The 57671-nt window shown below is 53.4% G+C and carries 50 protein-coding genes, 3 rRNA genes and 1 riboswitch (2 of these 54 running past the window's edge); of the genes, 27 read left to right on the top strand and 26 right to left on the bottom strand.

Annotation, left to right across the window (positions count from 1 at the left end; genetic code table 11):
* The 8 genes from secE to rpoC form a co-directional block, all read left to right on the top strand.
* On the top strand, positions 1-13 hold the final stretch of the coding sequence (gene secE, locus LY264_RS23280; RefSeq protein ID WP_003033128.1) for a preprotein translocase subunit SecE. The gene continues 371 nt to the left of window position 1, outside the view; 13 of the gene's 384 nt are visible here — the last part of the coding sequence; its start codon lies beyond the left edge, outside the window; it ends in the stop codon at positions 11-13.
* Position 14: 1 nt separating this feature from the next.
* A complete protein-coding gene (gene nusG / locus LY264_RS23275; RefSeq protein WP_003033125.1) occupies positions 15-560 on the top strand; it encodes a transcription termination/antitermination protein NusG in 546 nt (181 codons plus the stop codon).
* Between the two features lie 154 nt (positions 561-714).
* Positions 715-1143, top strand: a complete 429-nt coding sequence (rplK, locus tag LY264_RS23270) for a 50S ribosomal protein L11 (protein WP_003033122.1) — start codon at positions 715-717, stop codon at positions 1141-1143.
* Between the two features lie 3 nt (positions 1144-1146).
* Positions 1147-1854: a 50S ribosomal protein L1 gene (gene rplA, locus LY264_RS23265; protein WP_003033119.1), complete on the top strand. Its 708-nt coding sequence runs from the start codon at positions 1147-1149 to the stop codon at positions 1852-1854.
* 418 nt (positions 1855-2272) lie between these two features.
* Positions 2273-2770 carry a 50S ribosomal protein L10 gene (gene rplJ / locus LY264_RS23260; protein ID WP_001207203.1) on the top strand — a complete coding sequence of 166 codons (498 nt, stop codon included), beginning with the start codon at positions 2273-2275 and terminating at the stop codon, positions 2768-2770.
* Between the two features lie 66 nt (positions 2771-2836).
* Positions 2837-3202 (top strand): 50S ribosomal protein L7/L12, encoded by a 366-nt coding sequence (gene rplL, locus LY264_RS23255; protein ID WP_003033114.1) that lies wholly within the window; start codon positions 2837-2839, stop codon positions 3200-3202.
* A 320-nt stretch (positions 3203-3522) separates the two neighbouring features.
* On the top strand, positions 3523-7551 hold the full coding sequence (rpoB, locus tag LY264_RS23250; protein ID WP_003033111.1) for a DNA-directed RNA polymerase subunit beta: 4029 nt from the start codon (positions 3523-3525) through the stop codon (positions 7549-7551).
* A 76-nt stretch (positions 7552-7627) separates the two neighbouring features.
* Positions 7628-11851: a DNA-directed RNA polymerase subunit beta' gene (gene rpoC / locus LY264_RS23245; protein WP_003826919.1), complete on the top strand. Its 4224-nt coding sequence runs from the start codon at positions 7628-7630 to the stop codon at positions 11849-11851.
* 102 nt (positions 11852-11953) lie between these two features.
* Here rpoC and LY264_RS23240 read toward each other — a convergent pair whose 3' ends face one another.
* Together LY264_RS23240 and LY264_RS23235 are read right to left on the bottom strand one after the other, a co-directional pair.
* Entirely contained in the window at positions 11954-12271 is a 318-nt protein-coding gene (locus LY264_RS23240; RefSeq protein WP_008787121.1) for a PTS lactose/cellobiose transporter subunit IIA, read from the bottom strand.
* Positions 12272-12275: 4 nt separating this feature from the next.
* Positions 12276-12581, bottom strand: a complete 306-nt coding sequence (locus tag LY264_RS23235) for a PTS sugar transporter subunit IIB (RefSeq protein WP_003033102.1) — start codon at positions 12579-12581, stop codon at positions 12276-12278.
* A gap of 1092 nt (positions 12582-13673) precedes the next feature.
* Here LY264_RS23235 and cspG point away from each other — a divergent pair.
* Positions 13674-13886 (top strand): cold shock protein CspG, encoded by a 213-nt coding sequence (gene cspG, locus LY264_RS23230; protein WP_003033098.1) that lies wholly within the window; start codon positions 13674-13676, stop codon positions 13884-13886.
* Between the two features lie 119 nt (positions 13887-14005).
* On the opposite strand, the gene thiH is transcribed toward cspG, so the two are convergent.
* The 7 genes from thiH to LY264_RS23195 form a co-directional block, all read right to left on the bottom strand.
* Positions 14006-15139 carry a 2-iminoacetate synthase ThiH gene (gene thiH, locus LY264_RS23225; RefSeq protein WP_008787119.1) on the bottom strand — a complete coding sequence of 378 codons (1134 nt, stop codon included), beginning with the start codon at positions 15137-15139 and terminating at the stop codon, positions 14006-14008.
* Positions 15136-15906 carry a thiazole synthase gene (thiG, locus tag LY264_RS23220; RefSeq protein WP_032945651.1) on the bottom strand — a complete coding sequence of 257 codons (771 nt, stop codon included), beginning with the start codon at positions 15904-15906 and terminating at the stop codon, positions 15136-15138. Before thiG ends, thiH begins: the two co-directional genes overlap by 4 nt.
* Position 15907: 1 nt before the next feature.
* Complete coding sequence (thiS, locus tag LY264_RS23215; protein WP_016155307.1) at positions 15908-16108, bottom strand: sulfur carrier protein ThiS; 201 nt, start codon at positions 16106-16108, stop codon at positions 15908-15910.
* On the bottom strand, positions 16089-16847 hold the full coding sequence (locus LY264_RS23210) for a HesA/MoeB/ThiF family protein (protein ID WP_003826902.1): 759 nt from the start codon (positions 16845-16847) through the stop codon (positions 16089-16091). Before LY264_RS23210 ends, thiS begins: the two co-directional genes overlap by 20 nt.
* Positions 16840-17475 carry a thiamine phosphate synthase gene (gene thiE / locus LY264_RS23205; RefSeq protein ID WP_048227512.1) on the bottom strand — a complete coding sequence of 212 codons (636 nt, stop codon included), beginning with the start codon at positions 17473-17475 and terminating at the stop codon, positions 16840-16842. The genes LY264_RS23210 and thiE overlap by 8 nt, the downstream gene beginning before the upstream one ends.
* On the bottom strand, positions 17475-19373 hold the full coding sequence (gene thiC, locus LY264_RS23200; RefSeq protein ID WP_048227511.1) for a phosphomethylpyrimidine synthase ThiC: 1899 nt from the start codon (positions 19371-19373) through the stop codon (positions 17475-17477). Before thiC ends, thiE begins: the two co-directional genes overlap by 1 nt.
* 83 nt (positions 19374-19456) lie before the next feature.
* Positions 19457-19579, bottom strand: a riboswitch (TPP riboswitch).
* Between the two features lie 50 nt (positions 19580-19629).
* The gene (locus LY264_RS23195; protein WP_032945654.1) at positions 19630-20118 is read right to left on the bottom strand and encodes an Rsd/AlgQ family anti-sigma factor; all 489 of its coding nucleotides are present in this window, start codon (positions 20116-20118) and stop codon (positions 19630-19632) included.
* Between the two features lie 96 nt (positions 20119-20214).
* Between LY264_RS23195 and nudC the strand changes: the two genes are divergently transcribed.
* The 6 genes from nudC to LY264_RS23165 all read left to right on the top strand — a co-directional run bounded on the left by nudC (position 20215) and on the right by LY264_RS23165 (position 24580).
* Positions 20215-20988: an NAD(+) diphosphatase gene (nudC, locus tag LY264_RS23190; protein ID WP_048227510.1), complete on the top strand. Its 774-nt coding sequence runs from the start codon at positions 20215-20217 to the stop codon at positions 20986-20988.
* A 50-nt stretch (positions 20989-21038) separates the two neighbouring features.
* Complete coding sequence (gene hemE, locus LY264_RS23185; RefSeq protein WP_003826889.1) at positions 21039-22103, top strand: uroporphyrinogen decarboxylase; 1065 nt, start codon at positions 21039-21041, stop codon at positions 22101-22103.
* Between the two features lie 9 nt (positions 22104-22112).
* The gene (nfi, locus tag LY264_RS23180) at positions 22113-22793 is read left to right on the top strand and encodes a deoxyribonuclease V (RefSeq protein ID WP_008787113.1); all 681 of its coding nucleotides are present in this window, start codon (positions 22113-22115) and stop codon (positions 22791-22793) included.
* A 33-nt stretch (positions 22794-22826) separates the two neighbouring features.
* Positions 22827-23417 carry a YjaG family protein gene (locus LY264_RS23175; protein ID WP_003842015.1) on the top strand — a complete coding sequence of 197 codons (591 nt, stop codon included), beginning with the start codon at positions 22827-22829 and terminating at the stop codon, positions 23415-23417.
* Between the two features lie 186 nt (positions 23418-23603).
* Positions 23604-23876: a nucleoid-associated protein HU-alpha gene (gene hupA / locus LY264_RS23170; RefSeq protein ID WP_001044509.1), complete on the top strand. Its 273-nt coding sequence runs from the start codon at positions 23604-23606 to the stop codon at positions 23874-23876.
* Positions 23877-23887: 11 nt separating this feature from the next.
* On the top strand, positions 23888-24580 hold the full coding sequence (locus tag LY264_RS23165; protein ID WP_032945667.1) for a DUF1481 domain-containing protein: 693 nt from the start codon (positions 23888-23890) through the stop codon (positions 24578-24580).
* Between the two features lie 61 nt (positions 24581-24641).
* Here the strand turns inward: LY264_RS23165 and zraP are convergent, their stop codons facing one another.
* Both zraP and LY264_RS23155 read right to left on the bottom strand, forming a co-directional pair.
* Entirely contained in the window at positions 24642-25082 is a 441-nt protein-coding gene (zraP, locus tag LY264_RS23160) for a zinc resistance sensor/chaperone ZraP (RefSeq protein WP_048227509.1), read from the bottom strand.
* A gap of 18 nt (positions 25083-25100) precedes the next feature.
* Complete coding sequence (locus tag LY264_RS23155; protein ID WP_048227508.1) at positions 25101-25289, bottom strand: hypothetical protein; 189 nt, start codon at positions 25287-25289, stop codon at positions 25101-25103.
* 57 nt (positions 25290-25346) lie between these two features.
* Here LY264_RS23155 and zraS point away from each other — a divergent pair, with 57 nt between their 5' ends.
* Complete coding sequence (gene zraS, locus LY264_RS23150) at positions 25347-26732, top strand: two-component system sensor histidine kinase ZraS (protein ID WP_048227507.1); 1386 nt, start codon at positions 25347-25349, stop codon at positions 26730-26732.
* Positions 26733-26737: 5 nt separating this feature from the next.
* Positions 26738-28063 (top strand): sigma-54-dependent response regulator transcription factor ZraR, encoded by a 1326-nt coding sequence (gene zraR, locus LY264_RS23145; protein WP_048227506.1) that lies wholly within the window; start codon positions 26738-26740, stop codon positions 28061-28063.
* Here zraR and purD read toward each other — a convergent pair.
* The gene (gene purD / locus LY264_RS23140) at positions 28060-29349 is read right to left on the bottom strand and encodes a phosphoribosylamine--glycine ligase (RefSeq protein ID WP_048227505.1); all 1290 of its coding nucleotides are present in this window, start codon (positions 29347-29349) and stop codon (positions 28060-28062) included. The two genes, zraR and purD, sit on opposite strands and share 4 nt — an antisense overlap.
* Before the next feature lie 15 nt (positions 29350-29364).
* Complete coding sequence (purH, locus tag LY264_RS23135) at positions 29365-30954, bottom strand: bifunctional phosphoribosylaminoimidazolecarboxamide formyltransferase/IMP cyclohydrolase (RefSeq protein ID WP_071692375.1); 1590 nt, start codon at positions 30952-30954, stop codon at positions 29365-29367.
* Positions 30955-31578: 624 nt separating this feature from the next.
* Here purH and LY264_RS23130 point away from each other — a divergent pair.
* From LY264_RS23130 to rrf, 3 genes are all read left to right on the top strand, one after another.
* Positions 31579-33120 (top strand): 16S ribosomal RNA (locus LY264_RS23130).
* A 235-nt stretch (positions 33121-33355) separates the two neighbouring features.
* Positions 33356-36262: ribosomal RNA gene (locus LY264_RS23125) — 23S ribosomal RNA — on the top strand.
* A 92-nt stretch (positions 36263-36354) separates the two neighbouring features.
* A 5S ribosomal RNA gene (rrf, locus tag LY264_RS23120) occupies positions 36355-36470 on the top strand.
* The 16S, 23S and 5S rRNA genes sit together here, the layout of an rRNA operon.
* Before the next feature lie 217 nt (positions 36471-36687).
* On the opposite strand, the gene LY264_RS23115 is transcribed toward rrf, so the two are convergent.
* Positions 36688-37125 carry an acetyltransferase gene (locus LY264_RS23115; RefSeq protein ID WP_003826501.1) on the bottom strand — a complete coding sequence of 146 codons (438 nt, stop codon included), beginning with the start codon at positions 37123-37125 and terminating at the stop codon, positions 36688-36690.
* 158 nt (positions 37126-37283) lie between these two features.
* On the opposite strand from LY264_RS23115, the gene metA reads away from it, so the two are divergent.
* The 4 genes from metA to aceK all read left to right on the top strand — a co-directional run bounded on the left by metA (position 37284) and on the right by aceK (position 43303).
* Positions 37284-38213 carry a homoserine O-acetyltransferase MetA gene (metA, locus tag LY264_RS23110; RefSeq protein ID WP_003826503.1) on the top strand — a complete coding sequence of 310 codons (930 nt, stop codon included), beginning with the start codon at positions 37284-37286 and terminating at the stop codon, positions 38211-38213.
* A 268-nt stretch (positions 38214-38481) separates the two neighbouring features.
* The gene (aceB, locus tag LY264_RS23105) at positions 38482-40083 is read left to right on the top strand and encodes a malate synthase A (RefSeq protein ID WP_071692185.1); all 1602 of its coding nucleotides are present in this window, start codon (positions 38482-38484) and stop codon (positions 40081-40083) included.
* 31 nt (positions 40084-40114) lie between these two features.
* Positions 40115-41419, top strand: coding sequence for an isocitrate lyase (gene aceA / locus LY264_RS23100; RefSeq protein ID WP_003031609.1), 1305 nt, complete (start codon positions 40115-40117; stop codon positions 41417-41419).
* 102 nt (positions 41420-41521) lie between these two features.
* Complete coding sequence (gene aceK, locus LY264_RS23095; RefSeq protein ID WP_048227502.1) at positions 41522-43303, top strand: bifunctional isocitrate dehydrogenase kinase/phosphatase; 1782 nt, start codon at positions 41522-41524, stop codon at positions 43301-43303.
* Positions 43304-43389: 86 nt separating this feature from the next.
* Here aceK and iclR read toward each other — a convergent pair whose 3' ends face one another.
* Positions 43390-44214: a glyoxylate bypass operon transcriptional repressor IclR gene (gene iclR, locus LY264_RS23090; RefSeq protein WP_003826510.1), complete on the bottom strand. Its 825-nt coding sequence runs from the start codon at positions 44212-44214 to the stop codon at positions 43390-43392.
* A 195-nt stretch (positions 44215-44409) separates the two neighbouring features.
* On the opposite strand from iclR, the gene metH reads away from it, so the two are divergent.
* Together metH and LY264_RS23080 are read left to right on the top strand one after the other, a co-directional pair.
* A complete protein-coding gene (gene metH, locus LY264_RS23085) occupies positions 44410-48093 on the top strand; it encodes a methionine synthase (protein WP_048227501.1) in 3684 nt (1227 codons plus the stop codon).
* 220 nt (positions 48094-48313) lie between these two features.
* Positions 48314-49945, top strand: a complete 1632-nt coding sequence (locus LY264_RS23080; protein WP_048213962.1) for a Na/Pi cotransporter family protein — start codon at positions 48314-48316, stop codon at positions 49943-49945.
* Between the two features lie 166 nt (positions 49946-50111).
* Here LY264_RS23080 and pepE read toward each other — a convergent pair whose 3' ends face one another.
* From pepE to LY264_RS23060, 4 genes are all read right to left on the bottom strand, one after another.
* Positions 50112-50801, bottom strand: coding sequence for a dipeptidase PepE (gene pepE / locus LY264_RS23075; protein ID WP_003841421.1), 690 nt, complete (start codon positions 50799-50801; stop codon positions 50112-50114).
* 110 nt (positions 50802-50911) lie between these two features.
* The gene (locus LY264_RS23070; protein ID WP_032942057.1) at positions 50912-51190 is read right to left on the bottom strand and encodes an addiction module antidote protein; all 279 of its coding nucleotides are present in this window, start codon (positions 51188-51190) and stop codon (positions 50912-50914) included.
* The gene (locus LY264_RS23065; RefSeq protein ID WP_032942059.1) at positions 51183-51500 is read right to left on the bottom strand and encodes a type II toxin-antitoxin system RelE/ParE family toxin; all 318 of its coding nucleotides are present in this window, start codon (positions 51498-51500) and stop codon (positions 51183-51185) included. Before LY264_RS23065 ends, LY264_RS23070 begins: the two co-directional genes overlap by 8 nt.
* A gap of 263 nt (positions 51501-51763) precedes the next feature.
* A complete protein-coding gene (locus tag LY264_RS23060) occupies positions 51764-52315 on the bottom strand; it encodes an AAA family ATPase (RefSeq protein ID WP_048215148.1) in 552 nt (183 codons plus the stop codon).
* A gap of 254 nt (positions 52316-52569) precedes the next feature.
* On the opposite strand from LY264_RS23060, the gene LY264_RS23055 reads away from it, so the two are divergent.
* Positions 52570-52752, top strand: a complete 183-nt coding sequence (locus tag LY264_RS23055) for a hypothetical protein (RefSeq protein ID WP_008786892.1) — start codon at positions 52570-52572, stop codon at positions 52750-52752.
* Positions 52753-52801: 49 nt separating this feature from the next.
* Here LY264_RS23055 and LY264_RS23050 read toward each other — a convergent pair whose 3' ends face one another.
* From LY264_RS23050 to LY264_RS23020, 7 genes are all read right to left on the bottom strand, one after another.
* The gene (locus tag LY264_RS23050) at positions 52802-53614 is read right to left on the bottom strand and encodes a shikimate 5-dehydrogenase (protein ID WP_032942070.1); all 813 of its coding nucleotides are present in this window, start codon (positions 53612-53614) and stop codon (positions 52802-52804) included.
* 1 nt (position 53615) lies between these two features.
* Positions 53616-54839 (bottom strand): L-sorbose 1-phosphate reductase, encoded by a 1224-nt coding sequence (gene sorE, locus LY264_RS23045; protein WP_071692186.1) that lies wholly within the window; start codon positions 54837-54839, stop codon positions 53616-53618.
* Between the two features lie 68 nt (positions 54840-54907).
* Positions 54908-55732 carry a PTS system mannose/fructose/sorbose family transporter subunit IID gene (locus LY264_RS23040; RefSeq protein WP_048215145.1) on the bottom strand — a complete coding sequence of 275 codons (825 nt, stop codon included), beginning with the start codon at positions 55730-55732 and terminating at the stop codon, positions 54908-54910.
* 11 nt (positions 55733-55743) lie between these two features.
* Positions 55744-56541, bottom strand: coding sequence for a PTS mannose/fructose/sorbose transporter subunit IIC (locus LY264_RS23035; RefSeq protein ID WP_003826527.1), 798 nt, complete (start codon positions 56539-56541; stop codon positions 55744-55746).
* 65 nt (positions 56542-56606) lie between these two features.
* Positions 56607-57101 (bottom strand): PTS sugar transporter subunit IIB, encoded by a 495-nt coding sequence (locus LY264_RS23030; protein WP_048227499.1) that lies wholly within the window; start codon positions 57099-57101, stop codon positions 56607-56609.
* A complete protein-coding gene (locus tag LY264_RS23025; RefSeq protein WP_003031647.1) occupies positions 57101-57508 on the bottom strand; it encodes a mannose/fructose/sorbose PTS transporter subunit IIA in 408 nt (135 codons plus the stop codon). The genes LY264_RS23030 and LY264_RS23025 overlap by 1 nt, the downstream gene beginning before the upstream one ends.
* 9 nt (positions 57509-57517) lie before the next feature.
* A protein-coding gene (locus LY264_RS23020) for an SDR family oxidoreductase (RefSeq protein WP_048227498.1) crosses the window boundary here: on the bottom strand, positions 57518-57671 show its final stretch. Its footprint extends 653 nt past the window's final position; only the last 154 of its 807 coding nucleotides appear in the window; its start codon lies beyond the right edge, outside the window — the gene reads right to left on this strand; the stop codon is at positions 57518-57520.

Here is a 57671-nt window from a genome sequence, read left to right as displayed (position 1 = left end):
CCTGAGGTTCTAAGATGTCTGAAGCCCCTAAAAAGCGCTGGTACGTCGTTCAGGCGTTTTCCGGTTTTGAAGGCCGCGTAGCCACGTCGCTGCGCGAATATATCAAGTTACAAAATATGGAAGAGCTGTTTGGCGAAGTCATGGTGCCGACCGAAGAAGTGGTCGAAATCCGTGGTGGCCAGCGTCGCAAGAGCGAACGTAAATTCTTCCCGGGCTATGTACTGGTCCAGATGGTGATGAATGACGCAAGCTGGCACCTGGTGCGCAGCGTGCCGCGTGTGATGGGCTTTATCGGCGGTACATCTGACCGTCCGGCGCCGATCAGCGACAAAGAAGTTGATGCGATCATGAACCGTCTGCAGCAGGTTGGCGATAAACCGCGTCCGAAAACGATGTTTGAGCCAGGTGAAATGGTTCGCGTTAGTGACGGTCCGTTTGCTGACTTTAACGGTGTGGTTGAAGAAGTGGACTACGAGAAGTCCCGCCTGAAAGTCTCTGTTTCTATCTTCGGTCGTGCGACCCCAGTAGAACTGGACTTTGCCCAGGTAGAAAAAGCCTAAACAGCGATCAAAAAAGCGGCGATTTAATCGTTGCACAAGGCGCGAGATTGGAATACAATTTCGCGCCTTTTGTTTTTATGGGCCCTGTCCGTAAAACGAATTTAATCACGGGGAGCCTCCTTGAGGCGCTATAACCCAACTAGAGGAATTTAGAATGGCTAAGAAAGTCCAGGCCTACGTCAAGCTGCAGGTTGCAGCTGGTATGGCTAACCCGAGTCCGCCGGTAGGTCCAGCACTGGGTCAACAAGGCGTGAACATCATGGAATTCTGCAAAGCGTTCAACGCAAAAACTGATTCCATGGAAAAAGGTCTGCCGATCCCGGTTGTTATCACCGTTTACGCTGACCGTTCTTTCACTTTCGTTACCAAAACGCCTCCGGCAGCAGTTCTGCTGAAGAAAGCGGCTGGTATCAAGTCTGGTTCCGGCAAGCCGAACAAAGACAAAGTGGGTAAAATTTCCCGCGCTCAGCTGCAGGAAATCGCGCAGACCAAAGCTGCCGACATGACTGGTTCCGACATTGAAGCGATGACTCGCTCCATTGAAGGTACTGCACGTTCCATGGGCCTGGTAGTGGAGGACTAAGAAATGGCTAAACTGACCAAGCGTATGCGCGTGATCCGTGACAAAGTTGATGCAACTAAACAGTACGACATCAACGAAGCTATTGCTCTGCTGAAAGAGCTGGCCACTGCTAAATTCGTAGAAAGCGTAGACGTTGCCGTTAACCTCGGCATCGACGCTCGTAAATCTGACCAGAACGTACGTGGTGCAACTGTACTGCCGCACGGTACTGGCCGTTCCGTTCGCGTAGCCGTATTTGCCCAGGGCGCAAACGCTGAAGCTGCTAAAGCTGCAGGCGCTGAGCTGGTAGGTATGGAAGATCTGGCTGACCAGATCAAGAAAGGCGAAATGAACTTTGACGTTGTTATTGCTTCCCCGGATGCAATGCGCGTTGTTGGCCAGCTGGGTCAGGTTCTGGGCCCGCGCGGCCTGATGCCAAACCCGAAAGTTGGTACTGTAACCCCTAACGTTGCTGAAGCAGTTAAGAACGCTAAAGCAGGTCAGGTTCGTTACCGTAACGACAAAAACGGCATCATCCACACCACCATCGGTAAAGTGGATTTTGACGCTGACAAACTGAAAGAAAACCTGGAATCTCTGCTGGTTGCGCTGAAAAAAGCGAAACCGACTCAGGCTAAAGGCGTGTACATCAAGAAAGTTAGCATCTCCACCACCATGGGTGCTGGTGTTGCCGTTGATCAGTCCGGTCTGACTGCGACTGTGGCGAACTAATATTCGCCTTTACGTGGGCGGTGATTTTGTCTACAATCTTACCCCCACGTTTCTGTTTAAATAAACAGAACTCTATGCGAGTCATTTGAATTGTAGCAAGGCAGCAATTGAGTGAATCGTCGGGAGTGTAATTAACTACATGACCGGTGTGAACGAGAGCAGCTAACGCGGTTACAGTTCAAAGGGCGAAGTCATAGACAAGATTTGTTCGTTGGAGCCTGGCCTATCCAGGCCTCCGTCGAAGACCGCAGGTGTTTCGTAAGAAACTTAATGCCCTGCGTAGACGGTGACAGAACGCTAAGATTATTTCTGATACTCTGGCTTGTTTCTGCTCACCGTATTTAGACGCTCTTTCCGTTGGGGAGAGTGAAGTGAGTTCCGGAACATGAGTTCCGGCAAACATCCAGGAGCAAAGCTAATGGCTTTAAATCTTCAAGACAAACAAGCGATTGTTGCTGAAGTCAGCGAAGTAGCCAAAGGCGCGCTGTCTGCAGTAGTTGCGGATTCCCGTGGCGTAACTGTAGATAAAATGACTGAACTGCGTAAAGCAGGTCGTGAAGCTGGCGTATACATGCGTGTTGTTCGTAACACCCTGCTGCGCCGCGTCGTTGAAGGTACTCAGTTCGAGTGCCTGAAAGACACGTTTGTTGGTCCGACCCTGATTGCATACTCTATGGAACACCCGGGCGCTGCTGCTCGTCTGTTCAAAGAGTTCGCGAAAGCGAATGCAAAATTTGAGGTCAAAGCCGCAGCCTTTGAAGGTGAATTGATCCCGGCATCGCAAATCGATCGCCTGGCAACTCTGCCGACCTACGAAGAAGCAATTGCACGCCTGATGGCAACCATGAAAGAAGCTTCGGCTGGCAAACTGGTTCGTACTCTGGCTGCTGTACGCGATGCGAAAGAAGCTGCTTAATCGCAGTTATCTTTCTCAAGCATCTGCTTACGTATAAACTTATTCTGATTTTCAGGAACAATTTAAATGTCTATCACTAAAGATCAAATCATTGAAGCAGTATCCGCTATGTCCGTAATGGACGTTGTAGAACTGATCTCTGCAATGGAAGAAAAATTCGGTGTTTCCGCTGCTGCTGCTGTAGCTGTAGCTGCTGGCCCGGCTGAAGCTGCTGAAGAAAAAACTGAATTCGACGTAATTCTGAAAGCTGCTGGCGCTAACAAAGTTGCTGTAATCAAAGCAGTACGTGGCGCAACTGGCCTGGGTCTGAAAGAAGCTAAAGACCTGGTAGAATCTGCTCCGGCTGCCCTGAAAGAAGGCATCAGCAAAGACGACGCAGAAGCACTGAAAAAATCTCTGGAAGAAGCTGGCGCTGAAGTTGAAGTTAAATAAGCCAACTTTTCTGGTTGCAGCCTAAGAAATTAGGCTGATGGCTGGTGACTTTTTAGTCACCAGCCTTTTTGCGCTGTAAGGCGCCAGTAGCATTTCACACTGTTTGACTACTGCTGTGCCTTTCAATGCTTGTTTCTATCGACGTCTTAATATACTGCGACAGAGCATCAGTTCTGTGTAAATCGCAATGAAATGGTTTAAGCGTGATAGCAACAGGCATTGCGGAAAGTATTCGATTTTCCGGTCAACAAAATAGTGTTGCACAAACTGTCCCTTCGTCGGACAGATGGGTCGACTTGTCAGCGAGCTGAGGAACCCTAATGGTTTACTCCTATACCGAGAAAAAACGTATTCGTAAGGATTTTGGTAAACGTCCACAAGTGTTGGACATACCTTATCTCCTTTCTATCCAGCTTGACTCGTTTCAGAAGTTCATCGAGCAAGATCCTGAAGGGCAGTATGGTCTGGAAGCAGCTTTCCGTTCCGTTTTCCCGATTCAGAGCTACAGCGGTAATTCCGAGCTGCAATACGTCAGCTACCGCCTTGGCGAACCGGTGTTTGACGTTCAGGAATGTCAGATCCGTGGCGTGACCTATTCCGCACCGCTGCGCGTAAAACTGCGTCTGGTGATCTACGAGCGCGAAGCGCCGGAAGGCACCGTAAAAGACATTAAAGAACAAGAAGTCTACATGGGCGAAATTCCGCTCATGACTGACAACGGTACCTTTGTAATCAATGGTACTGAGCGTGTTATCGTTTCTCAGCTGCACCGTAGTCCTGGCGTCTTCTTTGACTCCGACAAAGGTAAAACCCACTCTTCGGGTAAAGTGCTGTATAACGCGCGCATCATCCCTTACCGTGGTTCCTGGCTGGACTTCGAATTCGATCCGAAGGACAACCTGTTCGTACGTATTGACCGTCGCCGTAAACTGCCTGCGACCATTATTCTGCGTGCACTGAACTACACCACTGAGCAGATCCTTGACCTGTTCTTTGAAAAAGTTGTTTTCGAAATTCGCGACAACAAGCTGCAGATGGAACTGGTGCCGGAACGCCTGCGTGGTGAAACCGCTTCCTTTGACATTGAAGCTAACGGCAAAGTCTACGTCGAAAAAGGCCGTCGCATCACTGCGCGCCACATTCGCCAACTGGAAAAAGACGATATCAAACATATCGAAGTTCCGGTTGAATACATTGCTGGTAAAGTTGCGGCTAAAGACTACGTTGACGAATCTACTGGCGAGCTGATCTGCGCAGCTAACATGGAGCTGAGCCTGGATCTGCTGGCTAAGCTGAGCCAGTCTGGTCACAAGCGTATCGAAACGCTGTTCACTAACGATCTGGATCACGGTCCGTACATTTCTGAAACTGTACGTGTTGACCCAACCAACGATCGTCTGAGCGCACTGGTAGAAATCTACCGCATGATGCGTCCTGGTGAGCCGCCGACTCGTGAAGCTGCTGAAAGCCTGTTCGAGAACCTGTTCTTCTCCGAAGACCGCTATGACCTGTCTGCGGTTGGTCGTATGAAGTTCAACCGTTCTCTGCTGCGCGACGAAATCGAAGGTTCCGGTATCCTGAGCAAAGACGACATCATCGAAGTGATGAAGAAGCTCATCGATATCCGTAACGGTAAAGGCGAAGTCGATGATATCGACCACCTCGGCAACCGTCGTATCCGTTCCGTAGGCGAAATGGCGGAAAACCAGTTCCGCGTTGGCCTGGTACGTGTTGAGCGTGCGGTGAAAGAGCGTCTGTCTCTGGGCGATCTGGATACCCTGATGCCTCAGGATATGATCAACGCCAAGCCGATTTCTGCAGCAGTGAAAGAGTTCTTTGGTTCCAGCCAGCTGTCTCAGTTTATGGACCAGAACAACCCGCTGTCTGAGATTACGCACAAACGTCGTATCTCCGCACTCGGCCCAGGCGGTCTGACCCGTGAACGCGCAGGCTTCGAAGTTCGAGACGTACACCCGACTCACTACGGTCGCGTATGTCCAATCGAAACGCCTGAAGGTCCGAACATCGGTCTGATCAACTCCCTGTCCGTGTATGCACAGACTAACGAATACGGCTTCCTCGAGACTCCGTATCGTAAAGTGACCGACGGTGTTGTAACTGACGAAATTCATTACCTGTCTGCTATCGAAGAAGGCAACTACGTTATCGCTCAGGCGAACTCCAACCTGGATGACGAAGGCCACTTTGTAGAAGATCTGGTTACCTGCCGTAGCAAAGGCGAATCCAGCTTGTTCAGCCGCGACCAGGTTGACTACATGGACGTATCCACCCAGCAGGTGGTATCCGTCGGTGCGTCCCTGATCCCGTTCCTGGAACACGATGACGCCAACCGTGCATTGATGGGTGCGAACATGCAACGTCAGGCGGTTCCGACTCTGCGCGCTGATAAGCCGCTGGTTGGTACCGGTATGGAACGTGCTGTTGCCGTTGACTCCGGTGTTACTGCAGTTGCTAAACGTGGCGGTACTGTTCAGTACGTGGATGCTTCCCGTATCGTTATCAAAGTTAACGAAGACGAGATGTACCCGGGCGAAGCAGGTATCGACATTTATAACCTGACCAAATACACCCGTTCTAACCAGAACACCTGTATCAACCAGATGCCTTGCGTATCTCTGGGCGAGCCGGTTGAACGTGGTGATGTGCTGGCAGACGGTCCGTCCACCGACCTCGGTGAACTGGCGCTGGGTCAGAACATGCGCGTGGCATTCATGCCATGGAATGGTTACAACTTCGAAGACTCCATCCTCGTATCCGAGCGTGTTGTCCAGGAAGACCGTTTCACCACCATCCACATTCAGGAACTGGCATGTGTGTCCCGTGACACCAAGCTGGGGCCAGAAGAGATCACCGCTGACATCCCGAACGTGGGTGAAGCTGCGCTCTCCAAACTGGATGAATCCGGTATCGTTTATATCGGTGCGGAAGTGACCGGTGGCGACATTCTGGTTGGTAAGGTAACGCCGAAAGGTGAAACCCAACTGACGCCAGAAGAGAAGCTGCTGCGTGCGATCTTCGGTGAGAAAGCGTCTGACGTTAAAGACTCTTCTCTGCGCGTGCCAAACGGTGTTTCCGGTACGATTATCGACGTTCAGGTCTTTACTCGCGATGGCGTAGAAAAAGACAAACGTGCGCTGGAAATCGAAGAGATGCAGCTGAAGCAGGCGAAAAAAGACCTGTCTGAAGAACTGCAGATCCTCGAAGCTGGCCTGTTCAGCCGTATCTACGCTGTGCTGGTTTCCGGTGGTGTTGAAGCTGAGAAGCTCGACAAACTGCCGCGTGACCGCTGGTTAGAACTCGGCCTGACCGACGAAGAGAAACAGAATCAGCTGGAACAACTGGCTGAGCAGTACGACGAACTGAAACACGAATTCGAGAAAAAACTCGAAGCGAAACGCCGTAAAATCACTCAGGGCGACGATCTGGCACCGGGCGTGCTGAAGATTGTTAAGGTGTATCTGGCGGTTAAACGTCGGATCCAGCCTGGTGATAAGATGGCAGGTCGTCACGGTAACAAGGGTGTAATCTCTAAGATCAACCCGATCGAAGATATGCCACACGATGCTAACGGTACGCCGGTAGATATCGTACTGAACCCGCTGGGCGTACCATCGCGTATGAACATCGGTCAGATCCTTGAAACCCACCTGGGTATGGCTGCAAAAGGTATCGGCGATAAGATCAACGCCATGCTGAAACAGCAGCAAGAAGTCGCGAAACTGCGCGAATTCATCCAGCGTGCTTACGATCTGGGTTCAGATGTTCGTCAGAAAGTTGACCTGAATACCTTCAGCGATGAAGAAGTTCTGCGTCTGGCTGAAAACCTGAAAAAAGGTATGCCGATCGCAACGCCGGTATTCGACGGTGCGAAAGAGTCTGAAATCAAGGAACTGTTACAGCTGGGTGGCCTGCCGACTTCCGGTCAGATCACACTGTTCGACGGTCGTACCGGTGAGCAGTTCGAGCGCCAGGTTACCGTTGGCTACATGTACATGCTGAAACTGAACCACCTGGTTGATGACAAGATGCATGCGCGTTCTACCGGTTCTTACAGCCTGGTTACTCAGCAGCCGCTGGGTGGTAAGGCGCAGTTCGGTGGTCAGCGCTTCGGGGAGATGGAAGTGTGGGCGCTGGAAGCATATGGCGCAGCATACACCCTGCAGGAAATGCTCACCGTTAAGTCTGATGACGTGAACGGTCGTACTAAGATGTATAAAAACATCGTGGACGGCAACCATCAGATGGAACCAGGCATGCCGGAATCCTTCAACGTACTGTTGAAAGAGATTCGTTCGCTGGGTATCAACATCGAGCTGGAAGACGAGTAACTCTCGATCAAACAGGTCACTGGTGCTGGCGTAACAGCCAGCGCCAGATTGTGCTAACTCCGACGGGAGCAAATCCGTGAAAGATTTATTAAAGTTTCTGAAAGCGCAGACTAAAACCGAAGAGTTTGATGCGATCAAAATTGCTCTGGCCTCGCCAGACATGATCCGTTCATGGTCTTTCGGTGAAGTTAAGAAGCCGGAAACCATTAACTACCGTACGTTCAAACCTGAACGTGACGGCCTTTTCTGCGCCCGTATCTTTGGGCCGGTAAAAGACTACGAGTGCCTGTGCGGTAAGTACAAGCGCCTGAAACACCGTGGTGTGATCTGTGAGAAGTGCGGCGTTGAAGTGACCCAGACTAAAGTACGCCGTGAGCGTATGGGCCACATCGAGCTGGCGTCTCCGACCGCTCACATCTGGTTCCTGAAATCTCTGCCGTCCCGTATCGGTTTGCTGCTCGATATGCCGCTGCGCGATATCGAACGTGTACTGTACTTCGAATCCTATGTTGTTATCGAAGGCGGTATGACTAACCTGGAACGTCAACAGATTCTGACTGAAGAGCAGTATCTGGACGCGCTGGAAGAGTTCGGTGACGAATTCGACGCGAAGATGGGTGCGGAAGCTATTCAGGCCCTGCTGAAGAGCATGGATCTGGAGCAAGAGTGTGAAACTCTGCGCGAAGAGCTGAACGAAACCAACTCTGAAACCAAGCGTAAGAAGCTGACCAAGCGTATCAAACTGCTGGAAGCCTTCGTACAGTCTGGCAACAAGCCAGAGTGGATGATCCTGACCGTTCTGCCGGTTCTGCCGCCAGATCTGCGTCCGCTGGTTCCGCTGGATGGTGGTCGTTTCGCAACATCGGATCTGAACGATCTGTATCGTCGCGTTATCAACCGTAACAACCGTCTGAAGCGTCTGCTGGATCTGGCTGCGCCGGACATCATCGTACGCAACGAAAAACGTATGCTGCAGGAAGCGGTTGACGCCCTGCTGGATAACGGTCGTCGCGGTCGTGCGATCACCGGTTCTAACAAACGTCCTCTGAAATCTTTGGCCGACATGATCAAAGGTAAGCAGGGTCGTTTCCGTCAGAACCTGCTCGGTAAGCGTGTTGACTACTCCGGTCGTTCTGTAATCACCGTAGGTCCATACCTGCGTCTGCATCAGTGCGGTCTGCCGAAGAAAATGGCACTGGAACTGTTCAAACCGTTCATCTACGGCAAGCTGGAACTGCGTGGCCTGGCCACCACCATCAAAGCCGCTAAGAAAATGGTTGAGCGTGAAGAAGCTGTCGTTTGGGATATCCTGGACGAAGTTATCCGCGAACACCCGGTACTGCTGAACCGTGCACCAACACTGCACCGTCTGGGTATCCAGGCATTTGAACCGGTACTGATCGAAGGTAAAGCTATCCAGCTGCACCCGCTGGTTTGTGCGGCATATAACGCCGACTTCGATGGTGACCAGATGGCTGTTCACGTACCGCTGACGCTGGAAGCCCAGCTCGAAGCGCGTGCGCTGATGATGTCTACCAACAACATCCTGTCTCCGGCGAACGGCGAACCTATCATCGTTCCGTCTCAGGACGTTGTATTGGGTCTGTACTACATGACCCGTGACTGTGTTAACGCCAAAGGCGAAGGCATGGTGCTGACTGGCCCGAAAGAAGCTGAGCGTATCTATCGCGCAGGTCTGGCCTCTCTGCATGCGCGCGTTAAAGTGCGTATCACCGAATATGAAAAAGATGAAAACGGCGAATTCGTTGCGAAAACCAGCCTGAAAGACACGACCGTTGGCCGTGCCATTCTGTGGATGATCGTACCGAAAGGTCTGCCTTTCTCCATCGTCAACCAGGCGCTGGGCAAGAAAGCTATCTCCAAAATGCTGAACACCTGTTACCGCATTCTGGGCCTGAAGCCGACCGTTATCTTCGCTGACCAGACAATGTACACCGGCTTTGCATATGCAGCGCGTTCAGGTGCATCTGTTGGTATTGATGACATGGTCATCCCAGAGAAGAAACACGAGATCATCTCTGAAGCGGAAGCTGAAGTTGCTGAGATCCAGGAGCAGTTCCAGTCTGGTCTGGTAACCGCAGGCGAACGCTATAACAAAGTTATCGATATCTGGGCTGCGGCGAACGATCGTGTATCCAAAGCGATGATGGATAACCTGCAAACCGAAACCGTTATTAACCGTGACGGCGTAGAAGAGCAGCAGGTTTCCTTCAACAGCATCTACATGATGGCCGACTCCGGTGCGCGTGGTTCTGCAGCACAGATTCGTCAGCTGGCCGGTATGCGTGGTCTGATGGCGAAGCCAGATGGCTCCATCATCGAAACGCCAATCACCGCGAACTTCCGTGAAGGTCTGAACGTACTCCAGTACTTCATCTCTACTCACGGTGCTCGTAAAGGTCTGGCGGATACCGCACTGAAAACAGCGAACTCCGGTTATCTGACTCGTCGTCTGGTTGACGTCGCGCAGGACCTGGTTGTTACTGAAGACGATTGCGGCACTCTGGAAGGCATCACCATGACCCCGGTTATCGAGGGTGGTGATGTTAAAGAGCCGCTGCGCGATCGCGTTCTGGGTCGTGTAACTGCTGAGGACGTTCTGAAGCCGGGTACGGCGGATATTCTGGTTCCACGCAACACGCTGCTGCACGAACAGTGGTGTGATCTGCTGGAAGAGAACTCCGTTGACTCCGTTAAAGTCCGTTCCGTTGTATCTTGTGACACCGACTTTGGTGTATGTGCGCACTGCTACGGTCGTGACCTGGCGCGTGGCCACATCATCAACAAAGGTGAAGCAATCGGCGTTATCGCGGCACAGTCCATCGGTGAGCCGGGTACACAGCTGACGATGCGTACGTTCCACATCGGTGGTGCGGCATCTCGTGCGGCTGCTGAATCCAGCATCCAGGTGAAAAACAAAGGTAGCATCCGTCTGAGCAACGCGAAGTCGGTTGTGAACTCCAGCGGTAAACTGGTTATCACCTCACGTAACACCGAACTGAAACTGATCGACGAATTCGGCCGTACCAAAGAAAGCTATAAAGTGCCTTACGGCTCCGTTATGGCGAAAGGTGATGGCGAACAGGTTGCTGGCGGCGAAACCGTAGCAAACTGGGATCCGCATACCATGCCGGTTATCACCGAAGTGAGTGGTTTTGTCCGCTTCACTGACATGATCGACGGCCAGACCATTACTCGTCAGACCGACGAGCTGACCGGTCTGTCTTCTCTGGTGGTTCTGGATTCTGCAGAGCGTACTGCGGGTGGTAAAGACCTGCGTCCGGCACTGAAAATTGTTGATGCTCAGGGCAACGACGTTCTGATCCCAGGCACCGATATGCCTGCTCAGTACTTCCTGCCGGGTAAAGCGATTGTTCAGTTGGAAGATGGCGTACAGATCAGTTCTGGTGACACCCTGGCGCGTGTTCCGCAGGAATCCGGCGGTACCAAGGATATCACCGGTGGTCTGCCGCGCGTTGCGGACCTGTTCGAAGCACGTCGTCCGAAAGAGCCGGCAATCCTGGCTGAAATCAGCGGCATCATTTCCTTCGGTAAAGAAACCAAAGGTAAACGTCGTCTGGTTATCACCCCGGTAGACGGTAGCGAACCGTACGAAGAGATGATTCCGAAATGGCGTCAGCTCAACGTGTTCGAAGGTGAACGTGTAGAACGTGGTGACGTGGTTTCCGACGGTCCGGAAGCGCCGCACGACATCCTGCGTCTGCGTGGTGTGCATGCTGTAACTCGTTACATCGTTAACGAAGTTCAGGACGTATACCGTCTGCAGGGTGTTAAGATTAACGATAAACACATCGAAGTTATCGTTCGTCAGATGCTGCGTAAAGCCACCATCGAAAGCGCTGGTAGCTCCGACTTCCTGGAAGGCGAGCAGGTTGAATACTCCCGCGTCAAGATCGCAAACCGCGAGCTGGAAGCGAACGGCAAAGTGGGTGCAACGTTCTCCCGCGATCTGCTGGGTATTACCAAAGCGTCTCTGGCAACCGAGTCCTTCATCTCTGCAGCATCGTTCCAGGAAACCACGCGTGTCCTGACCGAAGCAGCTGTTGCAGGTAAACGTGATGAACTGCGCGGTCTGAAAGAGAACGTCATCGTAGGTCGTCTGATCCCGGCAGGTACTGGTTATGCGTACCACCAGGATCGTATGCGCCGTCGCGCAGCGGGCGAACTGCCAGCTGCACCGCAGGTAACTGCTGAAGATGCGTCTGCCAGCCTGGCAGAACTGCTGAACGCAGGCCTGGGCGGTTCTGACAACGATTAATCGTTGCCGGCCATAATAAAAAACCCGCTTCGGCGGGTTTTTTTATGTCTATGTTATTTCTGATGGCGTTTATCAGGTCTACGAAGCCATCCGGCAGTGTCATTAATTTATCGGTGGTAACCGCCGATAAAGCTCAATCATATCGCCGGCCAGATCCTGAATCACCATGGCATTCATCAGGTGGTCCTGCGAATGGACGGTGATGAGATTAACCGGTAGTTTGCCGGTGCCCTCGTCAATACCGATCAGCTGGGTCTGGATTTTATGCGCTTGTTTGACGTACTCGCGTGATTCCGTCATCGCTTGTTCTGCACCGGCGAAATCACCCTTACGCGCCAGTTGCAGTGCCGTCAGGGCCTGGCTGCGTGCAGCGCCAGCGTTTACCAATAACTCCATGATGATCGTTTCTAACTCTTCCATACCATCACTCCAGTAGTTTCAGCGCCTTATCCAGTACCGCATCGCCTTTCATCATGCCGTAATCCATCATGTCGATAACGGCGACCTTTTTGCCTAGTGGGTCGGCGATCGCCTGTAGCTTGGCCTGTTCATACTTAACCTGTGGACCGAGCAAAACGATATCCGCTGTAGCGATATTCTCTTCAAACTCGGCCACCGGGACGGCTTTGATAGTGACGTCGACGCCTTTTTTCTGGGCGGCATCTTTCATCCTTTGCACCAGCATGCTGGTGGACATTCCGGCGGCACAGCATAAAACGATGTTTTTCATAAGCAGTCTCGATCAACATGTGTGAGTTGATAATTATCGCGAGCCAGCCATAGCAACAACTGCTTTGCAACGATTGTGTGCAAGGCATCACAAAGAAAGCCGCTTTTTCTGAAACCGGTTACAAAAAGAGGCGGAACCCTGCGATCTGGACCAGGGCCAGCGGCTTTTTGACTCGCTTATCACATGCTGGAATATATAATTACTGTCAATAAATACATGTTATAAAAAACAGTATTGACAGCGTTTTTTAAACCCGTATGTTAATACTTAACAGCGGAGAAATTGTAGTTTGCTGTTAACGTAGTAAGTGTTAGTAGAGCTTGATTGGGGTTTGCGATAAAGGCCACGAAGTATTTTTTGTATGGGATAGTCGATGCTGAAAACGCTATTTTTTCACTTCGACAATGCTTTCAGGCCACGTAGTTGATATATCTAATCGCAAAAAGTCAGTAAAACGCGACGATGTAACGCCATGATTTATAGTAAATATTTGTGATATCTGCTTTTCTGGTTATCACAAGGGAAATAAGGCAACGCATCAAAGAGTATATGTCGCGAGGGGAAGTGTACTTGTTTAGGTCACCAGTCTTGAGTTCTATTATCAAGCGGGTGGAATGTGTTTAACGGTAAATAGAGGAAAGCTTTAGTTAGTATCAATATCCAATATTATCTGTAGTAAACGTGTACATTTTAAAGTAGTACCATCAGCAGTATTAAATCGTTAAGTTTATTAATGTTAAATTTGAAGTGTGTAGTAACGTAAAGCCCTGACTGCAATAGTCGGGGCTTTTGTTCATTGTAGATCAAGCTGTTATCCAGGATGCTTAGCCGCGATGGTTCAACATTGCATCACTCAGTGGGTATTAAAAAAATTAATGCTTGCTTAATGATTAGAAGTAGGTCTACTATAGCGGCATCGGTTTGGAACACAGACCTTATGCAAGCAGTTTTAGTAAAGCAGTTCTCAGTTCAAGCGTTATCCTCAGATACTCTTCTTCATGAGCCTCCTCCCTAAGTGCCCCATAAGTTAATTTCTGCAAAACAGGCCATCTTCGCTGCATAAGCGGCTCAAAAACATGAAAGGAAGTATCTATGTCTAACAAAATGACTGGTTTAGTAAAATGGTTTAACTCTGATAAAGGCTTCGGCTTTATCACTCCTCAGGACGGTAGCAAGGATGTGTTTGTGCATTTCTCCGCTATCCAGAGTAACGATTTTAAAACGTTAGATGAAGGTCAAAAGGTGGAGTTCTCCGTGGAGAATGGCGCTAAAGGCCCGTCTGCTGTTAACGTTGTCGCGCTGTAATCGCCGATAATTTCACGAGCGCTTACGATAGCGATGAAGGCCAGAGCCCGAGCAGTTAAGTGTCAGTGAAGAAAAAACCCGCGAAAGCGGGTTTTTTTGTTTATGCGATTGCTCCTGACCTACGGTACCTGTGAAGCGCGCCCCAGATAGCTGTCCCAGTCTTTCCACACGGGCTGTAAACCCTGGGCCATGAGTGCTTCAGCAACGGCTTCTGGGCGACGATCGTCGTGCGGGGAGAACTGTTCCAGTTCGGGGTGGTTATCGGCATAACCACCGGGCTGGGTTTTTGAGAAGGCGCTGACGTTGTTGATCGCCAACGGGATCACATGGTCACGAAACCATGGCGATTCGCGGGTGGAGAGCGACAGCTCAATTTCTGGCGCCAGTAAACGAAACGCGCAAATGGTCTGGACCAACTGTCGCTCATCCATGATCGATGCAGGCTCAACGCCTCCGGTGCATGGGCGCAGGCGAGGGAAGGAGATAGAGTAACGGCTCTGCCAGTAATGCTGCTGCATCCATAGCAGATGTTCAGCCACCATATAGCAATCAACCCGCCAGCTGTCGGACAAACCAATCAACGCGCCAAGACCGATTTTGTCGATCCCTGCGCGGCCCAGCCTGTCCGGCGTTTCCAGGCGCCAGAAGAAATCCTGCTTTTTCCCTTTTAAATGGTGACGAGCGTAAGTTGCCTCATGATAACTCTCCTGATACACCATCACGCCATCCAGCCCCAGCGTCTTCAGCTCTGCATATTCAGCCTCTGACAACGGCTGTACCTCCATCTGTAAAGAGGCGAACTGGCGGCGAATGGCAGGCAAATGGCGACGAAAGTAATCCATCCCCACTTTTGCCTGATGTTCACCGGTGACCAGCAGCAGATGCTCAAAACCCAGCTCACGGATAGCCGCACACTCCCGTATTATCTCATCTTCGTCCAGCGTTTTACGTTTGATACGGTTGCTCATCGAAAAACCGCAGTAGGTGCAGTCGTTGGCGCAAAGGTTGGAGAGATACAACGGCACGTAAAAGCTCACCGTGTTACCAAAACGCTGACGGGTGAGCTTCTGCGCCCGCTGCGCCAGCGGCTCCAGATAATCGGCGGCGGCAGGAGAGAGCAATGCCATCAGATCGTCGCGACTAAGATGCGAAGCGTTGAGGGCGCGCTCCACGTCAGCGGCGGTTTTACCGTTGATACGCAGGCGGATGTCGTCCCAGTCCAGCTGTCGCCAGCGGTCGCTGAACGTTTTCATGCGAAGGCCTCCAGGAATCCGGTTAACGGGCTGGTGGGACTTGCCTGCGAACTTTTGCTTCCTGGTACCGCCTGGCGTGCCAGCAAGCCAGCTTCAACGGCCAGACGGAAGGCGGTTGCCATCATCACCGGGCTGTCGGCTACCGCGATTGCCGTATTGACCAACACCGCGTCGGCACCCATTTCCAGCGCCTGCGTGGCGTGGCTGGGGACGCCGATGCCTGCATCAACCACCACCGGCACGGTCGCCTGTTGGATAATAATCTCCAGCATCGCTTTGGTTTCCAGCCCCTGATTAGAACCGATGGGCGCGCCGAGCGGCATGACTGCAGAACAGCCTACTTCTTCCAGCCGTTTGCACAGCACCGGATCTGCGCCACAGTAAGGCAGTACCACGAAGCCCTTTTTCACCAGTGCTTCTGCGGCTTTCAATGTTTCGATTGGATCGGGTAACAGCCAGCGGGCGTCCGGGTGGATTTCTAATTTCAGCCAGTTTGTGCCCAGCGCTTCACGCGCTAACTGGGCAGCAAAAATCGCCTCTTCAGCAGTTTTTGCCCCCGAAGTGTTGGGCAACAGCGTCACACCAGCTTCTACCAGCGGCGCCAGAATGGCATCGTTGTGCTGACGTAAATCCACGCGCTTCATGGCCAGCGTTACCAGTTGGCTGCCGGAGGCGCGAATCGCCTCGACCATCAGCTGCGATGAAGCAAATTTTCCGGTGCCGGTGAACAGATGCGAATCAAACGTTTTGTCGGCAATACGTAACATATCAACCCCCTGCAATAACCTGAAAAAGCAGGATCTGGTCGCCTTCCTGCACGATTTGCTGCTCCCACTGCTCGCGCGGGAGGATCTGCTGATTGAGCGCCAGCGCCGCGCCCGGTTTAAGCTGATTAAGCGCAGTGAGCAGCCCACTGACGGTTTGTCCTTCGGCGCACTGCATCGGCTCATCATTGAACTGAATCTGCATGTTGCCCTCCGCATACCGGGCAGCCGCTGGCGCGTCGTAGTGCGAAGCTGCGCCACTGGCTGGTTTTACCGTCAAACAGGCGTAGCTCTCCGCTGGGCGTCTCAATACCGCTGAGCAATTTAATCGCTTCCAACGCCTGCAAGGTGCCCATCACGCCCACAACCGGTCCGACGATACCGGCGGTACGGCAGTTGCGTTCGGGCTCTACATCGTCCGGCCACAGGCAGCGGTAACATCCTTGTTCCCACGGGGGCGTCAGCACCATCAGTTGGCCGCCAAAGCCGACGGCGCTGGCGGTGACGAGCGGGGTGTTGAGCGTTACGCAGGCGGCGTTAATTTCCTGGCGCGTGGCCATGTTATCGGTACAGTCGAGCACCACATCGGCACGCGCTACCGCATGCCGAAGCGCATCGCCTTTCAGTCGCTGCTGGAGCGATACCAGTTCGATATCCGGGTTGAGCCGCGTCAGGCGCTGCTGGGCAACCTGCGATTTTGAACGTGCGATATCATCAGTGGTAAACAGGATCTGGCGCTGCAGGTTGCTCAGATGAATGTCGTCATCGTCTACCAGCGTCAGTTTTCCGATGCCTGCTCCCGCCAGATACAGCGCGGCAGGCGAACCTAACCCGCCTAAACCGACAATCAGCACATGGCTATCGAGTAGCTTTTGCTGGCCTTCAATGGCGATATCGCCGAGCAGGATCTGTCGGCTGTAACGCATAAAGTCGCGGTCATTCATCGCCCACTCCCGCGATATCCAGTAGTTGGGCCGTGGCGACCTGCCAGTCAGCCGCCTGGGTAATGGCGCTGACCACGGCAATGCTGCCGACGCCGGTCGCCAGTACCGCCGGGGCGCGCTCAAGGCTGATACCGCCAATGGCGACGGTCGGGTAATCCGCTAATCGTTCAATATGGTTTGCCAGTTGCGTGAGTCCCTGCGGGGCGGAAGGCATCTGTTTGGTTTGCGTGGGAAAAACATGACCCAGCGCGATATAAGAAGGCTTAGCGGCGAGCGCGACGTCGATCTCCATATCATCGTGAGTGGAGACCCCCAGGCGCAGCCCCGCCGTCTGAATCGCCTTCAGGTCGGTGGTTTCAAGGTCTTCCTGGCCCAGATGTACACCGTAAGCGCGGTGCTTAATTGCCAGACGCCAGTAGTCGTTGATAAACAGACGGGCGTCATAGCAACGCCCCAGTTCAATGGCGGCCATAACGTCGGCTTCGACCTCTTCATCACGCTTATCTTTAATGCGCAGTTGGATCGTGCGTACGCCCGCCTGCAGCAAGCGTTCAATCCATTGCACGCTGTCCACCACCGGGTAAAGCCCGAGGCGAAACGGCACGGTCGGGAAATCAGGCTGGTACATTACGCCTCCTCTTTTTTGAGGTAGATTTCGCCGCCTTTGGCGCGGAAGTTCTCCGACATATCTGCCATGCCGACTTCAATCGTTTGTGCGGCAGCGTAGTCGCGAACCTCCTGGCTGATTTTCATCGAGCAGAACTTCGGCCCGCACATGGAGCAGAAGTGGGCGACCTTACCGGATTCCTGTGGCAGGGTTTCATCGTGGTAGGCACGGGCGGTGAACGGGTCGAGCGCGAGGTTAAACTGGTCTTCCCAGCGGAATTCGAAGCGCGCTTTCGACATGGCGTTATCGCGGATCTGCGCGCCCGGATGACCTTTTGCTAAGTCAGCTGCATGGGCGGCAATCTTGTAGGTAATCAACCCTTGTTTAACATCTTCTTTGTTCGGCAGGCCGAGGTGCTCTTTTGGCGTGACGTAGCACAGCATCGCGCAGCCAAACCAGCCGATCATCGCCGCACCGATCCCGGAAGTGAAGTGGTCGTAGCCCGGTGCGATATCGGTGGTCAATGGCCCTAAGGTGTAAAACGGTGCTTCATGGCAGTGCTCCAGCTCTTCGGTCATGTTGCGCTGGATCATATGCATGGGCACATGACCCGGGCCTTCTATCATCACCTGCACGTCGTATTCCCAGGCGATTTTGGTCAGCTCGCCCAGCGTATGCAGCTCGGAGAACTGCGCTTCGTCGTTCGCATCCTGAATTGAACCCGGGCGCAGGCCGTCACCCAGCGACAAAGAGACGTCGTAGGCGGCGCAGATTTCGCAAATCTCGCGGAAATGTTCGTACAGGAAGTTCTCTTTGTGATGAGAAAGGCACCATTTCGCCATAATTGAACCGCCGCGTGAGACAATGCCGGTCAGGCGTTTGGCAGTCATCGGCACGTAGCGCAGCAGCACGCCCGCGTGAATGGTGAAGTAGTCGACGCCCTGTTCGGCCTGCTCCAGCAACGTGTCGCGGAAGGCTTCCCAGGTGAGATCTTCGGCGATCCCGTTGACCTTCTCCAGCGCCTGGTAGATCGGCACAGTACCGATCGGTACCGGACTGTTACGCAGGATCCACTCACGGGTTTCGTGGATATAGCGACCGGTGGAGAGATCCATCACCGTGTCCGCGCCCCAGCGCGTCGACCACACCAGCTTCTCTACCTCTTCTTCAATGGAGGAGGTGACGGCAGAGTTACCGATGTTGGCGTTAACCTTCACCAGGAAGTTGCGACCGATAATCATCGGCTCGGATTCCGGGTGGTTGATGTTGGCAGGAATAATCGCGCGGCCCGCGGCCACTTCATCACGCACGAATTCCGGCGTGATGTTTTCCGGCAGGCGTGCACCAAAGTTCATCCCCGGATGCTGGTGGCGAAGCACTTCACTGCGAATGCGCTCGCGGCCCATGTTTTCACGGATGGCGATGAACTCCATCTCCGGGGTCACTATTCCCTGGCGGGCGTAGTGCAGTTGGGTGACTCGCTTACCCGCTTTGGCGCGCTTTGGCGTCAGCAGGCCGGTGAAACGCAGCTCGTCCAGGCCATCGTCGGCCAGACGTTCTTTGGTATAAGCGGAACTCCGGTCGTCTAATTCTTCGCTATCGTTACGCGCCGCAATCCACGGCTGGCGCAGCTTTGCCAGACCCTGCTGGACGTTAATCGCCACGTCAGGATCGCCATACGGTCCGGAGGTGTCGTATACCGGAACGGCTTCGTTCTCTTCGAACTGCGGGTTGTCTTTGCTACCGCCAGTCAGTGTTGGGCTGAGCTGAATTTCGCGCATCGGAATGCGGATATCCGGCTGCGAACCGGTAATATAAATGCGTTTTGAGTTAGGGAAGGCGGTCCCTTCCAGGGTATCGATAAAGTGTTGGGCTTGAGCGCGCTGTTCGCGGCGTGATGGTTTAGTAGTGGCAGACATAGCTCATTCCAAATAAAAGTAAGGATATGGCTTGTCAGACGACGGATGAAGCAAGAGAGAAGCTCGCCCGGGGGCGATGCTATTGCAGATTGACTCTTGTTCCCTTCGCAGGTTTTAACCTGATCAGGTTCCGCGGATCCCGAATTAACGGTCTCAGCCTTTTCCACTCATGCTGCTGTGGAAAATAAGCACTCCGACAAGAAGTAACCTCAGTAAAGAGGTAATGAATGTAAACTACGCGTTAATGCCGCAAATCTCAAGCATGACGTTTGAGAGTGTTACTCTCGTGCATTGCGTCAAATACCAGCATGATCAGCTTATCTTCCAGCACGAATCGGGCTTCCAGTGCCTCGCCGAGATCCGATAAAACCTGTTGAAATTCAAGGAAGTTATCATGATCAATCGCAGTTTCCAGGCTGGAGTCATAGTAGTCCATGATCAGCTGCGTATTGGCTTCCAGCAGCGGCCAAATTTTTGTGGCTTTTAAAAGCTGCCCGTTCCCTTCCAATTTATGGAGAATACGTTCATAAATACTGAAGTGTCCGGTGGAGAGGTAATCGACCAGGCTCTGACAAAAATCATCCAGCGCCTTTTCATTGAGTCGCATGTACGATTCTTTGCCAGGCTTAATGCCAACCAGATTGTAGTAAGCCACGAGCAGGTGCTTACGTACATGTAGCCAGCGATCAACCAGTTTATTACTTCCTCCGACGTGCTCCGTCAGGCTTTCCAGCTGGTTTAGCATGATTGACTCCGCAAGATGGTGTTTAGGAACTGCTCACCCGTAAATGTAAAAATAATGTAAACAACATGCCTGTGAAGCAAAGGTTGCGCAAGAGATATGGATCGTATAATTGAAAAATTAGATAGCGGCTGGTGGATCGTCAGTCATGAGCAAAAGTTATGGTTACCTCATGGCGAGCTACCTTATGGCGACGCAGCCCGTTTTGATCTGATTGGTCAGCGCGCGCTGCCAATAGGCGAGTGGGAAGGGGAGACTGTCTGGCTGGTGCAGCAGCAGCGTCGACACGATATGGGGTCGGTGCGCCAGGTCATTGACCAGGACGTTGGCCTGTTTCAACTGGCCGGACGCGGCATACAGCTGGCGGAGTTCTATCGCTCGCATAAATTCTGCGGCTACTGCGGCCATCCCATGCACCCGAGTAAAACGGAGTGGGCGATGCTCTGTAGCCACTGCCGTGAACGTTATTACCCGCAAATTGCCCCGTGCATAATTGTCGCTATTCGCCGAGATGATTCCATCCTGCTTGCCCAACATGTTCGCCATCGTAACGGCGTGCATACCGTACTGGCAGGTTTTGTCGAAGTGGGCGAGACCTTAGAACAGGCGGTGGCGCGTGAAGTTATGGAAGAAAGCGGGATTAAGGTGAAAAATCTGCGCTATGTCACTTCTCAGCCCTGGCCATTCCCGCAGTCTTTGATGACCGCATTTATGGCGGAGTATGATAGCGGCGAAATCGTCATCGACCCGAAAGAGCTGCTGGAAGCGAACTGGTATCGCTATGACGACTTACCGCTCTTACCCCCGCCGGGTACTGTCGCGCGTCGATTGATTGAAGACACTGTGGCAATGTGTCGGGCTGAGTACGAGTAAAGAGCGAGTGGTGATACACTGATGGACTGACGCAATAAGGAACTGCAAAAATGACCGAACTGAAGAACGATCGTTATCTGCGTGCGCTGCTGCGCCAGCCCGTTGATGTCACTCCGGTATGGATGATGCGCCAGGCAGGCCGCTATCTACCGGAATACAAAGCTACCCGTGCCGAAGCGGGCGATTTTATGGCGCTGTGCAAAAATGCCGAGCTGGCCTGCGAAGTCACGTTGCAGCCGCTGCGTCGCTATAAACTTGATGCCGCGATCCTCTTCTCGGATATCCTGACGATCCCGGATGCGATGGGACTCGGGCTGTATTTTGAAGCAGGAGAAGGTCCACGCTTTACCTCTCCGATTACCAGCAAGGCTGACGTCGACAAACTGCCGATCCCTGACCCGGAAGATGGGCTGGGGTACGTGATGAACGCGGTGCGTACTATCCGCCGTGAACTGAAAGGCGAAGTGCCGCTGATCGGCTTCTCCGGTAGTCCGTGGACGCTGGCGACCTACATGGTTGAAGGCGGCAGCAGCAAAGCCTTCACCGTGATTAAAAAGATGATGTACGCCGATCCTAAAGCGCTGCATCTGCTGCTTGATAAGCTGGCGAAGAGCGTCACGCTGTACCTGAACGCGCAGATCAAAGCGGGTGCGCAGTCGGTGATGATTTTCGACACCTGGGGTGGCGTGCTGACCGGTCGCGACTATCAGCAGTTCTCTTTGTACTACATGCACAAAATCGTTGATGGCCTGCTGCGCGAGAACGAAGGTCGTCGCGTACCGGTGACGCTGTTTACCAAAGGCGGTGGTCAGTGGCTGGAAGCGATGGCGGAAACCGGCTGTGATGCGTTAGGTCTCGACTGGACCACTGACATTGCCGATGCGCGTCGTCGTGTAGGTCATAAAGTGGCGCTCCAGGGCAATATGGATCCGTCCATGCTGTATGCGCCGCCAGCCCGCATCGAAGAAGAGGTGGCGACAATTCTGGCCGGATTCGGTCAGGGTGAAGGGCATGTCTTTAACCTGGGACACGGCATTCATCAGGACGTCCCGCCAGAACATGCGGGTGTCTTTGTGGAGGCGGTACATCGGTTGTCCGAACAGTACCACCGCTAAGGAGTTATCATGGATCTCGCGTCATTACGCGCGCAGCAGCTTGAACTGGCTTCTTCAGTGATCCGCGAGGATCGTCTGAAGAACGATCCGCCGGATCTGATCGGCGGGGCGGACGTTGGGTTTGAGCAGGGTGGCGAAGTGACGCGAGCCGCAATGGTTTTGCTGAAGTATCCCACGCTTGAACTGGTCGAATACAAGGTGGCGCGTATCGCCACCACCATGCCCTACATTCCCGGTTTTCTCTCCTTTCGTGAAACTCCCGCGCTGATGGCCGCCTGGCAACTGCTCTCGCACAAGCCAGATCTGCTGTTCGTTGACGGGCATGGCATTTCTCACCCGCGTCGTCTGGGCGTGGCCAGCCATTTTGGTCTGCTGGTGGATGTCCCGACGATCGGCGTGGCGAAAAAGCGGCTGTGCGGCAAGTTTGAACCGCTCGCTGCTGAACCTGGTGCGCTAGCGCCGTTGCTGGATAAAGGCGAACAACTGGCATGGGTCTGGCGCAGCAAAGCGCGCTGTAACCCGTTGTTTATTTCTACGGGTCACCGCGTGAGTATGGACAGCGCACTGGCGTGGGTTCAACGCTGTATGAACGGCTATCGTTTGCCGGAACCAACACGCTGGGCAGATGCGGTAGCATCCGAACGCCCGGCTTTTACTCGGCTTGCAGCAAAAACGCCCTATATCGGGTAAACTGCGGCTAATTTCCGTATTTGAGAACTCATCATGTTACAAAATCCGATTCACCTGCGTCTGGAGAAGCTGGAAAGCTGGCAGCACGTCACGTTTATGGCCTGTCTGTGCGAACGCATGTACCCAAACTACGCCATGTTCTGCAAGCAAACTGAATTTGGCGATGGACAGATTTACCGCCGAATTCTGGATCTGATTTGGGAAGCGCTGACGGTTAAAGACGCGAAAATCAATTTCGACAGCCAGCTGGAAAAATTTGAAGAGGCCATTCCTTCTGCAGACGATTACGATCTGTACGGTGTTTATCCGGCGATTGATGCTTGTGTGGCATTAAGCGAGCTGATGCATTCGCGTCTTAGCGGTGAAACGCTGGAGCATGCAATCGAAGTGAGTAAGGCTTCGATTACGACGGTTGCGATGCTGGAAATGACTCAGGCTGGTCGCGAAATGACCGATGAAGAGCTCAAAGAGAACCCTGCCGTTGAGCAAGAATGGGATATTCAGTGGGAAATTTTCCGACTTTTAGCCGACTGTGAAGAACGCGATATTGAGCTGATAAAAGGGCTGCGTGCAGACCTGCGCGAGGCTGGCGAGAGCAATATTGGTATAAATTTTCAGCAATGACACCACAAAACGTGATTTAACGCCTGATTTGTCGTGCCTGAAGGCTTCCCATCCGCCCCCGGTCTGGTCTACATTTGGGGGGCGAAAAAAAGTGGCTATCGGTGCGTGTATGCAGGAGAGTGCTTTTCTGGCATTTCCGTCGCACTCGATGCTTAGCAAGCGATAAACACATTGTAAGGATAACTTATGAACAAGACTCAACTGATTGATGTAATTGCAGACAAAGCAGAACTGTCTAAAACACAGGCTAAAGCTGCTCTGGAATCCACTCTGGCTGCTATTACTGAGTCTCTGAAAGAAGGCGATGCTGTACAACTGGTTGGTTTCGGTACCTTCAAAGTGAACCACCGTGCTGAGCGCACTGGCCGCAACCCGCAGACCGGTAAAGAAATCAAAATCGCCGCAGCTAACGTACCGGCATTTGTTTCTGGTAAAGCACTGAAAGACGCGGTTAAGTAATTCGCGTGGCAGTGAACAGTTTTAACGAAGGGGCGGTTTCGCCCCTTTTGTCCATCTGGCGTCATACGCTTTGGCTTTCAGGTGTTCTGTTACTGTCTGCCTGCGGTAGCCATTCTGAGCTTCCTCCTTTCACGGCCAGCGGCTATGTTGGCGATCAGGGGGCGGTACGCATTTGGCGTAAAGACTCCGGTGACGATGTTCACTTGCTCTCGGTATTTAGTCCGTGGCGTAAAGGCGAAACCACTACCAGTGAATACCGCTGGCAGGGTGATTCGCTCTCTCTGATAGAACTCAACGTTTACAGTAAACCGGCTGAACATGTCCGTATACGCTTCGATGACCGGGGCGAACTGAGCTTCATGCAGCGTGAAGTCGACGGGCAAAAGCAGCAGCTTTCCAGCGATCAAATCGCGCTTTACCGCTATCGTGCCGATCAAATTCGCCAGACCAGCGATGCGCTGCGTCAGGGACGGGTGATATTGCGTCAGGGACGTTGGCATGCGGATAACACGGTCACAACCTGTGAAGGTGAAACGCTGAAGCCAGACCTGGAGTCGTGGGCGATAAACCATATCGAGCGCCGCCAGAGACATTCATCCGTAGAGGTGAGTGTGGCATGGCTGGAAGCGCCCGAAGGGTCGCAGCTACTGCTGGTCGCCAATGAAGATTTTTGTCACTGGCAGCCTACAGCCAAAACTTTCTGAAAACCTGAAGACAGGTAGCCAGCAGGCCTGATCCGTATAGCGTCATCAGGCATTAAGTCTTTTACCAGTGGCCCATTCCCATATGACCGCCGCCGCGATGGTTACCGCCACCGCCGCATCCGCCGTAGCCCATTCCCGCGCCACGTGGCACGCCAGCCTGCGCCATTGCGACATCACGTTTAACGCGCTGCTCGTCCAGAGACTGATTCAACGCTTCCATCTCTTTTGCAACGGCGTTAATTTTTGCCGTGTCCGGCGAGCTGGCCGTTAATAGAGCATTGTACTCATAACGTTTGGATGTCAGCTGTTGGCGCAACGCGCTGGTCTGGGAATAATAATCATCATAGATTTTCTGTGCGGCAGCCTGCTGATCAGCGGTCATTGGCGTGCCCCGTTGCTGCATTCCATCACCATATCCCCAGTGATTCTGTGCCAGTACCGGGGTGGAGCCAAGTGCGATAAGAGAAAGTGCAATCAGTGCCAGTTTGTTGTTCCGTTTCATCGTTCGTTCTCCTGTTGGTTAGCTTACATTCCCTTTTGCATCTTCCGTGCCAAAGCGGCAATCCGAGTCCTGCGGGCGTTGTACCCGCCGTCTTTGCAGGGAAACGAGTAAAAATGACTCGCCAGAACGCGCCAGCGAGTCATTTTTACCCGTTACTTTCAGCTGTTTGTGTCTGAGGGCAGGGTTATCAGGGGGAAAAAATGGCATGATTTCTGCTGTATACCTGCAACGATGAAAGGAACAAGCGGGGTGAAGGGAGAGCGTATGCGTCTTTATAAGGATACGGTGGCAAAGTGGTTGAGCCGACTCTTGCTGGCGGCAATCCTGGTTTTGGTCGGCTGGTTTTCGATTATGACCATTCGGGACTATGGGCGGGAAAGTGGCGCCGCGCGGCAAACGCTACTGGAAAAAGGCAGTGTGCTCATTCGCGCTCTGGAGTCTGGTACGCGCGTAGGCATGGGGATGCGCATGCATCATGCCCAGCAGCAGACGCTACTGGAGGAAATGGCTGTACAGCCTGGCGTGCTATGGTTTGCTGTCGTCGATGAGCATGGTGTCATTATTACCCACAGCAATTCCGCGATGGTCGGCAAAACGCTCTATTCATCGGATGTCCTGCGACAGCTTAGTCCTGGGGAGCAAGAAAGCTGGCGGAATATTGAAATTCCAGCGAGGGATGGTGAAAAAACGCCAGCACTGGAAATTTATCGCCAGTTTCAGCCGATGTATGGTCCAGGACGCCACGGCATGGCGCGCTGTGCCAGCAATGACGGGCAGCTTATCTCCCCAGCACAAACCATATTTATCGCCTTTGATGCCAGCGATCTGACAGCGACTCAGGCAAGGGAGTGGCGTAACACACTGATAGTCCTCTCTGCGCTGGCGGCTGTGTTGCTGGCCACCGTGCTGACGTTCTTCTGGTATCAGCGCTATCAGCGTTCGTACAAAGAACTCCAGGATGCGATGAAGCGTAAAGAAAAACTGTTAGCGCTCGGTCATCTTGCGGCTGGGGTGGCGCATGAAATTCGTAACCCGCTTTCATCGATCAAAGGGTTAGCGAAGTATTTTGCCGAGCGAACCCCGGCAGGAGGCGAGTCGCACGAGTTGGCACAGGTGATGGCGAAAGAGGCGGATCGTTTAAATCGGGTGGTGAGCGAGTTGCTGGAGCTGGTGAAACCTGCGCATCTGACGCTGCAACAGGTGAATCTTAATGAGGTTATCACCCACTCATTACACCTGGTGAGTCAGGATGCGGCAAGCCGGGAAATCCAGCTCCGCTTTTCGGCCAATTCTACGCTGCCCGCTATCCAGGCCGATCCTGACCGACTGACTCAGGTTTTGTTGAATCTGTATCTGAACGCCATTCATGCGATTGGTCGTCAGGGCACGATCACGGTTGAAGCGAATGAAAGCAGCGGCGATCGCGTTAAAATTGTGGTTACCGATAGTGGGAAGGGGATTGCGGCGGAACAGCTGGAGGCCATTTTTACGCCTTACTATACGACCAAAGCTGACGGAACCGGCCTCGGGTTGGCGGTAGTGCAGAACATTATCGAACAGCACGGTGGCACCATTCAGGTGGCAAGCGTTGAGGGCAAAGGCGCGACCTTTACCCTTTGGCTGCCGACCAAAGCGAAACAACAGGATTAACAAGGATGACGCGCGGAAAAATCAATATTCTGGTGGTAGATGACGATATCAGCCACTGCACCATTTTACAGGCGCTGCTGCGCGGCTGGGGTTATGAGGTCGCGCTGGCCTATAGCGGGCGAGCGGCGCTGGAACAGGTGCGCGAACGCGTATTTGATTTAGTGCTGTGTGATGTACGCATGGCGGAGATGGACGGCATCGCAACGCTGAAAGAGGTTAAAGCGCTGAATCCGGCGATTCCGGTCTTGATCATGACGGCGTTCTCCAGTGTGGAGACCGCCGTTGAGGCGCTTAAAACCGGGGCGCTGGACTACTTAATCAAGCCGCTGGATTTTGACCGTCTGCAGGAGACGCTGGAAAAGGCGCTGGCGCATACGCGGGAAACGGGCGCTGAACTGCCATCGGCGTCGGCTGCGCAGTTTGGCATGATTGGCAGCAGTCCGGCGATGCAGAAGTTGCTCAATGAAATCGCGATGGTTGCGCCCTCGGATGCTACGGTGCTTATTCACGGAGACTCCGGTACGGGGAAAGAGTTGGTGGCCCGGGCGCTGCATGCCAGCAGCGCCCGTCGCGATAAACCGCTGGTGACGCTCAACTGCGCGGCGCTTAATGAATCGCTGCTGGAGTCCGAACTTTTTGGTCACGAGAAAGGGGCGTTTACCGGGGCGGATAAACGGCGGGAAGGTCGCTTTGTGGAAGCCGATGGCGGCACGTTATTTCTTGATGAAATCGGTGATATTTCACCGCTGATGCAGGTGCGTCTGCTGCGGGCTATCCAGGAGCGAGAAGTGCAGCGTGTTGGTAGCAATCAGACTATTGCGGTTGATGTCCGGCTGATCGCCGCCACGCATCGTAATCTGGCCGAGGAAGTCAGTGCCGGGCGCTTTCGTCAGGATCTCTACTATCGCCTGAACGTCGTCACCATTGAAATGCCAGCGCTGTGCCAGCGCCGGGAAGATATTCCGCTGTTAGCCGAACATTTTCTCCAGCGTTTTGCCGCGCGTAACCGTAAAGCGGTGAAAGGCTTTACTCCGCAGGCGATGGATCTGCTGATCCACTACGACTGGCCGGGCAATATTCGTGAGCTGGAAAATGCGATTGAGCGCTCGGTGGTGCTGCTGACGGGAGAATATATTTCCGAACGCGAGCTGCCGATGGCGATTGCCGCGACGCCGATAAAAACGGAGTTCAGTGGCGAGATCCAACCGCTGGTGGATGTCGAAAAAGAGGTGATTCTGGCGGCGCTGGAAAAAACGGGCGGCAATAAAACGGAAGCCGCCCGTCAGTTAGGCATTACGCGTAAAACGCTGCTGGCGAAAATTTCGCGTTAGCGTTGCTCGCGTTCAATGGCGCGCCAGCCGATGTCGTTACGGCTGAAGCTGCCATCCCAGCGGATGTCGGTCATCAGGGCGTAAGCGCGTTTCTGCGCTTCAGCCACAGTATGACCCAGGGCGGTGGCGCACAGCACGCGACCGCCGCTGGTCAGCACGCGATCGTCTTCGGCGAGTTTAGTGCCCGCATGGAACACTTTTCCGTCTTCTACTTCTTCCAGCGGCAGACCGTGGATCTCATCTCCGGTGTTGTAGTTGCCCGGATAACCTCCGGCAGCAATGACGACACCCAGCGAGGCGCGTTCGTCCCACTCGGAGGTTTTCTCATCCAGCTTGCCGTCGCAGGCGGCCAGGCAAAGCTCCACCAGGTCCGATTTCATGCGTAGCATGATCGGCTGGGTTTCCGGATCGCCGAAGCGGCAGTTGAACTCGATAACCTTCGGATTGCCCTGTTTGTCGATCATCAGACCCGCGTACAGGAAACCGGTGTAGGTATTCCCTTCCGCCGCCATACCTTTTACGGTTGGCCAAATAATGCGTTCCATGGTGCGCTGATGCACTTCATCAGTTACCACCGGTGCTGGTGAGTAAGCACCCATACCGCCGGTGTTCGGGCCAGTGTCGCCGTTGCCTACGCGTTTGTGGTCCTGGCTGGTGGCCATCGGCAGCACGTGCTCGCCGTCGACCATTACGATAAAGCTCGCTTCTTCGCCGTCGAGGAACTCTTCGATCACGATACGGTGGCCCGCATCGCCAAAAGCGTTACCTGCCAGCATGTCATGAACGGCGGCTTCTGCTTCCTCCAGCGTCATCGCCACGATAACGCCTTTACCAGCAGCCAGGCCGTCAGCTTTGATGACGATCGGCGCGCCTTTCTCACGCAGATAGGCCAACGCTGGCTCAATCTCAGTGAAGTTCTGATATTCCGCCGTCGGGATCTGGTGACGGGCGAGGAAATCTTTGGTGAAGGCTTTGGAGCCTTCCAGCTGTGCAGCACCTTCGGTTGGCCCGAAGATCTTCAGGCCAGCGGCGCGGAACGCATCGACCACGCCAATCACCAGCGGCGCTTCCGGGCCGACGATGGTCAGGTCAATTTTCTCGTTCTGGGCAAAGCTCAGCAGAGCTGGAATATCGGTGACGCCGATAGCCACGTTCTGCAGTGCTGGTTCCAGTGCGGTGCCCGCGTTACCTGGTGCAACAAAAACGGTATCAACCAGCGGGGACTGTGCGGCTTTCCAGGCCAGGGCGTGCTCGCGCCCGCCGTTGCCAATCACTAATACTTTCATCGTCTGCTCCGTGGATTAATGGCGGAAGTGGCGCATGTCGGTAAAGATCATCGCGATACCGTGTTCATCGGCAGCGGCAATGACTTCGTCATCACGGATAGAACCACCTGGCTGGATAACGCAGCTCACGCCAACGGCGGCGGCAGCATCAATACCATCGCGGAACGGGAAGAAGGCGTCAGAGGCCATTGCAGAGCCTTTCACTTCCAGACCTTCGTCAGCCGCTTTAATCCCGGCGATTTTTGCGGAGTACACGCGGCTCATCTGGCCTGCGCCTATGCCGATAGTCATGTTCTCTTTGGCATAAACAATGGCGTTGGATTTCACGAACTTGGCGACTTTCCAGCAGAACAGTGCATCGCGCAGCTCTTGCTCGGTCGGCTGACGTTTGGACACCACGCTCAGTTCGCCTTCGCTCACCATCCCCAGATCCCTGTCCTGAACCAGCAAACCGCCGTTAACGCGTTTGAAGTCGAGGCCCGGTACACGCTGTGCCCATTGACCGCAGGTCAGAACGCGAACGTTCTGTTTGGCGACGGTGATTTTCAGTGCGTCTTCGGTTGCGGACGGGGCGATGATCACTTCCACGAACTGACGGGAGATAATTGCCTGCGCGGTTTCGGCATCCAGTTCGCGGTTGAAAGCGATGATGCCGCCGAATGCGGAGGTCGGGTCGGTTTTATAGGCGCGGTCGTAAGCGTCGAGAATAGAGGTACTTACCGCCACGCCGCACGGGTTAGCGTGCTTAACGATCACACAGGCTGGCTCGCTGAACTCTTTCACGCACTCCAGCGCCGCGTCGGTATCGGCGATGTTGTTGTAGGAAAGCGCTTTGCCCTGTACCTGCTGCGCGGTGGCAACGGACGCTTCTTTAACATTCTCTTCTATATAGAAGGCAGCCTGCTGGTGGCTGTTCTCGCCGTAGCGCATATCCTGCTTCTTAATGAAGTTCAGGTTCAGCGTACGTGGGAAACGACCGGCGGCCTCTTTGCTCTCACCGTGGTAAGCCGGAACCATGCTGCCGAAGTAGTTGGCAATCATGCTGTCGTAGGCGGCGGTGTGTTCGAAGGCTTTAATCGCGAGGTCAAAGCGGGTTTCCAGAGTCAGGGAGCCTTCGTTGGCATCCATCTCTTTAATAATGGCGTCGTAGTCGCTGCTCTTCACAACGATCGCTACGTCTTTATGGTTCTTGGCAGCGGAACGCACCATGGTAGGGCCGCCAATATCAATGTTCTCTACCGCATCTTCCAGCGAGCAGCCTTCGCGTGCCACTGTCTCGGCGAACGGATACAGGTTTACAACCACCATATCGATAGGGGCGATACCGTGCTGTTCCATAATTCCGTCATCCTGACCGCGACGACCAAGAATGCCGCCGTGGACTTTCGGATGCAGGGTCTTCACGCGTCCATCCATCATTTCCGGGAAGCCGGTGTAATCGGAAACTTCGGTCACTGGCAGACCTTTCTCCGCTAGCAGGCGCGCAGTGCCACCTGTAGACAGCAATTCCACACCACGTGCGGAAAGTGCCTGAGCGAATTCGATGATACCGGCCTTGTCAGAAACACTGAGCAGAGCGCGGTGGACTGGACGACGTTGTTGCATGGTAAATCCCCTGGATTTGACTATTACAGAGAGCGTTAGGTGAATTCTTGGCTAAAAACTCAGCTAACGCCCCTTACGGGGCATCCTTGTTTTGCGGGGGCATTGTAACGAAAACGTTTGCGCAACGCTCGCGAATTTTTAATTTTCGATTTTGACCTCTTCTTTTTCTGTTGAAGGAGGCTGATATAACGAGAGGATCGTAGAAACGATCGTGTGGTTTGTGGATAACTCTGTGTGTAAATGGGTATAAAGCGGGGTTTCGCTGTGGAATGCAGCAGTCAGTCATTTTTCTGTCATTTAAGGGTTGCGGGCCGCAGGAAACTCCCTATAATGCGCCTCCATCGACACGGCGGATGTGAATCACTTCACACAAACAGCCGGTTCGGTTGAAGAGAAAAACCTGAAAATGAGGGTTGACTCTGAAAGAGGAAAGCGTAATATACGCCACCTCGCGACAGAGCGCTAAAGCGCGTCGCAACTGCTCTTTAACAATTTATCAGACAATCTGTGTGGGCACTCGAAGATACGGATTCTTAACGTCGCAAGACGAAAAATGAATACCAAGTCTCAACGAGTGAACACGTAATTCATTACGAAGTTTAATTCATTGAGCATCAAACTTTTAAATTGAAGAGTTTGATCATGGCTCAGATTGAACGCTGGCGGCAGGCCTAACACATGCAAGTCGAACGGTAGCACAGAGGAGCTTGCTCCTTGGGTGACGAGTGGCGGACGGGTGAGTAATGTCTGGGAAACTGCCCGATGGAGGGGGATAACTACTGGAAACGGTAGCTAATACCGCATAACGTCGCAAGACCAAAGAGGGGGACCTTCGGGCCTCTTGCCATCGGATGTGCCCAGATGGGATTAGCTAGTAGGTGGGGTAACGGCTCACCTAGGCGACGATCCCTAGCTGGTCTGAGAGGATGACCAGCCACACTGGAACTGAGACACGGTCCAGACTCCTACGGGAGGCAGCAGTGGGGAATATTGCACAATGGGCGCAAGCCTGATGCAGCCATGCCGCGTGTATGAAGAAGGCCTTCGGGTTGTAAAGTACTTTCAGCGAGGAGGAAGGTGTTGTGGTTAATAACCGCAGCAATTGACGTTACTCGCAGAAGAAGCACCGGCTAACTCCGTGCCAGCAGCCGCGGTAATACGGAGGGTGCAAGCGTTAATCGGAATTACTGGGCGTAAAGCGCACGCAGGCGGTCTGTCAAGTCGGATGTGAAATCCCCGGGCTCAACCTGGGAACTGCATCCGAAACTGGCAGGCTAGAGTCTTGTAGAGGGGGGTAGAATTCCAGGTGTAGCGGTGAAATGCGTAGAGATCTGGAGGAATACCGGTGGCGAAGGCGGCCCCCTGGACAAAGACTGACGCTCAGGTGCGAAAGCGTGGGGAGCAAACAGGATTAGATACCCTGGTAGTCCACGCCGTAAACGATGTCGACTTGGAGGTTGTGCCCTTGAGGCGTGGCTTCCGGAGCTAACGCGTTAAGTCGACCGCCTGGGGAGTACGGCCGCAAGGTTAAAACTCAAATGAATTGACGGGGGCCCGCACAAGCGGTGGAGCATGTGGTTTAATTCGATGCAACGCGAAGAACCTTACCTACTCTTGACATCCAGAGAACTTAGCAGAGATGCTTTGGTGCCTTCGGGAACTCTGAGACAGGTGCTGCATGGCTGTCGTCAGCTCGTGTTGTGAAATGTTGGGTTAAGTCCCGCAACGAGCGCAACCCTTATCCTTTGTTGCCAGCGATTCGGTCGGGAACTCAAAGGAGACTGCCAGTGATAAACTGGAGGAAGGTGGGGATGACGTCAAGTCATCATGGCCCTTACGAGTAGGGCTACACACGTGCTACAATGGCATATACAAAGAGAAGCGACCTCGCGAGAGCAAGCGGACCTCATAAAGTATGTCGTAGTCCGGATTGGAGTCTGCAACTCGACTCCATGAAGTCGGAATCGCTAGTAATCGTGGATCAGAATGCCACGGTGAATACGTTCCCGGGCCTTGTACACACCGCCCGTCACACCATGGGAGTGGGTTGCAAAAGAAGTAGGTAGCTTAACCTTCGGGAGGGCGCTTACCACTTTGTGATTCATGACTGGGGTGAAGTCGTAACAAGGTAACCGTAGGGGAACCTGCGGTTGGATCACCTCCTTACCTTAAAGAACCTGCCTTTGTAGTGCTCACACAGATTGTCTGATGAATGATGAACTTCTGAATGTACTTTCGAGTGCATTAAGAAGTTTTGCTCTTTAAAAATCTGGATCAAGCTGAAAATTGAAACGACACACTGTTTCATTTCTCCGTAATAAGAAATGAAAAATGGTGTGTTCGAGTCTCTCAAATTTTTGCAAGTCGATGATGAATCGAAAGAAACATCTTCGGGTTGTGAGGTTAAGCGACTAAGCGTACACGGTGGATGCCCTGGCAGTCAGAGGCGATGAAGGACGTGCTAATCTGCGATAAGCGTCGGTAAGGTGATATGAACCGTTATAACCGGCGATTTCCGAATGGGGAAACCCAGTGTGATTCGTCACACTATCATTACGTGAATACATAGCGTAATGAAGCGAACCGGGGGAACTGAAACATCTAAGTACCCCGAGGAAAAGAAATCAACCGAGATTCCCCCAGTAGCGGCGAGCGAACGGGGAGCAGCCCAGAGTCTGAATCAGCATGTGTGTTAGTGGAAGCGTCTGGAAAGTCGCACGATACAGGGTGAAAGTCCCGTACACAAAAGTGCATGTGTTGTGAACTCGAAGAGTAGGGCGGGACACGTGGTATCCTGTCTGAATATGGGGGGACCATCCTCCAAGGCTAAATACTCCTGACTGACCGATAGTGAACCAGTACCGTGAGGGAAAGGCGAAAAGAACCCCGGCGAGGGGAGTGAAAAAGAACCTGAAACCGTGTACGTACAAGCAGTGGGAGCACCCTTTGGGGTGTGACTGCGTACCTTTTGTATAATGGGTCAGCGACTTATATTCTGTAGCAAGGTTAACCGAATAGGGGAGCCGAAGGGAAACCGAGTCTTAACTGGGCGTTAAGTTGCAGGGTATAGACCCGAAACCCGGTGATCTAGCCATGGGCAGGTTGAAGGTTGGGTAACACTAACTGGAGGACCGAACCGACTAATGTTGAAAAATTAGCGGATGACTTGTGGCTGGGGGTGAAAGGCCAATCAAACCGGGAGATAGCTGGTTCTCCCCGAAAGCTATTTAGGTAGCGCCTCGTGAACTCATCTTCGGGGGTAGAGCACTGTTTCGGCTAGGGGGTCATCCCGACTTACCAACCCGATGCAAACTGCGAATACCGAAGAATGTTATCACGGGAGACACACGGCGGGTGCTAACGTCCGTCGTGAAGAGGGAAACAACCCAGACCGCCAGCTAAGGTCCCAAAGTCATGGTTAAGTGGGAAACGATGTGGGAAGGCACAGACAGCCAGGATGTTGGCTTAGAAGCAGCCATCATTTAAAGAAAGCGTAATAGCTCACTGGTCGAGTCGGCCTGCGCGGAAGATGTAACGGGGCTAAACCATGCACCGAAGCTGCGGCAGCGACACTATGTGTTGTTGGGTAGGGGAGCGTTCTGTAAGCCGTTGAAGGTGTGTCGTGAGGCATGCTGGAGGTATCAGAAGTGCGAATGCTGACATAAGTAACGATAATGCGGGTGAAAAACCCGCACGCCGGAAGACCAAGGGTTCCTGTCCAACGTTAATCGGGGCAGGGTGAGTCGACCCCTAAGGCGAGGCCGAAAGGCGTAGTCGATGGGAAACAGGTTAATATTCCTGTACTTGGTGTTACTGCGAAGGGGGGACGGAGAAGGCTATGTTAGCCGGGCGACGGTTGTCCCGGTTTAAGCATGTAGGCGGAGGTTCCAGGTAAATCCGGTACCTTTTAACGCTGAGGTGTGATGACGAGGCACTACGGTGCTGAAGTAACAAATGCCCTGCTTCCAGGAAAAGCCTCTAAGCATCAGGTAACACGAAATCGTACCCCAAACCGACACAGGTGGTCAGGTAGAGAATACCAAGGCGCTTGAGAGAACTCGGGTGAAGGAACTAGGCAAAATGGTGCCGTAACTTCGGGAGAAGGCACGCTGATATGTAGGTGAAGTGATTTACTCATGGAGCTGAAATCAGTCGAAGATACCAGCTGGCTGCAACTGTTTATTAAAAACACAGCACTGTGCAAACACGAAAGTGGACGTATACGGTGTGACGCCTGCCCGGTGCCGGAAGGTTAATTGATGGGGTTATCCGTAAGGAGAAGCTCTTGATCGAAGCCCCGGTAAACGGCGGCCGTAACTATAACGGTCCTAAGGTAGCGAAATTCCTTGTCGGGTAAGTTCCGACCTGCACGAATGGCGTAATGATGGCCAGGCTGTCTCCACCCGAGACTCAGTGAAATTGAACTCGCTGTGAAGATGCAGTGTACCCGCGGCAAGACGGAAAGACCCCGTGAACCTTTACTATAGCTTGACACTGAACACTGGTCCTTGATGTGTAGGATAGGTGGGAGGCTTTGAAGTGTGGACGCCAGTCTGCATGGAGCCATCCTTGAAATACCACCCTTTAATGGCTGGTGTTCTAACGTAGACCCGTAATCCGGGTTGCGGACAGTGTCTGGTGGGTAGTTTGACTGGGGCGGTCTCCTCCTAAAGAGTAACGGAGGAGCACGAAGGTTAGCTAATCCTGGTCGGACATCAGGAGGTTAGTGCAAAGGCATAAGCTAGCTTGACTGCGAGAGTGACGGCTCGAGCAGGTGCGAAAGCAGGTCTTAGTGATCCGGTGGTTCTGAATGGAAGGGCCATCGCTCAACGGATAAAAGGTACTCCGGGGATAACAGGCTGATACCGCCCAAGAGTTCATATCGACGGCGGTGTTTGGCACCTCGATGTCGGCTCATCACATCCTGGGGCTGAAGTAGGTCCCAAGGGTATGGCTGTTCGCCATTTAAAGTGGTACGCGAGCTGGGTTTAGAACGTCGTGAGACAGTTCGGTCCCTATCTGCCGTGGGCGCTGGAGAATTGAGGGGGGCTGCTCCTAGTACGAGAGGACCGGAGTGGACGCATCACTGGTGTTCGGGTTGTCATGCCAATGGCATTGCCCGGTAGCTAAATGCGGAAGAGATAAGTGCTGAAAGCATCTAAGCACGAAACTTGCCCCGAGATGAGTTCTCCCTGACCCTTTAAGGGTCCTGAAGGAACGTTGAAGACGACGACGTTGATAGGTCGGGTGTGTAAGTGTAGCGATACATTGAGCTAACCGATACTAATGAACCGTGAGGCTTAACCTTACAACGCCGAAGATGTTTTGGCGAAGAGAGATATTTTCAGCCTGATTACAGATTACATCGACATGCAAAAGCGTGTTGATAGACAGAATTTGCCTGGCGGCTGTAGCGCGGTGGTCCCACCTGACCCCATGCCGAACTCAGAAGTGAAACGCCGTAGCGCCGATGGTAGTGTGGGGTCTCCCCATGCGAGAGTAGGGAACTGCCAGGCATCAAATTTAGTGAAGAAGCCCATCCTGACGGATGGGCTTTTTTGCGTCTGTGCGGGATGAAAACCGCCGGATGCGGCGTACCGCCTTATCCGGCCTACAAAAGCCCGTCAGTGAATGCGTTTCAGTAGGCCTGATAAGCGCAGCGCATCAGGCAACACGTCTGCACACTACCGGATACGGCATATCGCCTTATCCGGCCTACAAAAGCTAGTCCTGCTACCCGCGTACGAGGTTGAGTAACGGGTACGGTCGTCCGAGATCGTCCACCTCTGTACGTCCCGTCACGCTAAATCCCATCTTCTTATAGAATCCAACCGCCTGCTCATTCTGCTCGTTAACGTTGGTTGTTAGCGTTGAACTCATTGATAAAGCATGTTCAATCAGCAGTTTACCAACACCACTACCACGCACATCCGGATCGACAAACAAAGCATCAATATGCTGGTCGGTCAGGAGCATAAAAGCGACGGGCTCATCCTGTTCTGTCACTGCAACCCACAGAGGGGCTTCTGGTAAAAATGAACGTACCAGCTCCTCCAGCTCAATCCGATAATCCGCAGAGAGGAAATGGTGCGTGGCATCTACTGAGCGACACCAAATAGAAACTAACTTATCTCCTTCGTCCTGACGCGAACGACGAATGGTAAGGTTCATAGCATTCTCCTTTTTTTCTTTACTGCACTATTCTACAGCAAGGAGCCGTGAAACTTTCTCAACTTGAGGATGCAAGCTCGACATTCGCATGATTCCTGGGTATCTTCAGCTATCTGGATGTCTAAACGTTTAAACGTATGTTGTGAGGTTATCAGGTTATGCCAATTCGCGTGCAGGACGAGCTACCCGCCGTCAATTTTTTGCGTGAGGAAAACGTCTTCGTGATGACGACATCCCGCGCTTCCGGTCAGGAAATTCGTCCACTGAAGGTGCTCATCCTCAACCTGATGCCCAAGAAGATTGAAACGGAAAACCAGTTCCTGCGCTTACTGTCTAACTCACCGCTGCAGGTTGATGTTCAGCTATTGCGCATCGATGCCCGCGAGTCACGCAACACCCCAACGGAGCATCTGAATAACTTCTACTGTAATTTCGAGGATATCTGCGATCAGAACTTTGACGGATTGATCGTGACCGGCGCGCCGTTGGGTCTGGTTGAATTTAATGATGTGGCTTACTGGCCGCAGATTAAACAAGTGCTTGAATGGGCCAAAGATCACGTTACCTCGACGCTATTTGTCTGTTGGGCGGTGCAGGCCGCGTTGAATATCCTGTACGGAATTCCCAAGCAAACCCGCACGGACAAACTCTCAGGCGTCTATGAGCACCATATTCTGCACCCTCATGCGCTACTGACGCGTGGATTCGATGATGCGTTCCTGGCCCCGCATTCCCGCTATGCTGATTTCCCTGCAGCGCTTATCCGCGACTACACCGATCTCGAGATCTTTGCTGAAACCGAAGAGGGAGATGCCTACCTGTTTGCCAGCAAAGACAAACGTATCGCCTTCGTGACGGGTCATCCTGAGTATGACGACCACACACTTGGCAGCGAATATTTTCGTGACGTCGAAGCGGGCTTATCGCCGGAAGTACCCTATAACTATTTCCCGAAAGATGACCCGCAAAACAAACCGCGGGCAACCTGGCGTAGCCACGGTAATTTGTTGTTTACCAACTGGCTCAACTATTACGTCTACCAGATCACGCCATATGATCTGCGTCACATGAATCCAACGCTGGATTAATCTTCTGTAGCAGACGATCCTTAAGCGTTTCAGCATATTGAATCAGGCACCTTCGGGTGCCTTTTTTATTTCCGAAACGCACCTCATCGTGTAATTAAATTTTATTTATATTGTTATCAACAGGTTAATTGATAATTAAATTAAAAATGGAAATTGTTTTTGATTTTGAAATTTAAATGAGTAGTCTTAGTTGTGCTGAACGAAAAGCGCACAACGATCCTTCGTTCGCATTGGGGATGTGTTTGGATCAATGACGAGGAACTACGCAATGAATCAACAGGCAACGACAACCGATGAACTGGTCTTCACCAGGCCGTTTGGCGAACAGGAACAGCAAATTCTGACCGCTGAAGCAGTGGAGTTTCTGACTGAACTGGTGACAAGATTTACGCCAAAGCGGAATAAACTTCTGGCTGCACGTATCCAGCAGCAGCAGGATATTGATGACGGTAAGTTGCCTGATTTTATTTCGGAAACAGCTTCCATTCGTGAAGGTAACTGGAAAATTCGCGGAATTCCTGATGATTTACTGGATCGCCGCGTAGAGATCACCGGACCCGTTGAGCGCAAGATGGTCATCAACGCGCTGAACGCGAACGTCAAAGTCTTTATGGCCGACTTCGAAGATTCACTGGCTCCTGAGTGGAGCAAAGTTATCGACGGGCAGATCAACCTGCGCGATGCGGTCAATGGCACCATTAGCTACACCAACGAAGCGGGTAAAATTTATCAGCTCAAACCTAATCCGGCTCTGTTGGTATGTCGCGTTCGTGGTCTGCACCTGCCGGAAAAACACGTCACCTGGCGTGGCGAATCCATCCCGGGCAGCCTGTTCGACTTTGCCCTCTATTTCTTCCACAACTACAAAACGTTGCTGGCGAAAGGCAGCGGCCCTTATTTCTATCTGCCAAAAACGCAGGCATGGCAAGAAGCGGCATGGTGGAGCGAAGTGTTCAGCTATGCCGAGGACCGCTTTAACCTGCCGCGCGGCAGCATTAAAGCGACCCTGCTGATTGAAACGCTGCCTGCCGTCTTCCAGATGGACGAAATTCTGCACGCCCTGCGTGACCACATTGTGGGTCTGAACTGCGGTCGTTGGGACTACATTTTTAGCTATATCAAAACACTGAAGAACCACCCGGATCGCGTGCTGCCGGACCGTCAGGTGGTGACGATGGATAAACCATTCCTCAGCGCCTATTCGCGTCTGCTGATTAAAACCTGTCATAAACGTGGCGCATTCGCGATGGGCGGCATGGCAGCGTTCATTCCCAGCAAAGATGCGGAACGTAACAACCAGGTTCTGACCAAGGTAAAAGCGGACAAAGCACTGGAAGCAAATAACGGTCATGACGGCACATGGATTGCCCATCCGGGACTGGCAGATACCGCCATGGCGGTGTTCAACGACGTACTCGGTGAAAACAAAAATCAGCTGTTCGTGACCCGTGAAGAAGATGCCCCGATTACCGCAGAGCAACTGCTGGCACCTTGTGAAGGTGAGCGTACTGAAGAAGGCATGCGCGCCAATATCCGTGTCGCGGTGCAGTACATCGAAGCGTGGATCTCCGGTAACGGCTGCGTACCGATTTACGGTCTGATGGAAGACGCGGCCACCGCCGAAATCTCCCGTACCTCCATCTGGCAGTGGATCCACCACGAGAAGACGCTCAGCAACGGCAAGCCGGTTACCAAACCGCTGTTCCGTCAGATGCTGGCCGAAGAGATGCTGGTGATTCAGGACGAGCTGGGCGAACACCGCTACAGCAGCGGGCGTTTTGACGATGCCGCGCGCCTGATGGAGCAAATCACTACCTCTGATGAACTGATCGATTTCTTGACCCTGCCAGGCTACCGCCTGCTGGCGTAATTCACCGCATAACAATATGGAGCATCTGCACATGAAAACCCGTACTCAACAAATCGAAGAATTACAGAAAGAATGGACTCAACCGCGCTGGGAAGGCATCACCCGTCCATATAGCGCGGAGGAAGTGGTGAAATTACGTGGCTCGGTCAACCCGGAATGCACGCTGGCGCAGCTTGGCGCGGCGAAAATGTGGCGTCTGCTGCACGGCGAATCGAAGAAAGGTTATATCAACAGCCTCGGCGCGCTGACCGGCGGTCAGGCGCTGCAGCAGGCGAAAGCCGGTATTGAAGCGGTCTACCTTTCAGGCTGGCAGGTGGCGGCAGATGCCAACCTGGCATCCAGCATGTACCCGGACCAATCGCTGTATCCGGCGAACTCTGTCCCGGCGGTGGTGGATCGGATCAACAACACATTCCGTCGCGCCGATCAGATCCAATGGTCAACCGGTATTGAGCCGAACGATCCTCGCTATGTCGATTACTTCCTGCCGATCGTTGCCGATGCGGAAGCAGGGTTTGGCGGCGTACTGAACGCGTTTGAACTAATGAAATCGATGATTGAGGCTGGTGCAGCGGCCGTTCACTTCGAAGATCAGCTCGCATCGGTGAAAAAATGTGGTCACATGGGCGGCAAAGTGCTGGTTCCGACTCAGGAAGCTATCCAGAAACTGGTGGCCGCCCGTCTGGCAGCCGACGTCATGGGTGTGCCGACGCTGGTGATTGCACGTACCGATGCCGACGCAGCCGATCTGATTACGTCTGATTGCGACCCATACGACAGCGAATTCATCACTGGCGAACGTACCAGCGAAGGGTTCTACCGTACGCATGCGGGTATTGAGCAGGCGATCAGCCGTGGTCTGGCCTACGCACCGTATGCGGATCTGGTGTGGTGTGAAACCTCCACGCCGGACCTCGAACTGGCGAAGCGTTTTGCCGATGCGATTCACGCGAAATTCCCAGGCAAGCTGCTGGCCTACAACTGCTCGCCGTCGTTTAACTGGCAGAAAAACCTGGATGACAAAACCATTGCCAGCTTCCAGCAGCAGCTGTCGGATATGGGTTACAAATACCAGTTCATTACCCTGGCGGGTATCCACAGCATGTGGTTCAACATGTTCGACCTCGCGCACTCCTATGCGCAGGGTGAAGGCATGCGCCACTATGTTGAGAAGGTTCAGCAGCCAGAATTTGCGGCAGCTAAAGACGGTTACACCTTCGTCTCCCATCAGCAGGAAGTGGGCACAGGTTACTTCGACAAAGTCACCACCATCATTCAGGGCGGAGCTTCCTCGGTGACCGCGCTGACTGGCTCGACCGAAGAATCGCAGTTTTGATTAATGCCCGGTGGCGCTGCGCTTACCGGGCCTACGAAGGGATGTAGGCCGGATAAGCGAACGCGCCATCCGGCATGACGTTGTGCCGGATGGGAGACATTGATGACGCGTGGCCTGGAATTACTGATTGCTCAGACTATCTTGCAAGGTTTCGACGCCCAGTACGGGCGTTTTCTGGAAGTCACCTCCGGCGCGCAGCAGCGTTTTGAACATGCCGACTGGCATGCGGTTCAGCAGGCGATGAAAAGCCGTATTCACCTTTACGATCATCACGTAGGTCTGGTGGTGGAGCAGTTGCGCTGCATTACTGACGGCAAAAGTACCGACGCGGATTTTTTACTTCGCGTGAAAGAGCATTACACCCGGCTACTGCCGGATTACCCGCGCTTCGAGATTGCGGAGAGTTTCTTTAACTCCGTTTACTGTCGGTTATTTGACCACCGCTCGCTGACTCCCGAGCGGCTGTTTATTTTCAGTTCTCAGCCAGAGCGCCGTTTTCGCACGATCCCACGTCCGCTGGCGAAAGACTTTTTTCCGGATACCGGCTGGGAGTGGCTGCTGACGCGCGTTCTTAGCGATCTGCCCCTGCGTCTGCCGTGGCAGAACAAACATCGTGATATCCACTACATCATCGAATACCTGACCGAAACCCTGGGAGCGGATGTGTTGCCCGGCTGCCATTTACAGGTGGCGAACGAACTGTTTTATCGCAACAAGGCTGCCTGGCTGGTCGGTAAGCTGATTACTCCTTCGGGGACGCTACCGTTTTTACTGCCAATCCACCGGACTGATGAAGGCGAATTGTTTGTCGATACCTGTCTGACCACGACGGCGGAGGCGAGCATTGTGTTTGGCTTCGCCCGCTCCTATTTTATGGTTTACGCCCCTTTGCCCGCGGCGCTGGTGGAGTGGCTGCGCGAGATCCTGCCCGGTAAAACCACCGCCGAACTGTACATGGCGATTGGCTGTCAGAAACACGCGAAGACCGAAAGTTACCGCGAATATCTGCTCTATCTTGCCCATTGCGATGAGCAATTTATTGAAGCACCAGGGATCCGCGGCATGGTGATGTTGGTGTTTACGCTGCCGGGTTTTGACCGAGTGTTTAAAATCATCAAAGACAAATTTGCCCCGCAAAAAGAGGTGTCTGCCGCCCACGTCCGCGCCTGCTATCAACTGGTCAAAGAACACGATCGTGTTGGGCGGATGGCTGACACCCAGGAATTCGAGAATTTTGTGCTGGAGAAACGGCAAATCGATCCGGCGCTGATGGCGCTGTTATTGCAGGAAGCCCCGGAAAAAATTACCGATCTCGGCGATCAGATCGTCATTCGCCATCTGTATATTGAACGACGGATGGTGCCGCTGAATATCTGGCTGGAGCAGGTCGAAGGTCAGCAACTGCGCGATGCCATTGAAGAGTACGGCAACGCCATTCGTCAGCTGGCCGCCGCCAATATTTTCCCCGGCGATATGCTATTTAAGAACTTCGGCGTGACCCGTCACGGGCGTGTGGTGTTCTACGATTACGATGAAATCTGCTACATGACGGAGGTGAATTTCCGTCATATCCCGCCGCCACGCTACCCGGAAGATGAGATGAGCGCTGAGCCGTGGTACAGCGTATCGCCGGGAGATGTCTTCCCGGAAGAGTTTCGTCACTGGCTATGTGCCGATCCGCGTATCGGGCCGCTATTTGAAGAGATGCACGCTGACCTGTTCAGCGCTGACTACTGGCGCGGCCTACAGACGCGCATCAAACACGGTCACGTGGAAGATGTTTACGCCTACCGGCGTCGGCAGCGGTTCAGCGTGCGTTATGAAACCGACCGTAGGCCGGATAAAGCACTTGCGCCGCCATCCGGCAATGTGCGCCGTGCCTGATGCGCTACGCTTATCAGGCTTACAAATCTGCCCTAACCTTGGATAGCCGGCCGGGTAAGGCGTAGCCGCCACCCGGCAACCCCATCTTAGCGAAATCCGCCGTACGCCAGCGTTACTTCTTTCGCCGCTTTGATCGCCATGGCGCCAAACTCGGTCACGCGATCGTCGGTAATACGCGAAATGGGTCCGGAGATGGAAATCGCAGCGAACGGCTCGCGGTGCTCGTCATAAATGCACGACGCCACGCAGCGCAGACCCAGCGCATGTTCCTCATCATCAAAGGAATAGCCGCGCTTGCGCGTCTGGGCCAAATCCTCTTTCAGATGCACTGGCGACACCAGCGTGGCGTGTGTATAAGCATGCAGGCCTTTGCGGTGCAGCAGGCCAGTCACTTGTTCTTCGCTCAGTTGGGATAAAAACGCCTTACCCGCACCGGAGGCGTGCATCGGCAGCTTGCCGCCGATAGGCGCGGACATGCGCATCAGTTGGGTGCACTGCACCTGGTCGATAATAATGGCCTGATGGTCGCTTTGATCCAGCACGGCCAGGTTTACCGTCTCACCGGAATCTTCCATCAGCTTGCGCAGGATCGGATGCACAATTGCCAGCAGATTACGGCTTTGCAAAAAGCTGCTGCCTACGATGAACGCATGCGCACCTACGGCCCAGTGGCCTAATTCACCCACCTGACGGACAAAACCCTGCTGCTGCATGGTGGTCAGCAAACGGTGGGTCGTGGAGTTTGGCAGGCCGGCCTGCTGAGCCAGCTCGGTCAGCGCCACGCTGCCGTTGGATTCCGCAATCCACTCCAGCAGCTTCAGGCCGCGGGTCAGAGACTGAACCTGCCCGGTTGCAGGCGCAGTAGCGGCGGCGGGTTTTCTACCGCGTTTCGCGGGGACAGTGGCTACCATGGCAGACTCCTTTTCTGTATCGTGGAAATCATTTTCGTTTTATTCAATTATAATGCAAGAATTCCTGTACTGATCGGATGAGTGAAGCTGAACATGTCTCATGTTGGCCGTTGTTCTCTTTTCCGCCTCTCAGGTTTGTGCCAGTATGACCTGTTGAGTTTTTTTCGGTCTGGTTGAGCGTTGTCGGGAGCGAGTGTGAGCAGCAAAGTAGAACAATTACGTCAGCAGTTAAATGAACGTATTCTGGTGCTGGACGGCGGTATGGGCACCATGATCCAGGGATATCGTCTGAGCGAAGAGGATTTCCGCGGCGAACGCTTTGCCGACTGGCAGTGCGATCTGAAAGGTAACAACGACTTGTTGGTGCTCAGCAAACCGGAGGTCATCGCCGCCATCCATAACGCCTACTTTGAGGCGGGCGCGGATATCATCGAAACCAACACCTTTAACTCGACGACTATCGCCATGGCGGATTACCAGATGGAATCCCTGTCGGCGGAAATCAACTTTGCGGCAGCCAAACTGGCGCGTGCGGCGGCTGACGAATGGACGGCGCGCACGCCGGAAAAACCGCGCTACGTCGCGGGCGTGCTCGGCCCAACGAACCGTACGGCGTCTATCTCGCCTGATGTTAACGACCCGGCTTACCGCAACATTACCTTTGATCAGCTGGTGGCCGCCTACCGTGAATCCACCAAAGCGCTGGTGGAAGGCGGCAGTGACCTGATCCTGATTGAAACCGTCTTCGATACTCTGAACGCCAAAGCCGCTATTTTCGCGGTTAAAACCGAATTTGAAGCGCTGGGCGTTGAGCTGCCGATTATGCTCTCCGGCACCATCACCGATGCTTCCGGGCGTACGCTCTCCGGCCAGACTACCGAAGCATTCTACAACTCCCTGCGCCACGCCGATGCGCTGACCTTCGGTCTGAACTGTGCCTTAGGTCCGGACGAATTGCGCCAGTACGTGCAGGAACTGTCGCGCATAGCCGAATGCTACGTGACCGCGCACCCGAACGCCGGTCTGCCGAACGCCTTTGGTGAATACGATCTCGACGCCGACACCATGGCGGCGCAGATTCGCGAGTGGGCTGAGGCCGGTTTCCTGAATATCGTCGGCGGCTGCTGCGGCACCACGCCGGAACATATCGCCGCCATGAGCCGCGCAGTGGATGGCTTACCGCCGCGCCGCTTGCCGGAAATCCCGGTTGCCTGCCGCCTTTCCGGCCTTGAGCCGCTGAACATCGGCGACGACAGCCTGTTTGTGAACGTCGGCGAGCGTACCAACGTCACCGGTTCGGCCAAGTTTAAACGCCTGATCAAAGAAGAGAAATACAGCGAAGCGCTGGACGTCGCCCGTCAGCAGGTGGAAAGCGGCGCGCAGATCATCGATATCAACATGGATGAGGGGATGCTCGACGCCGAAGCGGCAATGGTGCGTTTCCTCAACCTGATCGCCGGTGAGCCGGATATCGCCCGCGTGCCGATTATGATCGACTCCTCGAAATGGGACGTTATCGAGAAAGGGCTGAAGTGCATTCAGGGTAAAGGCATCGTTAACTCCATCTCGATGAAAGAGGGGGTTGAGACCTTTATCCATCACGCGAAGCTGCTGCGTCGCTACGGTGCCGCGGTGGTGGTGATGGCCTTTGACGAGCAAGGGCAGGCCGATACCCGCGCACGTAAAATCGAAATCTGCCGTCGGGCGTACAAGATTCTTACCGAAGAGGTAGGCTTCCCGCCGGAAGACATCATCTTCGACCCGAACATCTTTGCTGTCGCGACCGGTATTGATGAGCACAACAACTACGCGCAGGACTTTATCGGCGCGTGTGAAGACATCAAACGCGAACTGCCGCACGCACTGATCTCCGGCGGCGTTTCTAACGTTTCATTCTCGTTCCGTGGCAACGACCCGGTACGTGAAGCCATTCACGCGGTATTCCTCTACTACGCCATTCGCAACGGCATGGACATGGGGATCGTCAATGCCGGGCAGCTGGCAATTTACGACGACCTGCCCACCGAGCTGCGCGATGCGGTTGAAGATGTGATCCTCAACCGTCGTGACGATGGCACCGAACGACTGCTGGAGCTGGCAGAGAAATATCGCGGCAGTAAAACCGACGACACGGCGAATGCCCAGATGGCGGAATGGCGCACCTGGGAGGTGAAAAAGCGCCTCGAATATTCGCTGGTGAAAGGCATTACCGAGTTTATTGAGCTGGATACCGAGGAAGCGCGCCAGCAGGCTGCGCGTCCGATCGAAGTTATTGAAGGACCGCTGATGGACGGCATGAACGTCGTTGGCGATCTGTTCGGCGAAGGAAAAATGTTCCTGCCGCAGGTGGTGAAATCCGCCCGCGTGATGAAGCAGGCGGTGGCGTACCTCGAACCGTACATTGAGGCCAGCAAAGAGAAAGGCTCCAGCAATGGCAAAATGGTCATCGCGACCGTGAAGGGCGATGTGCACGATATCGGCAAAAACATTGTCGGCGTGGTGCTGCAATGTAACAACTACGAAATCGTCGATCTTGGCGTGATGGTGCCCGCGGAGAAAATCCTCAGAACGGCGCGTGAAGTGAATGCCGACTTGATAGGCCTTTCCGGGCTGATTACCCCGTCGCTGGACGAAATGGTCAACGTGGCGAAAGAGATGGAGCGTCAGGGTTTCACTATTCCGCTGCTGATTGGCGGCGCGACCACCTCAAAAGCGCACACGGCGGTGAAAATTGAGCAGAACTACAGCGGCCCGACGGTGTACGTGCAGAACGCCTCGCGTACCGTTGGCGTGGTGGCTGCGCTGCTCTCTGACACCCAGCGCGATGACTTTGTCGCCCGTACGCGTAAAGAGTACGAAACCGTGCGTATCCAGCATGCGCGTAAGAAACCGCGTACCCCGCCAGTAACGTTACAGGCTGCCCGCGACAACGATCTGGCCTTCGACTGGGAAAACTACACCCCGCCGGTGGCGCATCGTCTGGGCGTGCAGGAAGTGGAAGCCAGCATCGAAACTCTGCGCAACTACATCGACTGGACGCCGTTCTTTATGACCTGGTCGCTGGCCGGGAAATACCCGCGCATTCTCGAAGATGAGGTAGTAGGAGAAGAGGCGAAGCGCTTGTTCAAAGACGCCAACGACATGCTGGATAAACTCAGCGCTGAGAAGACCCTGAATCCGCGCGGCGTGGTGGGGTTATTCCCGGCCAACCGCGTGGGTGACGATATCGAGATTTACCGTGACGAGACGCGTACGCACGTCATCAACGTGAGTCATCATCTGCGCCAGCAGACGGAAAAAGTCGGTTTCGCCAACTACTGCCTGTCTGACTTTGTTGCGCCGAAATTGAGCGGCAAAGCGGATTACATCGGTGCTTTCGCGGTGACCGGGGGACTGGAGGAAGATGCGCTGGCGGATGCCTTTGAAGCCCAGCATGACGACTACAACAAGATCATGGTGAAAGCGATCGCCGACCGTCTGGCGGAAGCATTCGCAGAATATCTGCATGAGCGTGTGCGTAAAGTCTACTGGGGCTATGCGGCGAATGAGAACCTCAGTAACGATGAGCTGATCCGCGAAAACTACCAGGGGATTCGCCCGGCACCAGGCTATCCGGCGTGCCCGGAACACACCGAAAAAGCCACCATCTGGGAACTGCTGGATGTGGAAGCACACACCGGAATGAAACTCACCGAATCCTTCGCCATGTGGCCAGGCGCGTCGGTTTCCGGCTGGTATTTCAGTCATCCGGACAGCAAGTACTACGCCGTGGCGCAAATCCAGCGCGATCAGGTTGAAGATTATGCCTTCCGTAAAGGCATGAGCGTGGCGGAAGTGGAGCGCTGGTTAGCGCCGAACCTCGGCTACGACGCCGACTGATTCACAAAACTGTCATCTTTCTTTACAACAAACAGGGCGCTCAATGAGTGCCCTGTCTCTTTATTACGTTTAAACCCTTATACTGAAAGGGGGCCGTTGCCGGATGGCGGCGTAAACGCCTTATCCGGCCTACATAGGGATGATTTGTAGGCCTGATAAGCGCAGCGCCATCAGGCAAATGAGCCTCAAAAAACCATAAAAATAAGGAGAACCTGATTCCGTGTTAACTCTGTTACACCTGCTTTCTGCTGTATCTATGCTGGTTTGGGGTACGCATATTGTGCGTACCGGCGTGATGCGTGTCTTTGGCGCCCGCTTGCGTACCGTCCTCAGCCGTAGTGTTGAAAAGAAGCCGCTCGCCTTTTGTGCGGGTATCGGCGTGACGGCGCTGGTGCAAAGCAGCAACGCCACCACCATGCTGGTGACCTCGTTTGTCGCCCAAGATCTCGTGGCGCTTACCCCGGCGCTGGTCATTGTGCTGGGTGCCGACGTGGGGACCGCGCTGATGGCGCGTATCCTGACCTTCGATCTCTCATGGCTATCCCCACTGCTGATTTTCATCGGCGTGATCTTCTTTCTCGGGCGTAAGCAGTCCCGCGTGGGGCAACTGGGGCGGGTTGGCATCGGGCTGGGGTTGATTTTACTTGCGCTGGAGCTGATTGTGCAGGCGGTCACGCCGATAACTCAGGCTAACGGCGTACAGGTTATTTTCGCCTCGTTGACCGGCGATATTATGCTGGATGCGCTGATTGGCGCCATGTTTGCGATTATCAGTTACTCCAGTCTGGCGGCGGTGCTGCTGACGGCCACGCTGACCGCGGCAGGCATTATCTCGTTCCCGGTGGCGTTGTGTCTAGTGATTGGTGCCAACCTCGGCTCCGGCCTGTTGGCGATGCTCAACAACAGTGCTGCGAATGCTGCTGCCCGTCGCGTGGCGCTCGGCAGCCTGCTGTTTAAGCTGGTGGGCAGTCTGATTATCCTGCCGTTTGTTCATCCGCTGGCCAATCTGATGGATGAACTGCCGCTGCCGAAATCTGAACTGGTTATCTACTTCCACGTCTTCTACAACCTGGTGCGCTGTGTGGCGATGGTGCCGTTCGCCGAACCGATGGCGCGTTTTTGTAAGCGCATCATTCGCGATGAGCCGGAGCTGGATGCACATCTGAAACCCAAACATCTGGACGTCAGCGCGCTGGATACGCCGACGCTCGCTCTGGCCAATGCCGCCCGTGAAGCCCTGCGTATCGGCGACGCGATGGAGCAGATGATGGACGGGCTGAAGAAAGTAATGCACGGCGAACCGCGTGAAGAGAAAGAGCTGCGCAGGATGGCGGACGACATTAACGTGCTGTACACGGCAATTAAGCTCTATCTGGCGCGGATGCCAAAGGATGAGCTGGCGGAAGAGGAATCGCGCCGTTGGGCGGAGATTATCGAAATGTCGCTCAACCTTGAGCAGGCTTCCGATATTGTCGAACGTATGGGCAGCGAGATAGCCGATAAGTCGCTGGCCGCCCGCCGGGCATTCTCTGTCGAAGGGCTGAAAGAACTGGATGCGCTCTACGATCAGTTGCTCAGCAATCTGCAGCTGGCGATGTCAGTGTTCTTCTCAGGAGATGTGACCAGTGCCCGTCGTCTGCGTCGCAGCAAGCACCGCTTCCGTATTCTCAATCGTCGTTATTCGCATGCGCACGTTGACCGTCTGCATCAGCAGAACGTGCAGAGCATCGAGACCAGCTCCTTGCACCTGGCGCTGTTGGGCGATATGCAGCGTCTGAACTCGCTGTTTTGTTCCGTGGCTTACAGCGTGCTGGAACAGCCGGATGAAGACGATGAGCGGGATGATTACTAATGAGGACAGGTGAAATATTGCCCGATGGCGCAGTCCGGTAGGCCGGATAAGGCGAAGCCGCATCCGGCAATGTGCGCTGAACTGCCTGATGGCGCTGCGCTTATCAGGCCTACAGTTGTAGCCCGGATAAAGCGAAGCCGCCATCCGGCATCAGACAACAAATCAACTAAAAGCAGTGGCCTGCTTCAACGGCAACCGCTTCTTCACCCGCTTTAAAGATATACGTGGTGTTCGGGCCGCCGAGCACGGACTTACCGTTACTCACCTTAATCCAGTTCCCTTCCGGCAGGCCAATCACCGTCAGCTCCGGTGCCACAACCAGCAGCTCGCGGATACGCTGTTCACGCGTTTCGCCTTTATGGCCTTCCGGCAGCGCGTTGGTGAAGTGTGGGTTAATCTGCAGCGGGAACAGACCCAGCGCATCAAAACCTTTTGGATCGACAATCGGCATGTCGTTGGTAGTGCGGATGGTCTGGCAGGCAAGGTTGGAACCTGCGCTCCAGCCGATGTACAGCGCACCGCGTTTGACGACATCCACAATCGGCGCCAGCAGTCCGCGTTCGCGGCTTTCTTTCAGTAACTGGAAGGTATTACCCCCGCCGACAATCACCAGCTCTGCGTTTTCAATAGCGGCAATCGGATCGGCAACGGTATGAATACCCGTAACGTTGACACCCATTGGCGCAAAGATGGCTGCCGTTTTCGCTGTGTACTCATCCCAGGTTTGCGTCACGCCAGCGAACGGAATAAACACCGCCGTACGGCGACCATTCAGTTGTTCAGCAATCAGCGGCAGCGCATGTTCCATCCAGCCTTTGCCCGGCAGCGTCGAGTTACTCAATAAAAGCAGTTCCATCATTTCTCCATGTAATCAGAAAATTACAAACCGCGCTAATGCTACCACTATCAGGCTAACGCCTTACTGATATGGCTCACGATGTTGGAAGGGGGAGATAGAAGCTGAGGCTATTTTTTAAGTGTCAATTCAATGCCGAGTACCTTCATCACTGCAAGGGTGGTTTTCAGCGTCGGGTTACCTTTCTCACTAAAAGAGCGATAAAGCTGCTCGCGGGATAATCCCGTTTCTGCCGCAATGTTCGCCATTCCCTTAGCGCGAGCTACCACGCCCAGTGCTTTTGCAATGTATGCTGCATCGCCTGTTTCGAGGGCATCGGCCATAAACACGGCAATTTCTTCATCATCAACCAGCGCAGTCGCGGGATCGTAGTGAGTAAGTTTATTCATGGCAGAAGATCTCCTGTGAATCCAGTGTACGGGCGAGCATTTTTGCAAGAGTAATATCGTTGGCTTGTGAGCTTTTATCGCCCCCACATAACAAAATGATGATGCGGCAACCTTGCTGTTTAAAGTAAATCCTGTAGCCAGGACCGTAAGAAATGCGCATTTCGCTGACGCCTTCCCCAACAGGTTTAACATCACCAGCTAAACCATTAGCCAGACGAAAAAGGCGTGTGGCAATGAGCGTTTTAGCTCTCCTGTCCCGTAGGTTTTGCTCCCAACGCCGGAAAACCATTGTCTGAAGAATTTCCATGATGACGTTCCATGTATTTTATAAACTACATTATGAATTGACAAGTTGAGACTAGAGAGTAAAAAAATGGGGAGTAAGGGGAAATGCTTGCTGGAGGAAACAGGAAAGTGTCTCGCAATAATACGTAGTTTTTCAGGATGCTGCGGTTGATACGAGAATCGATGATAGGGGATTGGGAGGGCTTTGTGCCAGGAGCGGAAGCTATATGTCCACTAGAATATGACAGATTCATGCATGGTGATTCACCACTACACGTAGTTGCCGTCTTAGCAGGGTTTTATCTTGGAAAGAATAAAATCCACTCGCTCTTCTACAGAAACACATGGTAATTCAATCAACTGATAGTCATACATACGGTATGTTTTTACCATTGCGTGATATGTCGCGATGGCAACATCGAAAGATTGTTTGCGCTCTGTGTCCTGTACATATATTTCACGCCAGGGTGGTGCAATAAATACGATTCGGTTATAGCGAAATTTCTCGATGGCGTTTTCCAGATGCCTCGGTATGGTAAGTTCAGAAAGACATAAATAACCTACAACATCAGGAACACCACGATCAAAGAAGCAGGGTTGTGTATGCCCTTCCGCTTCATGCCACGAACGCATTTCCCAGGATAGCATCAGCTCTGCAAATGCAGTCTGGTTGGCCCACGGTAATGCATCGCCGCCGATGTTAACCTGGTCTTGGATCACACCTCTTCCAGCTTCTTTAGAACACCAAAACCCTCGTTTTATAATCGTATCAATTATCGTGCTTTTGCCTGACCCTGGGCCACCAGTCAGAATGAATCGATGCTGAAACGCTGAAGACATTGAACTCTCCCAAACCTTCTTAGACGCGATGATTTAGCAATTGATGGCGTACTTTTTGCGTATCGTCATATTACCTGCTGATGGCATGACTAACTACGTTTTATCCCCATTTTAATGTCCGCTATTCTCTCATTTCACAGGCCGATCTACTTTATTTCTCACTCGCCGAGGCGTTCCGCCATCTTGATTGTAGCCATCTCACTACTGAAGAAAATCTGGCGCTATCGTTTGGCTGTGAAGAGGCGCTGGCAGGGTTGTACCAGACGCTGAATTTTATGGGCGAAAGCCTGCTGACCATGGCGGGTGAAGGTCAGGAACATTTTGCGTATGAGAGCATATGCCAGTTAGGACACAGTCTGGTCAACATCAGCCAGTTGATTCCCGCACTGGTGCAGTTAGAAGCGAAAGCTGACCAGCAACTGTTCGCTGTTGCATAGTACCTAAAATTGACAGAGCGCCCACCCCTGGCGCTCTGTTCCTGCTCTCTTACCCCGCCCGCGCAAATTCTGCCGCTTCGGCGATTAGCGCGTCATCTGGGCGTACGCCGGTGTACATGGCGAACTGCTCTACGGCCTGTAAGGCAATCACCTCTGCACCGCTGATGGTCTTTTTACCTAATTGCTGTGCCAGTTTGATTACCGGTGTTTCCGGCGGCAGGGCGACGACGTCAAACACCACGCTGGCGGCAGCGACCATTGCTTCGCTGTAGGCCAGTTCATCGCTCTCTTTACCGCCAGCCATGCCGACTGGCGTCACGTTGACCAGAATATCGCAGGTAATCCCTTCCGGCTGCGGTTGCCACTGGAAACCGTACTGTTTTGCCAGCGCCGGACCGCTCTCCCGGTTACGGGCGGCGACGATCACATCGCGAAAACCGGCATCGCGAAATGCAGCAATGACCGCTTTACCCATTCCACCGCTGCCGCGGATCATGACGCGTGCGTGGTTATCAAGCTGGTGGCTGGTAATCAGGCTTTTTACCGCAATGTAGTCGGTGTTAAATCCTGTCAGCGTACCGTTGTCATTGACAATGGTGTTAACGGAATCAATGACTTTTGCGGAAGGATCGATGGCATCCAGAAACGGCATGCAACTCTCTTTAAACGGCATAGAGACCGCACAGCCGCGAATCCCGAGTGCGCGAACGCCTTTCACTGCGGCCTCAATATCCTGCGTAGTAAAGGCTTTGTAGATAAAATTTAACCCTAACTTTTCATATAGATAGTTATGAAAGCGTGTGCCAAAGTTGCCGGGGCGACCGGCAAGCGACATGCACAACTGGGTGTCGCGGTTAATCATGTTAAATTTCCTCGGCGTGAGACAATATGTACTGTTCGGCTTCCTGCGACCAGATCCCCTGATGACGCTCCAGGATATCGCGCAAGGCCGGATCGTCAATCTGGGTGAGCGCAGTTAACGGCAATGCTTTTCCGGTGTAAACCAGTTTTTTACCCCCACCGACTTGCGGCAGTTCCAGCGTTGTTTCACCTGCCGCATTCAATCCCAGAATGTGTGTCACCACTTTTGCCGCCTGAACTTTCTTCTCTTCGATCAGTTTTACCGCCGTGCGCATGTCGTCGGTATTGCCGCCAGATGTCCCAACATAATGGGTGAAGGCATAGTGCACGTCGTAGAAGTTAATCGGCGCGCTAAACTGCTTATCCTGCGGACCGGCAAAGAAGTTCATGCAACCATCAGCAGCCAGCAAAGAAGAGGCCAGCGTAACCAGCTGTTCGTTGGGCACAAAAACAAAGATGTCATCAAACCCGTGTCCGCCGCTCAGCGCCATCAAGGTGTCATAACCCGCATCCTGGGCGTGGAGATAATGGATCAACGTTTGTGGTTCTGATGGATAGTGCTTGCGGGCGTAGTTCAACTTGTCGTTATTGGTGTCGGTCACCACCAGCAGCGCCGGGTTAACCGGTCCATGCAGTGCATAGTCGATCGCCAGTAGTCCCATTGGCCCGGTACCGCCGAGGATTAACGTGCGCCCCTGCGGACGAATGCCCATCTTATGGTTATAAGTGCCTTCCTGTAGGTGATAGTTGGCGTTGAATGCGCCAATCACGCAGGACAGCGGCTCAACCAACGAGCCTTCAAAATAGGTTTCACCTTCGTAGGCTAACAGGCAGTCCTGCTCCATGACTTCATCAGGAATGATGACGTGCGTGGCTTCACCGCCTACCCACGGGAAGGAGTAGCCGGGGCAGTCCGGGCGATCCGGCAGTTGCAGGTTAGCCTGAATGACATAGCGCTGGCCGGGATGAAACTTATGCTGCCATTTTTTGCCTACGGCAATAATATCGCCGCAAAACTCGTGACCGATGATGATCGGGTTGGTAGCCACATCGTCCGGCACCTTTTTGTGGTTCTCGCCCTGGTTAGCCTCTTTCCAGGAAGAAAGGCACAGGCTGTCGGTTACGACTGAGGCCAGAATTTCATCGTCCTGCATTTCAGGAAGATCGAAGGTTTCCAGGCGCAGATCGCGTTTACCATAAAGACGTAAAGCTGTTGTTGTTTGCATTGTTACCACCTCTTCCTCTTTCGAGGACTATTTGTTGAAGTTGCCCCGGCATCGCCGGGGCGAAAAAATCAGGACAGGAAGCCCAGCGCGTTACCGATAATTCCCAGCGCAAACAGGGCGAAGATCAGCCATACCGGATTAATTTTCCTGTTGAGCAGACGCACCATCAGCAGCGTCAGACCCAGCGCCAGCAGGCCGGGGCAGAGTTGGTCGAGAATGTTCTGCACGGTCATGGTGACGGTGGTGCCGTCTGCGCCAGGCGTTTGCGATACCACCAGCGGCACGTTGATGCTGGTCCATTTGGTGACCAACACCCCCATGACAAACAGGCCGAGAATCGATGCGCCTTCGGTCAGTTTCTGCAGCAGGTTGCCGCCCATGTCGCTGACGATATTGACCCCTTTACGAAAGCCAAGCTGTAAGCCGTACCACTTCATGGCAAGACGTACTGCATTGAAAATAAAGAAGAACAATAGTGGGCCGAGAATGTTTCCGGACAGCGCCAGCGATGCGCCGAGCGCGGCGGTAATCGGGCGCAATGTTCCCCAGACCAACGGGTCGCCAACACCGGCCAGCGGGCCCATCAGCCCAACTTTGATGCCGTTGATGGCCCCGTCGTCAATTTCCGCACCATTAGCGCGAGCTTCTTCCATCGCGGCGGTCACGCCAATCACCGGGCCGCACACGGCAGGCGTGGTGTTGAAAAACACCAGGTGGCGTTTGAGTGCTGCAACCTGGTCCTCTTTCAGCGGATACAGGCGCTTGATGGCAGGGATCATGTCGTAGCAAAAGCCCAGTCCATGAATGCGTTCAAAGTTGAATGACGCCTGTTGCAGATTGGAGCGAACAAACATGCTAAACAGGTCAGATTTGGTCAGTTTTTTCTGTTCCATGGCTGGCTCCATTAGTCATCAAGCTGATCGAGAGCTTGAGAAGAGGCGGGTTGCGCCTGCGGTTCGGCTTTACGCCACTGTGGGTTCAACTGGATGTAGACCAGCGCGATAATCACGCCAACCCCACCGAAAGCCAGCAGGCTCAAATCGAGATAACCCCCAGCGATAAACCCGAGGAAGAAGAAGGGCATCAGGTACTTCACGCCCATCATGCGCAGCACCATGGCGTAGCCGACCACCACGATAAAGCCACCGGCAATCTGCAATCCGCGGGTGACGAATTCCGGAATGGCGTTGAGCATATTGCTGACCATATCGGCGCTGACAAACAGCGAGACGATTAATGCAGGGATGGCAACGCGCAGCGCCTGTACGCCGAGAGCGGAAACGTGCAGCATGTCGATGGTGCGAAAGCGGGCGTCTTCGGCTGCTTTATCTGCCGCGTGCTGGAACACCACGGTGATGGTACGGGCAAAGACAGTTAGCACCTGACCTGCCGCCGCGACTGGCAGGGCGATGGCGATACCGGTAGCAATGCTTTGCTGACCGACGATAACCAGAATGGCGGAGATAATACTGGCGAGCGCCGAATCGGGAGACTGCGCTGCGCCGACGTTCATCCAGCCAAGAGCGATTAACTCCAGCGTGCCGCCGAGCATAATCCCGGTTTTTAAATCACCAAGGATTAGGCCGATAACGGTACAAGCAATTAGCGGACGGTGGGTCTGGAACTCATCCAGCACGCTACCCATTCCGGCAATACAGGAAAATAGGAATATGGCGATAATTTGTAGGGTACTTATTTCCATAATATGTCACCTTGTGAATGTGATCATCCCTGCCTGTTAAAGCATAAGTACACAGGCATTTTTATTTATTCAGCGAACGATTGTTCTTCTATTTTTTCGAGAATATTAATAGATGGATCGGATGCGACAACGCGTAAATCCAGCGTAACACCCAGTTTATCTAACTCACGAAACGCATTAATGTCGTCGCTGTCTAAAGAAACGGCTTTGGTTAATTGTTTTTTACCTGGTCGCCAGGCCATGCCGCCAATATTTAACGTGGCAATTTTTACCCCTTGTTTTACCATTGCTAATGCATCCTGTGGGCGGGTAAATAGATAAAAAACGGTTTCGTTCTGGTATTGCGGATTATGGTAAACCGCGACCGCCTTTTCGATATTAACGACGTTCACTTTCATTCCCGGTGGGGCAGCCTGACGTAATAATGTGCGGCGTACTTCATCGTTATAAACGTCGTCATTACAGATAATAATCCGTTGGGCATTCGCCACCTTCGACCAGACGGTGGTGACCTGACCGTGGATCAGGCGGTCATCAATACGAGCAAGGGTAATGTTCATCAGAAATCCTCTTCGGCCGTTTCCAGATGCTTCCAGACGACACAGGTTTGTTGAGCAATGGTCGTCAGGTGTTCGCACAGTTCATCTACATTCATACTGCTTTGGTTGTCTACCAGCTCCAGCGCCAACGGCAGTGATAACCCGCTAATGACCCGTATCGCCGGATTGTGCATCGCCAGCGTCGCGGCAGCATTCCAGGGACTGCCACACTGTAAATCGACGGCAATCAGCCATTCATCGCCAGTGTGAATACTTACTAACTTTTTTAGCTTTTCCACAATGTCGCTGGCGTTCTCTCCGGGGACAAATGCCACGGCTTCAACGTTGGCATCACCGTAGACCATCTGTACCGATTCCAGCATGGCGCAGGCCAGTTTGCCGTGAGCACAGAAGATTGCATTGACCATAAAACCTCCTTAGCCGCGCGTTTTTCCGCCCGCAATGTTAGTGGTTACTCCGGTGATGTAACTGGCGCGCTCAGATAAAAGATAACAAACAAAATCAGCAACTTCGCTTAAGCGACCTGATCGACCAATCGGGATCGCGTTCTTGGTGTAGCCCTCGCGCAGC

It is taken from the genome of Citrobacter portucalensis, assembly GCF_023374935.1.
GTDB classification, from domain to species: Bacteria; Pseudomonadota; Gammaproteobacteria; order Enterobacterales; family Enterobacteriaceae; genus Citrobacter; species Citrobacter portucalensis.
Note: the sequence above shows the minus strand (reverse complement) of the source record. Positions and strands in the feature narration are given on the sequence as shown.

Coding starts and splice junctions, on each gene's coding strand:
- thiC (WP_048227511.1), bottom strand. CDS start 19,373: ATGTCTGCCACTACTAAACCATCACGCCGCGAACAGCGCGCTCAAGCC.
- pepE (WP_003841421.1), bottom strand. CDS start 50,801: ATGGAACTGCTTTTATTGAGTAACTCGACGCTGCCGGGCAAAGGCTGG.
- thiS (WP_016155307.1), bottom strand. CDS start 16,108: ATGCAGATTCAGTTCAATGATGAGCCGATGCAGTGCGCCGAAGGACAA.
- LY264_RS23060 (WP_048215148.1), bottom strand. CDS start 52,315: ATGTCTTCAGCGTTTCAGCATCGATTCATTCTGACTGGTGGCCCAGGG.
- iclR (WP_003826510.1), bottom strand. CDS start 44,214: ATGGTAGCCACTGTCCCCGCGAAACGCGGTAGAAAACCCGCCGCCGCT.
- thiE (WP_048227512.1), bottom strand. CDS start 17,475: ATGTACCAGCCTGATTTCCCGACCGTGCCGTTTCGCCTCGGGCTTTAC.
- nudC (WP_048227510.1), top strand. CDS start 20,215: ATGGATCGTATAATTGAAAAATTAGATAGCGGCTGGTGGATCGTCAGT.
- zraR (WP_048227506.1), top strand. CDS start 26,738: ATGACGCGCGGAAAAATCAATATTCTGGTGGTAGATGACGATATCAGC.
- hemE (WP_003826889.1), top strand. CDS start 21,039: ATGACCGAACTGAAGAACGATCGTTATCTGCGTGCGCTGCTGCGCCAG.
- thiH (WP_008787119.1), bottom strand. CDS start 15,139: ATGAAAACGTTCAGCGACCGCTGGCGACAGCTGGACTGGGACGACATC.
- purH (WP_071692375.1), bottom strand. CDS start 30,954: ATGCAACAACGTCGTCCAGTCCACCGCGCTCTGCTCAGTGTTTCTGAC.
- thiG (WP_032945651.1), bottom strand. CDS start 15,906: ATGTTACGTATTGCCGACAAAACGTTTGATTCGCATCTGTTCACCGGC.
- LY264_RS23155 (WP_048227508.1), bottom strand. CDS start 25,289: ATGCCATTTTTTCCCCCTGATAACCCTGCCCTCAGACACAAACAGCTG.
- LY264_RS23050 (WP_032942070.1), bottom strand. CDS start 53,614: ATGATTAACCGCGACACCCAGTTGTGCATGTCGCTTGCCGGTCGCCCC.
- aceB (WP_071692185.1), top strand. CDS start 38,482: ATGAATCAACAGGCAACGACAACCGATGAACTGGTCTTCACCAGGCCG.
- aceK (WP_048227502.1), top strand. CDS start 41,522: ATGACGCGTGGCCTGGAATTACTGATTGCTCAGACTATCTTGCAAGGT.
- LY264_RS23235 (WP_003033102.1), bottom strand. CDS start 12,581: ATGAAAAACATCGTTTTATGCTGTGCCGCCGGAATGTCCACCAGCATG.
- LY264_RS23040 (WP_048215145.1), bottom strand. CDS start 55,732: ATGGAACAGAAAAAACTGACCAAATCTGACCTGTTTAGCATGTTTGTT.
- LY264_RS23195 (WP_032945654.1), bottom strand. CDS start 20,118: ATGCTAAACCAGCTGGAAAGCCTGACGGAGCACGTCGGAGGAAGTAAT.
- metA (WP_003826503.1), top strand. CDS start 37,284: ATGCCAATTCGCGTGCAGGACGAGCTACCCGCCGTCAATTTTTTGCGT.
- rplK (WP_003033122.1), top strand. CDS start 715: ATGGCTAAGAAAGTCCAGGCCTACGTCAAGCTGCAGGTTGCAGCTGGT.
- rplL (WP_003033114.1), top strand. CDS start 2,837: ATGTCTATCACTAAAGATCAAATCATTGAAGCAGTATCCGCTATGTCC.
- LY264_RS23115 (WP_003826501.1), bottom strand. CDS start 37,125: ATGAACCTTACCATTCGTCGTTCGCGTCAGGACGAAGGAGATAAGTTA.
- LY264_RS23175 (WP_003842015.1), top strand. CDS start 22,827: ATGTTACAAAATCCGATTCACCTGCGTCTGGAGAAGCTGGAAAGCTGG.
- purD (WP_048227505.1), bottom strand. CDS start 29,349: ATGAAAGTATTAGTGATTGGCAACGGCGGGCGCGAGCACGCCCTGGCC.
- cspG (WP_003033098.1), top strand. CDS start 13,674: ATGTCTAACAAAATGACTGGTTTAGTAAAATGGTTTAACTCTGATAAA.
- sorE (WP_071692186.1), bottom strand. CDS start 54,839: ATGCAAACAACAACAGCTTTACGTCTTTATGGTAAACGCGATCTGCGC.
- zraS (WP_048227507.1), top strand. CDS start 25,347: ATGCGTCTTTATAAGGATACGGTGGCAAAGTGGTTGAGCCGACTCTTG.
- LY264_RS23035 (WP_003826527.1), bottom strand. CDS start 56,541: ATGGAAATAAGTACCCTACAAATTATCGCCATATTCCTATTTTCCTGT.
- LY264_RS23025 (WP_003031647.1), bottom strand. CDS start 57,508: ATGGTCAATGCAATCTTCTGTGCTCACGGCAAACTGGCCTGCGCCATG.
- hupA (WP_001044509.1), top strand. CDS start 23,604: ATGAACAAGACTCAACTGATTGATGTAATTGCAGACAAAGCAGAACTG.
- rpoB (WP_003033111.1), top strand. CDS start 3,523: ATGGTTTACTCCTATACCGAGAAAAAACGTATTCGTAAGGATTTTGGT.
- rplJ (WP_001207203.1), top strand. CDS start 2,273: ATGGCTTTAAATCTTCAAGACAAACAAGCGATTGTTGCTGAAGTCAGC.
- LY264_RS23070 (WP_032942057.1), bottom strand. CDS start 51,190: ATGAATAAACTTACTCACTACGATCCCGCGACTGCGCTGGTTGATGAT.
- nfi (WP_008787113.1), top strand. CDS start 22,113: ATGGATCTCGCGTCATTACGCGCGCAGCAGCTTGAACTGGCTTCTTCA.
- aceA (WP_003031609.1), top strand. CDS start 40,115: ATGAAAACCCGTACTCAACAAATCGAAGAATTACAGAAAGAATGGACT.
- LY264_RS23030 (WP_048227499.1), bottom strand. CDS start 57,101: ATGAACATTACCCTTGCTCGTATTGATGACCGCCTGATCCACGGTCAG.
- LY264_RS23240 (WP_008787121.1), bottom strand. CDS start 12,271: ATGGAAGAGTTAGAAACGATCATCATGGAGTTATTGGTAAACGCTGGC.
- nusG (WP_003033125.1), top strand. CDS start 15: ATGTCTGAAGCCCCTAAAAAGCGCTGGTACGTCGTTCAGGCGTTTTCC.
- zraP (WP_048227509.1), bottom strand. CDS start 25,082: ATGAAACGGAACAACAAACTGGCACTGATTGCACTTTCTCTTATCGCA.
- rplA (WP_003033119.1), top strand. CDS start 1,147: ATGGCTAAACTGACCAAGCGTATGCGCGTGATCCGTGACAAAGTTGAT.
- LY264_RS23210 (WP_003826902.1), bottom strand. CDS start 16,847: ATGAATGACCGCGACTTTATGCGTTACAGCCGACAGATCCTGCTCGGC.